Below are 50,672 nucleotides of genomic sequence, written 5' to 3' on the forward strand. Positions count from 1 at the left end.
AGGGTCATTTCGTCGAAGATCGGTGCAGTGCCTGCCATTGCCGGCCAAGGTCCCCTCTGGAAGACGAAGCGCGGCCCCTCTCTTGCCGGAGCGATCCTGTGCTTCGCAGACAAGCTAGCGGCAAATCGCGCCGCTAGGGAAGGGGCCTTTCGCAGGTGCGGGATGGTGATTGATCGGCATCAGGCGAAATGCCGGCCCATCCGCGGTTCGCGGCCGCCGGAAGGTACTGCTGGCGTGGCGTCTCCCCACGCCGCCTTTTTCGTTGCCGACACGACCGAAGGCCGGTAATCCGGCGCGTCGCCCCGGGACCCTTCATGCCGATCAAGGTCGCCGCCCTTTACCGTTTCGTGCCGTTGCCGGACCATGCCGCGCTGCGGCCGCAATTGTTCGCGCTTTGCGAGAGCCTCGGGATCAAGGGCACGCTGCTGCTCGCGCCGGAAGGCATCAACGGAACCGTCGCCGGCGAGGCCGAAGCGGTCGGCCGATTGATAACTGCGCTGCGTGAAGGGCCGCTGTTCAGCGGGCGGCTGGCCGATCTCGACGTGAAGCTATCGGCCGCCTCGGCCATGCCGTTCAAGCGGCTCAAGGTGAAGGCGAAGCGCGAGATCGTAGCCTTCGACGGCGGCAAGACCGATCCGGCGCGCCGCGTCGGCACCTATGTCGCGCCCGGTGACTGGAACGCGCTGATCGACGATCCCGACGTGCTGGTCATCGACACACGCAACGCCTTCGAGGTGGCCATCGGCACGTTCGAGGGCGCGGCCGATCCCGCCACCACCACATTCGGCGAGTTCCGCGACTACGTCGCAGGGAACCTCGATCCCGCCCGGCACCGACGGATCGCCATGTTCTGCACCGGCGGCATCCGTTGCGAAAAGGCGAGCGCCTATCTGCTCGACAAGGGCTTTCCCGAGGTGTTCCACCTGAAGGGTGGCATCCTCAACTATCTTGAGCGGGTGCCGGCGGCGGAGAGCCGCTGGCGCGGCGGCTGCTTCGTCTTCGATGAGCGCGTGGCGCTCGGCCACGGACTTGTCGAAGTGGCCGAAACCGCGAAGGGGATCAGGCTGCCATGACCGGAATCGCCGACCTCCTGTCCCGTCTGGAGGCGCTGGAAGTGCGCGCCGCCTATCAGGACCAGACCGTCGAAGAGCTGAACGAGACGATCACCGCCCAGTGGCGCGAGATCGACCGCCTGAAGCGCCTGATCGAGCGGCTCGAGGATCAGGTTCGCGAGGCCGAGGCGCGCTCCAGCGGGCCGCAGGCGCCAGAACCGCCGCCGCCGCATTATTGAGGACGTCACCCGTTGCGCCTGTGGATGAACGGTCGTGCAACGGTCGCCGCGTTGCCCCTGCCGGTGCCGGCCGTTACACCCGTCCGGTCCCTGGAGAATCGTTGATGACCTATTGCTGCGGCATTCTGGTGCGCGACGGGCTGGTGATGATCGCCGACACCCGCACCAATGCCGGCCTCGACAACATCTCGACCTTCCGCAAGCTGCATGTGTTCCAGAAGCCCGGCGAGCGCGTCATGGTGCTCGCCTCGGCCGGCAATCTCTCCATCACCCAGTCGGTGATCGGCTTCCTGCACGAGGGCCTGCCGAACCCGGATACCGGCGAGATCGAGACGATTATGAACGCGCCGACCATGTTCCAGGCGGCGCAGCGCGTCGGGCGGGCGATCCGTGAGGTCAGGCGGATCGACGGGCCGGGGCTCGACGAGGACGGCATCAAGTTCGAGGCATCTTTCCTGTTCGGCGGCCAGATCTCCGGCCGGGCGCTGCGGCTGTTCATGGTCTATGCGGCCGGCAATTACATCGAGTGCACGGTCGACACGCCCTATCTCCAGATCGGCGAGCACAAATACGGCAAGCCGATCCTCGACCGCGCGATCAAGTTCGATACCAACCTGAACGATGCGCTGAAGATCGGCCTCGTTTCGATGGATTCGACCATGCGGTCCAATCTCGGCGTCGGCATGCCGATCGACCTCGCGGTGATCCCGCGCGGCGACGCGATCCTGCAGACGCACTACCGGATCGAGCCGGGCGAGCCCTATTTCCACGACCTGCGCGAGCGCTGGTCGGCGGCGCTCCGGCGCGCCCACATGGATATTCCGCCGCCGCCCTATGCGGGCTCCAACGTCGTGAAATAGGGCTGCCAAACCCCAGCCTGCCCCTCTGAATGGGGATATCCGCCTTCATCCCGGCGACATCCTGGTCCAGTCTTTGCGGTCGCGGATCAACGTCCGGCCATGTCCGCGCAATGCCAGCCCAAGCGCCTGCAATGCGCCGCAATGCCCGAGACCGGCCGCCGCCGCTACTCATATCCCCAACGGCGCACGACGCAGCCGGTTGAACGAGGAGATATGACATGGCCTTCAATCGCATCCGCACCATGCTCGCCGGCCTCGCGATCGCTGCTGCCGCCTTCCAGGCCGCGCCCGCCGCCGCGCAGAACCTCAATGCGATGAACGACGCGTTCAATGCCCGGATGAACGGGGCCATGCAGTCCCAGTACCAGAACCAGTATGCCCAGCTGATGCAGAATCCGCGCTTCCAGCAGATGTACCACCAGCATCGGGCGCAGGGCGGACAGATGTCGGTGCAGCAGTTCGCCTACAACTACATGGCAACCGGCGGCTTCACCGAGCAGGGCATGCGCAACTATCAGAACTCGCGCAACCAGATCGAGGATCAGCAGCGTCGCGGCATGCAGGACATGCGCGCCGCCGAGGAAGCCCGCGCCCGCGCACAGATGGACTATGCCAACGGCTACCACCGCAACAATGGCGAGTTCGGCCGCACGCTGCAGGGCAACTCGACCTATACCGGCCAGTACGGGCAGAACCACGTTCTGCCGCACACCCAGCCGGGCGTCGTCCAGCGCGACGCTCAGGGACGGGCCTTCGTGATGGACAATAGCGGCCAGTACTACCAGTACACGCCCTACGGCTGGCAGCCGATGCGCTCCGGCTACTGAGATCGCGACAGTCGGGAGGCAGGGCGGGCGCTCAGGGCGTCCGCCCTTCCTGCGTCCGGTAAAGGGCGAACCAGTGCAATGGCAGGATGCCGCGGCATGCCGGCATCAGCGTCAGCCGGGTCGGCTGGAAGGCCCGCCCGTCCCAGACCCAGCTGCCCAGTTCGCCGCAATCGCCGATGCCGCGACCCTTGGAATAATGGTCGATGCCGCCAGTCTCGGCGACATAATCGGCATTGACCAGCACGTTGTCGGCCTCCGCTGCGTCCCGTTCCTGGCTCGGCGCCGGGACCGCCGGGCGCGGGAAGGAAGCAGGCCTGACATTCGGCTGCGGGCCCTCGTCCACGAGATAGTAGGCGCGGCTGAAATTGTAGGCGCCGCGCCAGCAGCGCACGCCGACCAGCAACTGGCCGGGACCCAGCCGGTCGATGCTTGGCGCGTCGCGCTCCTCGTCCTCCTGATTGCAGGCGTCGCCGGGCAGGCCGCGGAAGGCCGCCATCACCGCATTCATCGCGGTGGGCGTCAGTTCCGACGGCGCCGGGCCGCCCGTCGATGGCCGTCCCTGGGGCTCGGCGGGGACGACCGGCACGGGCACGGCGGCAGCCGGGGCGTTGCCCCGGCGGGCGAGGGCGGTGACCGTGCCGATGCGCATCTGACGATCGTCGATCCACAGGAGCGCTGCCGAGGCGCCGTCGAGCGAGATGCGAAGCGCATCGCGCTGGACATTCGGCAGGGGCGGCTCGAAGACAAGGCGCAACTCCCTGGACCGGCGCGCCTCCGCGAGGATGGCGGCGGCCGCGCGGGAATCGGTGATCCGGAAGATGTTCTCGTCGGCCGTCAGCCCGCCGCCGGGGGACAAGGTGGCAATGGCGCCAGCCTCGGAGCGGATGGTGACGCGGCGAACGCGTTCGATCAGATTCTCGTCGGTGAAATGAAGGTAGAGCTGGGGTGCCGCGTCGGGGGCTCCGGTGCGGAGCAGGCCGAGCGTGATGCGCGGTACGTCCGGATCGGCGGGCAGCGCGTAGGCCCGGCAGGTGCGGGTATTGTCGCAGGCGGCCATCCAGTCGCGGAACTCCCGGTAGGTGCCCAGTTCCTGCGCGCCGGCAGGGGCCGCCGCAAACAGAAGGGCGGCGAGCGGGGTAAGTCGTCTGGCGAGCGGCATGGCGATGCTCCGGCGAGCCGCGGGTGCGGCACGGGGCGCGAGACTTACCGCGATGCGCGTTTCCCGCGCGTGACGCCGGCCCGCGCGCCGGATTGCGCGGGCGCGACGGGTCAGGGCGTCGTCACGATGGCCTCGCCGGTGACGGTCACGGTTGCGGCAAGCGTCGCGTTCGAGTCCGTGCCGGCATAGACCTCGTATTCGCCGGGCTCGACATGGTAGCGGCCCTGGTCGTCGTGGAAGCCCAGCGAGCGGACTGGTAGCGCGAAGCGCACCGAGCGCGCGGCGCCCGGCTCCAGCGCGACCTTCTCGAAATGGCGGAGCTGGCGCAGCGGCCGGGACCGCGAGGCGACCTTCTGGCGGACGTAGAACTGCACGACCTCCTGCCCGGCGGGGCCGCCGGCGTGGGCGAGGCGCACCTCGCCGGCAATGGTGCCGCTGATCGGCACGGAGGGCGCATCGAGCCGGAGATTGTCCAGCGTGAACCGGGAGTAGGACAGGCCGAAGCCGAAGGGGAACAGCGGCTCCATGCTCTCGTCGAGATAGCCGGTTTCGTAGCGGAAGTGCTTCACGCGCGGGCGGCCGGTCGGCAGGCGGTCGTAGTAGATCGGCACCTGTCCGGTGGCGCGCGGGAAGGTCATCGGCAGCTTGCCGCTCGGATTGACCCGGCCGGCGATCACCTCGGCGATGGCGGTGCGGCCCTCGGTGCCGAGGTGGAATGCCTGGAGGATGGCCGCCACGCGGCCGACGAAACGGGTCAGCACGAAGGGACGCGAGGTGTGCATGACGACCACGACAGGCTTGCCGGTGGCGATCAGCGCGTCGAGCAGGGCCTGTTGCGGCTGCGGCAGGTCGAGATGGGCGCGGGAGGTGCCTTCGCCGATCTGCTCGCAATCCTCGCCGAGCATGACCACGACGAGGTCGGCGGCGCGCGCGGTCGCAACGGCGCCGGCCGTATTGCCTGCGGCGAGATTGCAATGGGTCGCCAGACCGCGCGAGGAGGCGATGCGCACTCGGCCGGCGAAGAGGCGCGCGAGTTCGTCGGTCAGGCGATCGGGCCGGACACGCGGCAGGCCTGCCTTGTCGGAATATTGCCAGTCCTCCTGATGGGTGGCGAGCCCGCCGATCACAGCGATGGACCGCACCGAAGGCTTCACGGGCAGGACATTGCCCTCGTTCCGGAGCAAAACGATGGATTCGCGGGCGACGGCCAGCGAGTCCGCCCGGGACTGCGGCGTGGCGAGGTCGCGCCTTGCGAGCGCGGGATCGTAGGGCGCCTCATCGAACAGACCCATATGCATCTTGACCCGCAGCACGCGTCGGACGGCGTCGTCGAGCCGCGCGGCCGGCACCGTGCCGGCGCGCACGAGATCGGCGAGATGGGCGTCGAAGAGGCCGGACATCATGTCCATGTCGACGCCGGCCATGAAGGCCCGGCGTACCGCATCGGGGCCATCGGCCGCCGTGCCGTGGTTCATGAGTTCGCGCACGGATTCGAAGTCCGAAACCACGAAGCCGCGAAACCCGAACCTGCCCTTCAGGATCTCGGTGACGAGGCCGCGATCCGCCGTGGATGCCACGCCGTTCATGGCGCTGAGCGAGGTCATGACCGTGAAGGTGCCGGCGGCGAGCGCCGCCTGGAACGGCGGCATGTGGTAGTCCCAGAGTTTGGAGACGGGAATCCAGACACTGTTGTAGTCGCGCCCGCCCTCGGCCTCGCCATAGCCGATGAAATGCTTGGCGGAGGTGGCAAGGCCGCCCCTGTGGTAGCCCGCAACGCGCGCTGCCGCGACCAGCGTCGCCAGATGCACGTCCTCGCCGGCGCCTTCCATGACGCGGCCCCAACGGGCGTCGCGCGTCATGTCGATCATCGGCGCGAAGGTCCAGTTGATGCCGGCGGCGCGCGCCTCGCGGGCGGACCAGTAGGAGGCGAGCTCGACAAGGCGCAGGTTGAAGGTGGCCGCCTGGCCGATGGGCTGGGGGAAATAGGTCGCGAAGCCGTTGATGGCGTCGAGCGCGATGATCGGCGGAATGCCAAGCCGCGAGCGGGCGGCATGTTGCTGAACCTCACGGATATGCGCGGGCTCGGTGAAGTTCATCACCGCGCCGGTGCGGCCCTCGCGAAGCCATTCCATGCGGAACTCGTCGCCGCGGCCCCAGAGGTTGAGCTGGCCAACCTTCTCGGCAAGCGTCATGCGGGCGAGAAGCTCCTCGACCCGTTGCTCGATTAGCTGCGCTTCCTCGCCGGTCTTCCAGGCGAGATGCGGCGGCTGCGCAGGCTGCGCCGCCGCCGGTGTCGCTGAAAGAAGCACTGCCAATGCGAGGGGCGCGAGGGCGAACGTCGCCGGAACGCGGCGCAGAAATGAATTCATCGGACCGGCAAGGCTCCCCCAAGAGGCTCCATCTTCCTAGCCGCGACGCCCAAGGCTTCGCAATGCGGCATTGCGCAGCCCGCCTTTCGTTGGCGGAATGCCGGCGCTAAGGAAACCAGATGCCAGCTTTGCCCTTCCCACTGCCGATGCAGACCTTCTCATCCTCCGGTGTCGAGATCGCCTATTTCGATACGGGCGAGGGGGATCCCGTTCTCTGCATCCACGGTTTCGCCTCGACCGCCCATATCAACTGGACCTATCCGGGCTGGGTCGAGACCCTGACCAAGGCCGGCCGCCGGGTCATCGCGCTCGACAATCGCGGCCATGGCGGCTCGGCGAAGCTCTACGATCCCGCCCAGTATCACACCACGCTGATGGCGGAGGATGCCCGCGCGCTGCTGGACCATCTCGGCATCGATCGAACGGTGGTGCTCGGCTATTCGATGGGTTCGCGCATCACCGCCTTCCTCGCCCAGCGTCATCCGGACCGGGTGAGCGCGGCGATCATGGGCGGGCTCGGCATCAAGCTGGTCGACGGCGTCGGCCTGCCCGAGAGCATCGCCGAGGCACTGGAGGCAGAGACGCTGGAGGAGGTGACCGACCCGCAGGGCCGGATGTTCCGGGCCTTCGCCATGCAGACCAGGTCGGACCGGCGGGCGCTCGCGGCCTGTATCCGCGGCTCGCGCAACCTGATGAGCCGCGAGGACGCGGCCACGATCCGCTGCCCCGTGCTGATCGCCGTCGGCACAAGGGACGCCATTGCCGGCGGGCCGGAGCCGCTCGCCGCGATCATCCCAAAGGGGGAGGCGCTTTCCATCCCGGACCGGGATCATATGCCGGCGGTTGGCGACAAGGTGTTCAAGGCGGGCGCTCTCGATTTTCTCGCGCGCACGAAAGCCTGATCGCGAGCCCTGACAAGGACCCCGACGCATATGTCCATCCATCCCCGTCATGCGACCTTCACGGGCGTCGCCGGCAACCGGCTCGAGGCCGACATCTACGGCCACGGCGAGCGGACCGCGCTGCTGCTGCACGGCGGCGGCCAGACGCGCCATGCCTGGCGCGGCGCGGCCCGCAAGCTCGCCGAGCGCGGCTTCACGGCGATTCCGGTCGACCAGCGCGGGCACGGCGACAGCGAGTGGGTGAAGGGCGGCCATTACGGCTTTCTCGACTATGCGGACGACGCCGCCCTGCTCGGCAGGCAGATCGAGGAACGCTTCGGCACCAAGCCGGTCGCCATCGGCGCATCGCTGGGCGGCATGGCCTCGCTGACCGCCATCGGGCGGGAGCCCTGCTTTTCGGCGCTGATTCTCGTCGACATCGTGCCGCGTGTAGAGGAGGAGGGCGTCCGGCATGTCCACGCCTTCATGCAGGCGCGGGTGGAGGACGGATTCGCGACCATCGAAGAGGCGGCCGAACAGGTCGCCGCCTATCTGCCGAACCGGACGCGGCCCCCTTCCGTCGACGGCCTGCGCAAGAACCTAAGGCAGAAGCCGAACGGACGCTGGTACTGGCACTGGGATCCGGCCTTCATGACCGGCCTGCGTACTCCCGCCATGGACCGCCAGCAGGCCGTGGAGACGATGGAAGCTGCTGCGAAGAGCCTGACTGTTCCGACGCTGCTGGTGCGCGGCGGGGCATCCGACATCGTCACGCCGGCGGCGGCAAAGGCCTTCCTCGACGTCGTTCCGCATGCGCGGCTCGTCGATGTCGGCGGCGCAGGTCACATGGTCGCCGGCGACAAGAACGATGTCTTCGCGGCGGCGATCATCGATTTCCTCGGCTGATTCCGGAAATCGCTGCAAGTCTTTGGCGTTGTGCGGGAATCCCTGCGCGTGCTGACAATCCGATTCCGTTCCGCCGCGATCTTCTTCATGTTTTGATTCCGATTCAGCCGGCGCGGCGATTCGCCTGTCGCGCGGAAATATTCGCGGGCCGTGTCACATTCGCCCATGCCGGTCTCGTCCTGACGTCGAACAGTCGGCGGGAGGCCGGCGATCCGATGGAGAAGACCAAATGAAAGCGCGCCTGAACACGTTCACCGCTTCGCCTGCCGCGATGAAGGTGATGATGGATTTCTCGGCGGCCGTGACCGCGCTCGACATCGAGCACAGCCTGCAGGAATTGGTGAAAATCCGCGCCTCGCAGATCAACGGCTGCGGCTTCTGCCTGCACATGCACACGCGCGACGCGCTGAAGCAGGGCGAGAGCGCCGAGCGCATCTTCCTGCTCGACGGCTGGCGCGAGTCGCCGCTCTACACCGATCGCGAGCGTGCCGCGCTGGCCTGGACCGAGGCGCTGACCAGGTTGCCGGGAACGGTGGTTCCCGACGATGTCTACGAGCAGGTGAAGGCGCATTTCACGGCGGACGAACAGGTGAAGCTGACCGTGATCATCGGCGCGATCAACACCTGGAACCGGATCAATGTCGGCTTCCAGGTGCCCCATCCCGTGAGCAGGACGGCTGCCTGACATGGCGAGCGGCGGCGACGCAGCGGCGGTCTTCGACGCGCAGCGGCCACGGCTGGTGCGCATCGCCTACCGGATGCTCGGTTCGGTCGCCGAGGCGGAGGACGTGGTTCAGGATGCCTGGCTGCGCTGGCATCAGGCGGACCGCGCAAACGTGCGCGACCCCGCCGCCTTCCTCGCCCGCACGGTGTCGCGGCTGTCGCTCGACGTGCTCAAGTCGGCGCGGGTGAGGCGGGAGGCCTATGTCGGCCCGTGGCTGCCCGAACCGATCCTCGTCACGGAGGAGGAGCCCGAGGACGATGTGACCCTCACCCTGATGATGGCGCTGGAGCGGCTGTCGCCGCTGGAGCGCGCCGCCTTCCTGCTCCACGACGTGTTCGGCATGCCGTTCGAGGAGATCGCGGTCGCCGTCGACCGCGACCCGGCGGCGTGCCGGCAGCTTGCGGCCAGGGCACGGACCCATGTGCGGGGGGAGCGCCCCCGCTATCGCGTCGAGAAGGAGCGGGGGCTTGCGATCGCCAGCGCCTTTCTCGATGCCTCGCGCTCCGGCGATGTCGGCGCGCTGAAGGGCCTGCTGGCGGCGGACGTCGTGCTGCACTCGGACGGCGGCGGCAAGCGCGTCGCGGCCCAGAAGCCGGTGGTCGGCGAAGCGGTCGTGACGCGCTTCTACCGGCATTGGGCCGAGAAGGGCGGTTATCGTCGCCCGGCCGTCCTTCACGTCGGACTGATCGACGGGTTGCCGGGATATGTGACCGAGGAGGCCGACGGCATTCAAGTCACGGTTCTCGGCATCGAGGACGGGCGCATCGCGGCGATCTATGTCGTGCGCAATCCCGACAAGCTGGCGCGGCTGGCGGCGCAGTTCGCCCGCGTCTGAAACATGGCGCGAAGCAGTGGAAACACGGCAGCGGCGGCACGGCATGGCGGGGTAATCCTCCGCCGGTAGAGGCATGGCGACCCACAGGGAGACCGTCATGACCGCCGCCCGTTTCGCTCTCGTCCCCGTCTTCGCGCTTGTCGCGTTCGCGCCGGCCTCCGCCCAGCAGCCCGGCCTGTCGCCCGGCATCCCGCCATCCGTCGGGCAGGAGATCGACCGGGCGCTGTCGCAGGTGCCGGGCAGTGCGCGCGGCGGGGCCGGCGCGCCCACGGTCGGCGCCGAGGTCGACGCGATGATCAACGGCGCGCGCGCCGGCCGCCCGGCGGCTCCCCGGCAGGTGGCGGTGGCCTTCGCGAACCGCACGCCCCACAAGGCGTTGGTCGTCCAGTTCACGCAGGTCGGCCGTCCGGACTGGGGCGCCAACCGCCTCGTCCGCGAGCGCTTCAACGCCGGCGCGACCATGCGCTGGCGCGTCGATGGCCCGGAATGCCGTTACGACGTGCGGATCACTTTCGAGGAAGGCAATGAGTTCGTCCGCCTCGACCATGATTTCTGCGCGCAGGAGAAGATCGAGATCACCGCCATCGATGCGCCTGTGGCCGCCATGCCCGCGCGCGATGCCGTTGCCCTCTACCGGGTGGTCAACCCGACCGACCGCGTCGTCTCGGTGCTGCGCGTGACGCCCTCGGGTGCCGGCCGGCCTGGTCCCGACCTGCTCGGCGAATGGGTGATGATGAAGGGCGATCACTATACCGGCCGCGTCGCCCGCGGCGGCCAGTGCCTCTACGACATCCGCATCGGCTTCAATCCCGAGGAGACCCAGACCGCCACCATCGCGCGACAGAACCTGTGCGAGACCTCGGAGATCATCGTTCCGGCCCGCGCAACGACGGGCGGCTGAATCAGGCAGCCTTGACACGGGCGCGATGCCCGACGGGCTGGCGGGACCTCGCGCCCGCCGCCCGGACCGCCTTCAGGCGGTGGCCGATGGCGACGATTGCCTCGATGGCGGGGACAAGTTCGCGTCCCAATGGCGTCAGCGCATATTCGGCCGAGGGCGGCGAGGTCGGCACCAGCTTTCGCTGCACCACGCCGCTCGCCATCATTTCCTTGAGCCGCGTCGACAGCATCTTCGGCGAGATGTCGGGGATATCGGCGCGCAGTTCGCCGAAACGGCGCGGTCCCGCCATCAGATACCAGACGATGTTGGGCGTCCAGGCGCCGCCGAGAATGGCCATGCATTCGCCGAGCGGGCAGGTCGGCGGCATCGGCTCCGCCTTGTTCTTCCGCATTTTCAAGGCCATGGCGTCATTCCCAGTTACCGGGCGGATACTGGAATGTGAAGTAGCATAAAGATATTCCCTATACAAAGGTGACTTCTGCTGACTACCTCACGCCCATTGCAGGCAGATGTCGCGATGCGGCGCGAGGAGCATGACGATGGCGAAGGTTGCGGTGGTCTATCATTCCGGTTACGGGCACACGAAGGTGCAGGCCGAGGCGGTGCAGCGCGGGGCGGCGTCGGTCGCCGGCACCGAGGCGAGCCTGGTCGCCGTCGAGGAGGTCGAGAGCCATTGGCCGCTGCTCGACGCGGCCGACGCCCTCATCTTCGGCGCGCCGACCTACATGGCAGGCGCATCGGCGCCGTTCAAGGTGTTCCTGGACGAGACCTCCGGGCGCTGGGCCGGGCAGCAGTGGAAGGACAAGCTGGCGGCTGGCTTCACCAATTCGGCTGGCTATAACGGCGACAAGCTGGCGACGCTGCAGCAGTTCGCGCTGTTCGCCATGCAGCATGGCATGATCTGGGTCGGGCTTGGCCTGCTGCCCGGCAACCACACCAGCGCGGGTTCGCCGGAGGATTTGAACCGTCTTGCCGGTTTCCTCGGCGCCATGGCCCAGTCGAACGCCGATCAGGGGGCCGACCTCGTGCCGCCTGCGGCCGACCGCCTGACCGCCGAGCATCTCGGACGCCGCGTCGCAGAGGCCGCGCAGCGGTGGCGGCAGGCGTGAGGCAGGCCATGGCCGACGATTTCACCGCGCTGATGGCCGTCACGGCGCTCTACTTCGACGGACTTCACCACAGCGACACGCAGAGGCTGCGGCGAGTCTTCCATCCCCAGGCGATCTACGCCACGGCCACCGAGGGCAAGCTGACTCATCTCGGCATGGATGCCTATTTCGCCGTGGTCGATGCCCGCCAGTCGCCGGCGAGCCGCGGGGAAGTCAGGACCGACCAGATCATCTCGATCGAGTTCGCCGGACCGGTCACCGCGCTGGTGCGGGCCGAATGCGCGATCGGGCCGAGGGCCTTTCAGGACCTGTTGACCTTCGTGAAGCTCGACGGAGAGTGGCGCATCATCGCCAAGGTCTTTCACTTCGATCTGAGGGAGCAGGCCACGGCCTGACCGGAATCCATGCCCTATGTGAACATCAAGATCACCCGCGAGGGGGCGACGGCCGATCAAAAGGCGCGTCTCATCAAGGGTGTCACCGACCTGCTGGTGGAGGTGTTGGCCAAGGAGCCGGCAACCACCTTCGTGGTAATCGACGAGGTGGCGCTGGAGGACTGGGGCGTCGGCGGCCTGCCGGTGGACGAGTTCCGCCGCCGCGTGGCAACGGACTGAGGGATCGGGCGAATGGCAATCAGGACCGTGCTTACCGAGCGCTTCGGGTTGACCTGGCCCATCGTGCTGGCGCCCATGGCCTTCGTCAGCGGCGGCGCGCTGGCGCGGGCGGTGACGGCGGCAGGTGGGCTCGGCTTCGTCGGCGGCGGCTATGGCGACAGGGATTGGCTCGCCCGCGAACTCGCGGCCGCCGGCAACGGCCCGGTCGGGGTTGGCTTCATCACCTGGTCGCTCGCCCGAAATCCCGATCTCCTGGCGCTCGCGCTTGATCATGCGCCGCGCGCAGTCTTTCTCTCATTCGGCGACGTCAGGCCCTTCGCCGCCCGCGTGAAGCGACAGGGCGTGCCGCTGATCGCGCAGGTGCAATCGGTGGAGATGGCGAAGGCGGCGGCCGGCGAGGGCGCCGACTTCATCGTGGCACAGGGCACGGAGGCCGGCGGCCATGGTGCCGCGCGGGCGACCTTGCCGCTCGTCCCGGCGGTCGTCGACGCTGTCGGCCGGGTTCCGGTTCTGGCCGCTGGCGGCATCGCTGATGGCCGGGGCCTTGCCGCCGCGCTGATGCTGGGCGCTGTCGGCGTCGTCTGCGGGACCGCCTTCTACGTGGCCGAGGAATCGCTGGCGGCTCCCGCGGCCAAGGCGGCGGCGGTGGAGGCCGGCGGCGGCGAAACCGGGCGCAGCTCCGTCTACGATACCGTCCGCGGGTTCGACTGGCCGGCCCCCTTCGATATCCGGCTGGTCGAGAACCCCTTCATCAGCCGCTGGAAGCGGGACGGCGAGGGGCTCGGGCGCAACCTCCTGACAGAGCGGGCGCGCTACGACCGGGCCCTCGTGGAAAGCGACCTCAGCGTCGCGGCTGTCATAGTCGGCGAGGCCGTCGATTTGGTTCGGGCCGTCGAGCCGGCGGCCGACATCCTCGCGCGCATGGGGCAGGGAGCGGAGGTCTTGCTTTCCGGCGCCGGGGCGTTGGTCGGGCAAGCCCCTGGTCGCGCCACCTGACGTGCTCGGCCTTTGACTTGTAGCCCCCGGCCGTGGCACACGGCCCGCTCACCGACAGGATTTGGAGACGGGCCGTGGACAGGACCGAGATCACGAAGCTGCAGGACTATCTGCGCCGCAAGTTCGGCAACGACACCATCAAGCTGCAGCCCAACATGCGGCGCAAGGAAATGGTCGAGGTGATGATCGGCGACGAGCAGATCGGCACGCTCTACAAGGACGTGGACGAGGGCGAGACCTCCTACACGGTGACCATTTCGATCCTCGACATCGACCTCGACGAGGCCTGAGGCGAGCGGCCGGGCGTTAACCGCTTCTTAAGGAAATCCGCCCGGGCCCTTAACAGAACCTTACCGACGCGCTACCGATTGGGACGTCGCCCTGTGGCTTACGTTCCGTCAGTCGAGTACCGCGTCATGTCCGCGCAAAGCCTGCAGCTCTTCCATTCGCTCGCCCTCGGTTTCGCCGTTTCCGGACTGCTCGTGGCGCTCTACCGGACGCTCGCCGACAAGCCCGCGAGTTTCCGTCTGCTGCAGGCCGGCGGCTTCGGCGCGGTGCTGGCCGTGCCGTTCCTCGCCTTCGCGGCCCCCGCGATCATCGTGCGCAACACGATCCGCGGTCGCCGCATCGAGAACCGGCGGTTCGAATTCGTCTTCCTCGCCACCACGCTGGCGCTGTTCTGGAGCCTGATGTCCGGCCGTGTCGTGACGATGGTTGCCCGCTCGTTCGGGCTTTAGGCCGCTCTCGCTCTTTCTTCACGCGAACCGGTACCCACTTCGCTTGAAAGCGCTTTGGCAGCCAGCGAAACGCCCCTGACATCCCCTGTCAGCGGAGCGGGCGCAGACTGACCCCGTCACTCACGGGGAAGCTCCCATGCCGATCAGCGCCGCCCATCTCGACGCCCGCACCGCGACCCGCGACGGCCGGCACGATTTTGATTTCCTGCTGGGCGCCTGGACGGTGCGGCATCGCCGCCTCAGGACACGGCTCGCCGGTGACACGATCTGGGACGATTTCGACGGCACCTGCGCCGCGTTGCCGGTTCTGGGGGGCTTGGGCAATCTCGACGACAACCTCCTGAATCTGCCGGACGGCGCCTATCGCGCGGTGACGCTGCGCGCCTACCATGTCGAGGAGCGCTGCTGGTCGATCTGGTGGCTGGACGCGCGCCGCACGGCGATCGACCCGCCGGTGCGCGGCGCGTTCGAGGACGGTGTCGGCGTGTTCCATGGCGATGACGAACTGGGCGGGCGGCCGGTGAGGGTGCGTTTCGTCTGGACGGACATCACCCCGCATTCGGCGCGGTGGGAGCAGGCCTTCTCGGGCGACGGTGGCGCGACCTGGGAGGTCAACTGGATCATGGATTTCCGGCGCGCGGCCTGACGGCAGGCCCGGCGTTCCGCCGGCTTCTCACGGGATAGCCGGCGTGGCATAGCTCGCGGGCGAGCGGAGGAAACCCATGCCCATCTATGCGATCGACGGCATCAAGCCGGTCCTGCCTGCCGAAGACCGTTACTTCGTCGCGCCCGACGCCCATGTGATCGGCAACGTTCGCCTCGGCGCGGATGTCGGCATCTGGTTCGGCGCGGTGATCCGCGGCGACAACGAACCGATCGAGATCGGCGAGCGCACCAACATTCAGGAAATGTGCATGCTGCACACCGATCCCGGCGCGCCGATGACCATCGGCGCGGATTGCACGATCGGCCACAAGGTGATCCTGCACGGCTGCGTCATCGGGTCATCGACGCTGATCGGCATGGGCTCGACCATCCTCAACCGCGCGCGGATTGGCAATAACTGCCTCGTCGGCGCCAATTCGCTGGTCACCGAAGGCAAGGAGTTTCCGGACAATTCGCTGATCGTCGGCGCACCCGCCCGTGCGGTGCGGACGCTGGACGAGGCGGCCATCGCGCGCCTGAAGGTCTCGGCGGCGCACTACGTGCAGAACGCCTACCGGTTCAAGAAGGGCCTGACCCAGGTCGGGTGACGCCATGGCGATGCCGGTTGTCGACTTTCTCTACGAATTCGCCTCGACCTATTCCTATCCGGCGGCCATGCGGATCGAGGCGGTGGCGGAGGCGGCCGGTGTGGCGGTCCGCTGGCGGCCGTTCCTGCTCGGGCCGATCTTCGCGGAAGCGGGCTGGACGACCTCGCCGTTCAACCTCATTCCCGCCAAGGGGCGGAACATGTGGCGCGACCTCGAGCGGACCACGGCGGCCATGGGCCTGCCGTTCCGCCGGCCCGATCCGTTTCCGCAGAACAGCCTGCTGGCCGCCCGCATCGCGACGGCGCTTCCGGACGACGGCAGGCGCGCGGCCTTCTCGAAGGAGGTCTATCGCGCCGAGTTCGGCGAGGGTCTCGCGATTTCCGATCCCGAAGTGCTCGGCGCGATCCTCAAACGGTTGGGTATCGAGCCGGCTCCGCTCATCGTCGCGGCGGGTTCGGATCAGGTGAAGCAGGTGCTGCGCGCGACGACGGACGACGCCAAGGCGAAGGGCCTGTTCGGTGCGCCGAGCATCGTGACCGCCGATGGCGAACTGTTCTGGGGCAATGACCGCGTCGAGCAGGCGGTGGCGTGGGCGACAAAGCCTACTTGAGGCCTCCTGGTTTCAGGTGAGGATGCATCCTGCAAATCGGATTGATCATCTCGTCCAATATTTCCCCCATCACCCTGCCGATGGCTCGCTTTAGGGCCTTCTTTTCGTCATCGGTCTCGCAGATGCGCAGTCCCGCCGCGACCGCTTGGTCCATCTCAGCGCCCCACACCAGTGCCCGATCCATGAGAAATCGGGCGACATCCTCCGAGAACACCGGTGTCATCGGTCTGGCTCCTGCGTCGTCCTGAGCGGATCTATCCTCGCATCAAAAGGTGACGGCCGGCCCTCTTTCTGAGGTACCGGCCGTCTATCGCGAACCCGGTCTGGGGACGGGGAGGGGTGGGACGTGACCGAGGACGCGAATTCCTGAAATGCGTTATTGCGAGGCGACCGCGGCGGGAGCCGAGGCCGGGCCGATGGTGACCCAGCGGTCGGGGTCGGTCTCGGACTGGCGCTTCACGAAGCGGTAGCCGGTCTGGCTCCAGAGGCGAATCTCGTCCGTCTCGTTGTCCAGGACGTAGTCGCCACGGTCCGTGCGAACCGTGAGGATGGCGTGGCCGTCGCCCTTGCGGTCACGGACCACCGTGATGAGCAGGGCGCTGGCCGGAAAGCCGGCGCGGATCAGCATCTGCTTCTTCAGCAGCACGTAGTCCTCGCAGTCGCCGCGACCCGAAATGGGATAGGTCCAGTGCTCCTCGACGCCGTACTGGTCCATGTCGGTCACCGGCTCGATGGCGGTGTTCACATGGGCGTTGATGCGGGTGAGCGCGGCCCAGTTGGCGCGGTCCGAGCGGACGAGTTCGATCTGTGCCGGGCGTGCCTGGCAGTCGGCCGGAAAGTCCCGGCAGAACTGCCGCCAGCCGATCGGCGCCGATGTCGCGCCCATTTCCCCGAGAAAAGCTGCCTGGCGCTGCTGCGCCGAGGCCTCCGAAATCGGCAGCGAAACAAGGAGGCCGGCGACCAGCGCGCCTGCCACACCCCAGTTCGACCAGCCGGTCGCCCCACCCTGCATTGACGTGTCCCTCCGTCGATGGCTGGACACTGGCAGGCGGCTTTTGCGGCGCGCTGAAACCGATTGGTGAAAGGCGATGGATTTGGGTCAGGGTTCGTTCAGGTTGACGGCGCGTGGATTCACCACGGTGGATCGCGATCTGATTCAGCGAAATTGCGTAAGATGCTGAAATGGCGAGGCAATATTCCGTGTTGCGCCCGCGGCTGGTTGGCGCGGCGTTACCATCGGCGCGGCGGCGGCCGGCGATCCGTTAATGGCGGAACGGGGATTGTCGGGGGTGGTTTACCCGCGCTTCAGCACGTCGCGAGCCCGCAGCGGCCAAGGCTTTGGAGGATGGGTCGGAACTGGCCGCCGGGGGCTGGTCAGTTCGGGAACAGGACCGGCTCGGGATCGGCCTTCAGATCCGCGCCGAGCTCCTGGCCGAGCGCGATGATCGTCTCGATCGGCTGCTGGCGGGAGAATTCCACCGCCACGCCCTTGTCGAGAATGCGCACGACGCGCGCCATGGTCCGTGAGATCTGCACGATATCGCCGGGCTTGAGATCCTCGGCGCCGCCGATGGCCGCGCCCGACAGCGAGATGTCGAGGACACGCACCGGCACCTTCTCGCCGACCGGCGTGGTGATGGTGGTGAAGGGATTGCGCGGAATGACGCGCTCGTGCCGCCGGTCCTCCGGCAGGCCGAGGATCTGGCGGTTGGCGAGCCAGGTGAGCTGGTCCGCCAGTTTGTCGCGCTTCCTGAGCGAGGCCTCGATGGTCATCGAGAAGCCGGTATCGTTGACGCGGACGATCATGCCCTCGATACGGCCGATATGGTCGAGATAGGCGATGACGCGCTCGCCGAGCTTGCCGACGACGGGCGCGACGATGGCCGCGCCGCCGGGAGACATGTCCACGACCTGACAGGGAAACTCGCGCCGGTCGGAGAGCATGAAGCGGCCAAGCACGTCCACCCGCACGCGCTGAAAGCGGCGATTTTCTTCCGACGAGGGCGCGGACAGGATTTTCGCTAGCGCTGACATGTTCGGCAAAATTCGAGCATCGACCTGCCGAAGATTAAGGAAGGGGCGTTAACGTGTCGTTGCCATTACCGGAATCTATCGCACGATCAAGCGGCATTCCCGCCCTGGATCAGCCGCAGGGCCGGACGGCTATCGAGAACGACGGTCGCTGGAGCGATGGCGGGGACGATTGCGGGCGCCGGCTGCCAGCTTGGCCAGAGGAGGCGGGCGCTGCCGAGCGACAGGGCGACGATCTGGTCGCGGCCCATCCAGTAGGGCTGCTCGGCGGCGGACAGGCAACCGATCATGCGCGCGCCCAGGCGCGCGCGGTGGACCAGCGGCAGCACCACGGCCTCGAGAGCGACGGTGCGCCCCTCGGCGGTCGCCCCGAACAGGGACATGATGAGGCCGGCCTGCGCGGCATGGGCGTCGGACAGCGTGCGCGCGACCTGGCGGCGATCGTCGGCCCCGAGGCCGGCGAGGAAATCCGCACCCTTCATGTCGCGAGCGAAGGTCTGACAGATGCGCGAGCCGGCGAGGCGATAGAAGATCTGGCCCGTGGCGTCGCGCTCCAGAATGAAGGTGTCGGCGAGCACGGGCGCGATCTCGCGCGGCTCGATCTCCGCGCGATCCGGGGCCGGGCGGCCGGCGCGCAGGCTGTTCCAGTAGGCGAAGAGCGTGCGGCTTTCGGTGTGATGCATGGCGACCCTCGTCTGTGCCGGTTCGGGACAGGGATGGGCTGTCCGGGCGACCTGGGGAGAGGCTCAGCACCGGGCGTGCCATGACGGCCGGCGCGGGGCAGGGTTAACGACCGGTGACCGGGGTAAGGTTAAGAGAGGGTTTCGATTGCGGCGCCGCGGCCGGCGTGGTTCTTCGGGGGCGTTCCACGAATTCGGACCGGCGGTGTCGACTCCGCCTCCGGGCCGCTCAACTTCAAGGGCTACTTTCTCCGGGGACAGGAGGAGAGGGAGACGTGACAAACAGGACCGGTTCGCCGGTTCTGACGCTCCAGCCGGGGAGGGATCGCAAGATCTCTCCCCTTTTTTTGTCCGCGCGCCTGTTCGGGCCCCGTTTTCCCGTGCATTCGGTCCTGCAGGGCAGCGCAGCGCTGCCGCCGACCTCGACTCCGCGCCATGGCTCGGCCTAGACAGGGCCTCCCGCCGGAGAAAGCGCATCCACACCGTGTCCGACCGCGAACCGATCCTCAACATTCCCGGCGTGGTCTCGGCGCTGACGGGCGCGATGATCCTGATCCACGCGGCACGCGACTGGCTGATCGGCGAGGATGCCGACCGGCAGGTGCTGTTGACCTTCGCCTTCATCCCCGCGCGGTTCGAGCGGTCGCTGGCGGCGTCATGGGGGTTTCCGGGCGGCGTCGGCGGCGATGTCTGGACCTTCGTGACCTATGCCTTCCTCCACGCGGACTGGACGCATCTCGGCGTCAACGTGCTGTGGTTCCTCGTCTTCGGCTCGGCGGTGGCGCGCCGTTTCGGCACGCTGCGCAGCCTGCTGTTCTTTGCCGCGACTTCGGCCGCGGGGGCTCTTGCTCATCTCGCCGCCGTCGGCACCGCCTTCGTGCCGGTGATCGGCGCGTCCGCCGCCGTCTCGGGGTTCACGGCTGCGGCGCTGCGCTTCGTATTCCAGATGGGCGGGCCGCTCGGCGCCATGCGCGCCAGCACGGAGGATGCCTATCGCCAGCCGGCGCTCAGCCTTGCCGAGATGGTCCGCAACGGGCCGATCATGGGCATGACGGCGGTGTGGATCGCGCTCAACGTGGCTTTCGGTGCCATCAACCTGCCAATGCCGGGTTTCGAGGGACAGATCGCCTGGCAGGCCCATCTCGGCGGTTTTGCCGCAGGGCTCCTGCTGTTCCGCCTGTTCGATCCCGTGCCCGCCGGCTCCATCACCGCGCGATAGGACAAGTCCTGCTGCATTTGCCGGTCGGGGGGTCTTGTCAGCGAAGCCAAACGTTGGAAATACTTGCCTTCCGGGAGACCGGGCAGGCTTGACGTGGGCGTGTCGGCTCGGAGCGCGTCCACCATGCAACCGGAGGCGCGCGCGATGAACGTGAAGAGCATTCTGGACATCAAGGGCAGGGCGGTCGACACGATCGCCGCCGACGCGTCGCTTGCCGATGCGGCGCACATGCTCGCGGACAAGAGGATCGGTGCCGTCGTGGTGACGGGAACAGGCTACGGCGTCGCCGGCATCCTGTCCGAGCGCGACATCGTCCGTCAGGTGTCGGAGCGCGGCGCGGCGGCGCTCGACCGGACGGTCGGCGAAACCATGACGACGAAGGTGGTGACCTGCACGGAAGCCGATTCCATCGGCCAACTGATGGAGCGCATGACGTCGGGCAAGTTTCGCCACCTGCCGGTGGTCGAGGGCGGCCGACTGGTCGGCATCGTCTCGATCGGCGACGTGGTGAAGTGGCGGCTCGCGGAAATCGAGAACGAGCACGAGGCGCTCAAGGGCTACATCATGAACTCCTGACGCCGGAAGCGTCGGGAGGGGGCGTCAGGCGACGGCCTTCATCGCCTCGGCGATGTCCGGTAGCAGGCGCTCGGTCGCTTCCTCGCCGAGGGCGATGGCGTCGGCCGCGCGGTGGAACTCGAACAGGCCGAGGCGCGACAGGCGCGGGCCGATCAGCACATTCGGCGGGTCGCCGGCAAGGCGCGTGCGCGCGATCCGCTCCTGGCTGGCGTTGAAGGCCTTGGCCATGACCGTCGGGATGCCCGGTGAGCGGGCGATGGCGATGCGCGGATCGATGGCGCCGATCTGAGGCAGGTCGTCCAGCGTTGGCCGCCGCAGCGCGCGGCCCAGCCCCCGGCCGAGGCCCCTGCCGATGCCCCGCCCGATACCCTTGCCGAGATTGACCACGGCCCTGACGCGCGGCCGGCGCTCGACCAGCGGCATTTCCTCGTCTTCCGGGCTGGTGCCATGGTCCTGGATGACCGTGGCGCGGCCGAGCGCGTCGGCGTTGAGGCTGACCGCGATCACCATGCGCGCGCCGAGGGCGCGGGTGACGGAGACGGGCACGGGGTTGGACAGGGCGCCGTCCATCAGCCAGCGGCCACCAATGCGCACGGGCGGCAGGATGCCGGGGAGGGCATAGGAGGCGCGCAGCGCGGTCATCAGCCGGCCGCGCGTGAGCCAGATCTCATGGCCGGTGCCGATCTCTGTCGCGATCGCCGCAAAGGCGATGGGGAGATCCTCGATACGGGTCTCGCCGACCTCGCGCTCAAGAAGCTGCGCGACCCGCGAGCCGCCCATCAGTCCGCCGCCGGAGATGGCGATATCGACCAGCGAGATGACGTCGCGGCGCTTCAGGGACAGGGCCCAGTCTGCCAGCGTGTCGAAGCGGCCGGCGGCATAGAGGCCGCCGACCAGCGCTCCGATCGAGGTGCCGGCGATGATGTCGGGCTCGTAGCCGGCACGGACCAGCGCCCGGAGCACGCCGATATGGGCAAGGCCACGCGCGGCGCCGCCGCCCAGCGCGAGACCGATCGTCGGGCGTGGCGGCGGGGCCGGTTCCGGCTTCTCGCCTTCAGCAATGTCCGGTTCCGCGGCGCGCCGGCGCTTCAGCCTCAGCATGGGGCTAGCCGAAAGCCGGACGCAGCCGCTCGGCGTCGCGCGGCTCCAGCCTGACGTTGCCCGGCGCGCTGCCGGTGGGGATCGCGCGGTAGAAACAGGTCTTCCGGCCGGTATGGCAGGAGCCGCCATCGCCGCCGACCTTCACCTTCAGCCAGACGGCGTCCTGGTCGCAATCGATGCGCATCTCCACCACGGTCTGGATCTGACCGGATGTGTCGCCCTTGTGCCAGAGCGCCTTGCGGGAGCGCGACCAGTAGTGCGCCTCGCCGGTCTCGACGGTTTTCCACAGGGCCTCGGAATTCATGTGGGCAACCATCAGAAGGTCCCCCGTCTCCGCATCGCTGGTGACCGCCGTGATCAGGCCATCGGCGCCGAAGCGCGGCGACAGGATGTCGCCTTCCTCAAGGTCCGCCTTGGTTCCGGGAGAAGGGAAGCTCGGGGGGCATTCGGCGCACATGGCGGCTTTCCTGACATCGGCGTGTCAAGCCTTCTACAGCGCGCCGCTGGCGAAGCCAAAGGGCGGAAGTGCCCCGCCACCTCCGCGTCAAGGTTAACGAAACCTTCCGCTCGTCCGGCCCCTGGCCGGCGCGGTAGTCATGCTTCTCCACCTGTCCGGAGGCCCCATGAGCGACGCGACCGACAGCCGCCAGCGCGACTTCTTCGCAGCCTCGGCCGTGGCCGACCAGACCGAGCTCAAGGCCCATGCGGCGCTCTATGCCGCGCGGGAGGCCGCGTCCTCGCCCGCCGCCCCGGAGCCGGAGGTCGTGACGGCTCGTCCCCGTGTCATCCGGCAGGGCGGCGCGGCGGCGGTGAGAACCGTCCGCGAGCGGCTGGTGGCCGAGCACCGGGCCGTGGTGGTGGAGGCCGGCCCGCGCTTCGGCGGGGGCATTCCGAAATCGTCGATCCTGAAGATCAGGCTCTCGGACCTGCCGAAACTGCTCCAGCCCGGCCGCGACACCGACCGGCTCACCTGATCCGGTTGCGGCGCAAAAGCGGCGGATGCTATGAGGCCCGGTCCAGTTTTCTTGTCCGGGTGATTTCCGCATGTCCGTCGATCAGGCGACCGTCCGGCGCATCGCGCATCTCGCGCGCATCGCCGTGACCGAGGAGGAGGTGCCCCACCTCCAGGGCGAGCTCAACGCGATCCTTGCCTTCGTCGAGCAGCTCAACGAGGTCGACGTGTCAGGCGTCGAGCCGATGACCTCGGTCACGCCAATGGCGATGAAGAAGCGCCAGGACGTGGTGAGCGATGGCGGCATTGCCGACGACGTCGTCGCCAATGCGCCCCAGCACGAGGGCCATTTCTTCGCCGTTCCCAAGGTCGTGGAGTGACCGCCATGACCAAGTCCGCATCCGACCTGACGACCCTGACCATCGCCGAGGCCCACGAGGGCCTGACGAAGAAGTCTTTCTCGGCCACCGATCTCGCCAAATCCTATCTCGCGGCCATGGAGAAGGGTCGCAAGCTCAACGCCTATGTACTGGAGACGCCGGAGAAGGCGCTGGCCATGGCCGCGGCGTCCGATGCGCGCATTGCGAAGGGCGAGATCGGCCCGCTGGAGGGCATTCCGATCGGGGTCAAGGACCTGTTCTGCACCAAGGGCACGCGGACCACGGCCTGCTCGAACATTCTCGGCAATTTCGTGCCGCCCTACGAGTCGACGGTGACGTCGAACCTCTGGCGCGACGGCGCGGTGATGCTCGGCAAGCTCAACAACGACGAGTTCGCCATGGGCTCGTCCAACGAGACCAGCTGCTTCCCCGGCCCGATCAACCCGTGGCGGCGCGACGGCGACAACAAGGCGCTGGTGCCCGGCGGTTCGTCCGGCGGCTCGTCCGCGGCGGTCGCGGCGATGCTCTGCGCCGGCGCGACGGCAACGGATACCGGCGGCTCGATCCGCCAGCCGGCGGCGCTCACCGGCACGGTCGGCATCAAGCCGACCTATGGCCGTGTTTCCCGCTGGGGCATCGTCGCCTTCGCCTCGTCGTTGGATCAGGCCGGCCCGATCGCGCGCGACGTGAAGGATGCGGCCATGCTGCTGCGCTCTTTCGCCGGCCCGGATGCCAAGGACACGACCTGCGTCGACCGGCCGGTACCGGATTATGTCGCGGCGGTCGGCAAGTCGGTGCGCGACATGACCATCGGCATCCCGAAGGAATACCGGATCGAGGGCATGCCGCCCGAGATCCAGAAGCTCTGGGACGACGGCGCGCGGATCCTGAAGGAGGCCGGCGCCAATATCGTCGAGATCTCGCTGCCGCATACGAAATATGCCCTGCCGGCCTATTACATCGTCGCGCCGGCCGAGGCCTCCTCCAACCTCGCTCGCTATGACGGCGTGCGCTACGGCCTGCGCGAACCCGGCAAGGACATCGTCGACCTCTACGAGAAGACCCGCGCCAAGGGCTTCGGCAAGGAGGTCAAGCGGCGCATCATGATCGGCACCTATGTGCTCTCCGCCGGCTATTACGACGCCTATTACGTGCGGGCGCAGAAGCTGCGGACGCTGATCAAGCAGGATTTCGAGCAGGCCTATGCCTCGGGCGTCGATGCGATCCTGACGCCCTCGACGCCGTCGGCCGCCTTCGGCATCGGCGAGAAGGGCTCGGCCGACCCGGTCGAGATGTACCTGCAGGACGTATTCACGGTGACCGTGAACATGGCGGGCCTGCCGGGCATCGCCGTGCCTGCCGGGCTCGACCCGCAGGGCCTGCCGCTCGGGCTCCAGCTCATCGGCCGCGCCTTCGACGAGGAGACGCTGTTCTCGCTGGCCAGCGTCATCGAGACGGAGAAGGGCCGCTTCCCCGTCACCGAGCGCTGGTGGGGGTAAGAAGCGCCATGCTGGTCTCCCGCGCCGTCGCCATTGCGTGCCTGACGGTGTTCGGGTGGCTGCTCTGGGCGCTGACCATGCTGCTGGTCGTCTACATCGCCATGGGCTGGCGGTCGGGCGATCCGAATTTCAAGCTCACCTATCTCGCCGTGATGGCCGCCGGCGCTTTCGCCGGCGGGTTCCTCTGCCGCCACCTCGCGCGGCGGATCGAGGGCCTCTGAGCCAGAAGCGACCCTCGCATTCGCGCGAGGGCCGTCCCCGGAGCCGGTACGCGACGGGAGGCGCAGTCCTCCGGCCCCTGGGCGGAGGAGGCGTCCGCCCATGACCGATACCCGGGGGTGCGACCATTCGGACGCAGCAACGTCGTGCATCTGTCGTATCGTCAGGCTTCGGCGCGTTCCGGCCTGCATCCAAACTCGCAACGGCCGGTGTAGTCGCGAAAGACAGCATGGTCTCGGGAGGCTCCATGGCAACTGTCGCCACCGATCTGAAGGACGCGCTGGCACGCTGCGGCCGGGGCGAGAAGGCGGCCCTGCGGGTGATCTACGAGTCCGAATGCCCGGCAATGATCGGAGTTGCGCTGCGCATCGTGAAGCGCCGCGAACTCGCCGAGGAGGTCGTGCAGGAGGCCTATGTGAAGATCTGGCGGAACGCCCACCGCTACGATCCCGAACTCGGGCCCCCGAAGGCGTGGCTCTATGCCATCGTCCGCAATCAGGCGCTTAACGTGCTGCGCGACGGCCGCCGCGAGGATCTCGTCGACGAGGTGCCCGAGGATCTGGGCTCGGCGGTCGAAGCCTATCAGGCGATCGAGCGCCTGCCGGATGCCAGCGCCCTCAGGCGCTGTCTCGACGGGCTGGAGCCGCGCCGGCGCGCCAGCCTGGTCATGGCCTATGTCGACGGCTTCTCCCACGGCGAGATCGCCGGCCGGCTGGCCGTGCCGCTCGGTACCGTGAAGGCGTGGATCAGACGGTCGCTCGTGGCGCTGAAGGAGTGCATGGGATGACGCACGACCTGATCGCGACGGCCGGGGAATATGTCGCCGGCCTGATGACACCGGAGGAGCTGGAAGCCTTCGAACGGCGGATCGCGACCGATGCCGAGGCGCGCCGGGCCGTTGCCGACTGGCGGGAGAAGCTGGTGGCGCTCGACGAGACGGCGACGCCGGCCGCACCGTCCGAGAGCCTCTGGCCGCGCATCGAGGCGGCGATCGGGAAGGTTCTGCCTGCCGCCGCCGATCGACAGAGCTGGCTGGGCAGGGTCTGGGCGGATGTGTCGGCGCTGCGCTTCGCGGCGCTGGCGGGCGCCGCGGCGGCGCTGCTGCTCGCTGTGGTGATAGTGACGCGGCCTTTCAGCACGGCGCCGCAGCCGGTGGTCGTCGCCGTGCTCAATGCCCCCAACACCAGCGACGCCGGCGCCATCGTCGAGGCCTATGCGGACGGGCGCATCCGCGTCGTGCCGTTGCGTGCCATTCCGGTGCCGGAAGGCCGCGTGCTGCAGGTCTGGACCCTGTGGGACCGGCAGGTCGGCCCGCGCTCGGTCGGCCTGATGCCGGTCGTGCGGCAGAGCGACTACCGCACGAGCGGCATGCCGCGCCCCGTCGACAGCCAGCTCTACGAGATCACGCTGGAGCCGACCGGCGGCTCGCCGACGGGGCGGCCGACCGGGCCGATCCTCTATGTCGGCCGGGGTTCGGCACCGCTGTGATGCAGGGGCAGGGCAGCCGTCGCCGGCGACCCGCCCTTGCCGTAGCGCCGCTCATTGGCTACCCAAGCCGATCCCATTCACGTCCGGGCCCGCCCATGACCGCTCATGCCAATCCGAAAAACCTCATCCCCGGCGCCACCGGCGACTGGGAGGTGGTGATCGGCCTCGAAATCCATGCGCAGGTGGCGTCCAACGCCAAGCTGTTCTCGGGGGCTGCGGTCGGCTTCGGCGCGCCGGAGAACAGCCAGGTCAGCCTCGTCGACGCGGCCATGCCCGGCATGCTGCCCGTCATCAATGAGGAATGCGTGCGGCAGGCGATCCGCACCGGCCTCGGTCTGAAGGCGAAGATCAACTATCGCTCGGTCTTCGACCGGAAGAACTATTTCTATCCGGACCTGCCGCAGGGCTACCAGATCAGCCAGTACAAGAGCCCGATCGTCGGCGAGGGCGAGGTGACGGTGGACCTGTCGCCGACCGAGAGCTTCACGGTCGGCATCGAGCGCCTGCACCTTGAACAGGATGCCGGCAAGTCGATCCACGATCAGAGCCCGACGCTGTCCTATATCGACCTGAATCGTTCGGGCACCGCGCTGATGGAGATCGTCTCCAAGCCGGACATGCGCTCGGCCGACGAGGCCAAGGCCTATGTCACCAAGCTGCGCACGATCCTGCGCTATCTCGGCACCTGCGACGGCGACATGGAGAAGGGCAACCTGCGCGCCGACGTCAACGTCTCCGTGCGCAAGCCGGGCGATGCCTTCGGGACGCGCTGCGAGATCAAGAACGTCAACTCGATCCGCTTCATCGGGCAGGCCATCGACTACGAGGCGCGCCGCCAGATCGGCATCATCGAGGACGGCGGCAAGATCAATCAGGAAACCCGCCTGTTCGACGCCGGCAAGGGCGAGACGCGCTCGATGCGCTCGAAGGAAGAAGCGCACGACTACCGCTATTTCCCCGACCCCGACCTCCTGCCGCTCGAATTCGACCAGGCCTATGTCGATGATCTCGCCGGGCATCTCTCCGAATTGCCGGACGCCAAGAAGGCAAGGCTGATCGCGCAGTACGGCCTCACCCCTTATGACGCCTCCATCCTCGTGCTGGAAAAGGAGAGCGCCGACTATTTCGAGGCCGTGGCAAGTCCTGCTGGAAAACCTGGCCGCGACGGCAAGCAGGCGGCGAACTGGGTTATCAACGAGCTGTTCGGCCGCCTGAACAAGGAAGGCCGCGACGTGACGGCCTCGCCGGTCGCGCCGGCGCAGATCGGCGGCATCATCGATCTGATCCAGGCCGGCACCATCTCCGGCAAGCTCGCCAAGGACCTGTTCGAGATCGTCTTCACCGAGGGCGGCGACCCCGCCGAGATCGTCGAAGCTCGTGGCATGAAGCAGGTCACCGACACCGGCGCCATCGAGAAGGTGATCGACGAGGTGATCGCGGCCAATCCCGACAAGGTCGAGCAGGCCAAGGCGAAGCCCACCATGCTCGGCTGGTTCGTTGGTCAGGTGATGAAGGCGTCCGGCGGCAAGGCCAATCCGGGCGCGGTCAACGAGATCCTCAAAGCCAAGCTCGGCATCGAATAGCCGCCACGCGACGGCCGGACCCGTCTCCCTGTCCGCGGAATGGCAGCAACGGCGTTTTCTCCCGTTGCGGCCATGGGGAACAATCGTCTTCCATGCGCCTCCGATATGAACGGACCATCCAGAGCGATGGCCCATGGGAGGACGACGATGGCGAAGCGTTTCACGCTCAATGGTTCCTGGGTCTCGGGGCCGACCTACAAGGTCGGCCTCATGCTGAGCCTCTGCGGCGAGGATTTCGCCTACAATTCCATCAATCTGCGCGCGATGGAGCACAAGTCGGACGCCTATCTGGCCAAAAACCGCTTCGGACAGGTGCCGGCGCTGGAAGACGGCAAGGCCGGCTTCTCGCTCTGCCAGTCGGCCTCGATCCTCGAATATCTCGCTGTCGAACTCGGCAAGTTCCAGGGCGACGGCAAGCTCGACCTGATCCGCGCCCGTGAATGGATGTTCTGGGACTTCGACCGCCTTGCGCCGCCGATCTACCGTTCGCGCGCCCAGCGCTTCGGCATCCGCAACTACAATCAGTCGACCATGGAGATGTATTTCGCCGACGGCACCGCCGGGCTCAAGGCCGTCGAGGGCGCGCTGGTCAATGCCGACTGGCTGGTCGGCCAGACCCCGACCATCGCCGATATCGATGTCTATGGCGTCGTCGCCTATGCGCCGCAGGCGGGCTTCGGGCTGGACGGCTATCCCGCCATTGCCGCGTGGATGAAGCGCATCGAGGCGCTGCCGGGCTTCGGACCTGTGACCAGCCTCCTGCCGCAGGCGAGCCGGCCGTGATGCGGACGGCCGTCGTTCGCCCCGCGACGGCGGCCGACGCGCCGCGCATCGCGGCGCTGATCGCCATGGGCCATGCCTCCGCGCCCATGGATGCGGAAGCGGCCGAGGCCGAGGGGCGTCATCCCGCCTATGCGGCCGCCTTCGCCCGCGTGGCAGCCTCCGGGGCGAACCACCTGTTTGTTGCCGAGCAGGCGGGCAGGGTCGTTGGCACCTATCAGCTCACCGCGCTGCCGGGGATCGCCGAGCGCGGTCGCACGCGCGGCAAGATCGAGAGCGTCCATGTCGATCCGGGGCTACGCGGCTCCGGCGTCGGCGCGGCGATGATGCGCCATGCCGTCGCCGAGGCGCGCGCTCTCGGCATCGGTCTCCTGGAACTGTCATCCAGCAAGAGCCGAAAGGACGCGCATCGTTTCTACGAGCGGCTTGGCTTCGCCCGAAGCCACGAAGGCTTCAAGATGGCGCTGGACTGACGGGTTTCAGCCGCGCGAGCGGCGGGCCCGGCATTCCGGCAGGAAGCTGCGCCAGGTCTTGCCCTGCGCCTGCAGGGCCGCCCTGTTGCCGCGCCATTCCGCGCCGCAGTCGCGCATCAGCTGGTCGTTGCGGAGCTGCGCCGCCGAGCGCGGCCGGCGCGTCGTGGTCGTGCCGGCGGCCGGCGTCGTCTGCGACGCGGATGCCGCCGAGCCGCTGCGTGCGCGCGTTTGCGTGGTCGACTGTGCCGCGGCAACGTCGATGGTGAGAACAAGTGCGGCGGCGGCCGCGAGCCAGTGCAGTTTCATGAGACGATCCTCCCTCGATCCGCGCGAATATCGCGCCCGGTTGCCGAACGGGCGATGAACGCCGGTGGGTTGCAGTCTGTCCCGTCCCCGCGCGCCTGCAAATGAGGCATTGCACGGATGGAAGGGCGGAGGGCTTGGCCACGCCGCCCGGCGTGCTAGCCTCCGGCTCCGCGACCCGCCGGCATCGAGGCTGTTCCGTCGCGGAAGGAACGTCCGGAGATCCTACATGTCGCAGCGCCCGATCGATCTGCACTACTGGCCGACGCCGAATGGCTGGAAGATCACGATCATGCTGGAGGAGTGCGGGCTGCCCTACAATGTGATCACCGTGAATATCGGCAAGGGCGACCAGTTCAAGCCGGACTTCCTGAAGATCGCGCCGAACAACCGCATGCCGGCCATCGTCGATCCCGACGGGCCGGGCGGCGAGCCGATCTCGGTCTTCGAGTCCGGCGCCATCCTCATGTATCTCGGCCGCAAGACCGGCCAGTTCTACCCGCAGGACGAGCGCAAGCGCGTCGCGGTCGAGGAATGGCTGATGTGGCAGATGGCCGGGTTCGGGCCCATGCTCGGCCAGACCCACCATTTCCGCATCTACGCGCCGGAAAAGCTCGACTATGCGATCAACCGCTACACCAACGAGGCGAACCGCCTCTACGGCGTGCTCAACCGCCGCCTCGAGGGGCGCGACTACATCTGCGACGACTACACGATCGCCGATATTGCCTGCATCGGCTGGGCCAAGGCCTGGGAGCGGCAGGGGCAGGACATCAACGATTTCCCGAATGTGAAAGCGTGGCTCGAGCGTATGCTCGCCCGTCCGGCCGTTCAGCGCGGTCTCGCGGTCAACAAGGCGGATCGCAATCCGAACCAGCTGCGCGACGATCCGGCCGCGCAGGCGGTATTGTTCGGGCAGAAGGCGCGCTGATCCGGCTGCCGGGCTTTGAGAAGGGCGGCCGCGAGCCGCCCTTGTCGTTTCAGGCCTCAGTTCACCCGCGTCCAGGTCTGCGAGCGGCAGATCATGCCACCGAGGACGCAGCCCGAGAGCGACATGGAATTGGCCGACGGCATCGTCATCCGGCCATTGTAGGTCTTGCCGTCCTGGAAGTTGTAGAGCGTGCCCTGCCAGGCGTTCGGGCCATTGGGGCGCATGGTGATCATGCGCACGCCCGCAAGCGCGCGCGTGCGCAGCGAGGCGTTCTCGTTCTTTTCGTCGGTCGTCTGGCCGCGCACCGAGACGATGGTGCCGCAGATCTGGCCGCCGCAATCGGCGAAGCGCACGCGGGTATCGCCGGACTGGCTGACGAAGGTGCCGGTCGGGCTCTGGGCCAGAACCGGGCCGGCGGCCAGGACGAGAGCGAGCGCCGCGCCGGCAAGGGCGATGGTCTTCATGGGATTTCCTCCACGGCGCGTCGGTGGCAAGCGCGCCTTGCCAGCAATGTCGCGCGGCCCGCGCCGGCCGTCCAGTGCCGGTGGGGCACGCATGCTTAAGGCTGACGTAGCGTTAATCGATCGTTGACCCTTGGGAAGCACACTGCCGCGAAAGAGGTAGCCGGCGGACGCCCTGTCTTTTTCTACCGTGCTGCTGCGTGATCGGAGGTCGCCCATGGTGATGGTCCTCGCCGAGGCTGATGCCCCGTCCATCGTGCCGATGGAGCTGGAGAACTATGCGCCGCGCGAACTCGGCACGCTCTATGCGGCCGGCCGCGTGGTTCCGCGCGACCTGGTCGCCGCCCATATGTGGTTCAACATCGCGGCGCTGCGCGGCGACCGCGAGGCCGCCGCGCAGCGCCAGGAAGTCGCCGCGGAGATGAGCAAGGACGAGATCGCGCAGGCGCTCGGCTGGGCCCGGGCCTGGCTCGAATCGCAGGCGCCCGTGCGGGCCTGACCTCAGCGCTTGCCGCGCACGGTCGCCAGCGCGGCCCACAGGTTCTCGGCGCTGAAGGGGCGAAAGCGGAAGACGATCTCATGCCGGCCGGGCGTCAGCTCGACGCCGCGAAACAGCACGTTGGCGCGCAGCAACGGCCGGCGCTGGCCGTTCACGGTGACCTCCCAGCCGGGATAGTCGAGATCGTGCAGGACGAGGATGCTGGCGACCTCGGTCTCGGCCACCAGCCGCACGGAGTTCAGCCGGTAGTCGGCAATGGCGACGCGCCCGGGCGTCGGGCGACCGGGATCGTCGGTCGCGGGAGGCACGGCCTCGACCGGATCGCTGCGCGAGATCAGCACCTCGGATTCGATGTCGAAGGCGGGAATCTCGCCCGCCGATAGTATCGCCTCGACGTCGATGGCGCGATAGCGCGCCGCCAGCAGGGCGCGCGGCGCCGCCCGGGGCAGGCGATAGATCCAGTAGGGAGGGCCCTGCATCAGGGTTTCGAGCCGGGGACGTGGCAGGCTCGCGGGCATCTCGCCGAGCGGCTTGTCGAACATGACGAGTTCGATGCCGAGAAGGCGGGCGAGCAGCGAGCGATAGCCGCGGAAGGTCTGCGGGAAGGGCCGCAGGCGCGGCTCGTGGGCGGTTTCCGCGGCGCCCGTCGCGCGTTCGTAAAGCGCGAAGCGCAGCGGATTATAGCCGAGCGTCGCCTCGATCCCGTAGGTCATCCCGGCATTCTGCCAGCCGTTTTCCGGCCCGAGGATTTCGACGCGCGGCCGGCGGCCGGCGGCATGATCGCCGTTCGAGGCGGCGAGCAGGATCGAGAGCGCCGCGCGATCGGGCGAAGGCTCGTCGCGGAACACGGCATAGACGGCCTTGGCCTCGGCATTGATCGGCGTCGTGACGTTGTGGAAGCCGAGTTCGGCGATCGCGAGGGCCGCGAGGGCCGTGGCGGCGAGCGCAACCCTTTCGGGCGCGCGCAACTGGCGCAGCAGCCAGAGCGCGAGGATGCAGACGGCCGCCCCGCTGCCGAGCGCCGCCAGCGCGACGGCGAGGTGGGCCGGGGATGGCGCGCGGGCAAGGGCGAAGCCGGTGCCGACAGCGGCCAGCGCCGCGAAGGTGGCGAGCGCGATCCGGTTCACGCGCACCCGTTCGCGCATCGCCGCGTCAAGGCTGCCGCCGGCGATCATCGCGATGGCGAGGATGAGGATGAAAGTGGCATCGGCCGGCCGGCGATAGAGGGATACGCCCGGAATGAGCTCAAAGGCGAAGCGGAACAGCGGCGTGTGCGCGCCGAGCGCGTAGACGAGGCTCGCCGCGCCGAGGCCCGCGAAGAAGCGCAGCCCCGGACGGAACGCCGCGCCGCCCGCAAGGCCGATGCCGGCCGTGAGCAGCGTTGCGACCATGCCGACATGCAGAAAGTTCACCGAGCGGTCGGTCCAGTCGAAATTCGGCCAATGCGGCGTGCCGGGGCCGAAATAGAGGTCGGTGCGCTGCAGTCCGCCGAAGATGTCGGCCGCGAACAGGCCAATCAGGTTGAACGGATCGAGCGAGCCGTAGGCCGCGGTCTGGAAGGCCACCACCGGCCGGTTGGAAAAGGCCGCGAACTGGAGCGTCAGCAGGAGCGGCACGGCGAGAATCGCAGCGCCAACTATGCCCATCAGCAGAATGTACGGCCCCCGCATGCGCAGCCAACCGGCAAGCGGACGATGCGTGGCCGCATGGGTCAGCGCGAAGGCGACCAGCACGAGGCAGTTGAGGAAGGCGATCTGGTCACGCCCGAGCGCCATCACTGCGGCGGCGCATCCGAAGGCGAGGGACCAGCGCCAGGAGCGGCGGTCGAGGGCGAGTTCGAGGAACAGGAGGCAGACCGGCAGCCAGGCATAGGAGACGACGAGACCGATATGCTGGAGCCGGCCCATGGCCGGCCCGCCGAAAAAGACGATGGCGGCGGCAAGCACGGCCGCCTGCGGCGCGAAGCCCCGGCGCGCGCAGAGCGCGGCGGTTGCGACACCAGCGCCGGCGAGGTGGGCGAGCGCGATCGCGTCGAAAGAGCCCATCGAGGCCTTGGGCGCGAGCCATGCCGCGATCAGGAAGGTCGGCGAGAACAGCAGCGATTGCGGGTCGGCGACCGAGGGAAAGCCGGAGAAATGGTAAGGGTTCCAGAGCGGCGGCTCGCCCTGCGCGAGGGCCCGGCCGACGAAGCGGAAGAAATTGTAGAACTGCGACTTGGCATCCCACGGAATGGTGACGGCTTCGAGCGAATAGGCCGCGACAGTGACGCCCCAGAAGGCGAGGATAACGGCGGCGACGGCCAGGGTCTCGCGCCGCGTCCATGGGCGCGGATTCCCGGGCAGGCGGTCGGTTTTCGTGTCGCTCACGCGCCGCTTGTAGCCGAGCCGCCCGGGCACGGATATGGCGGCATCACGCGGCGGCCTTGCGACGCTCGGTTTCGATGTCGGGGAGGAAGATGGTCAGGAGCCCGATCAACGGCAGAAACGAGCAGATGGTGAAGACGAAGCCGATGCCGCGCACATCGGCGATCTGGCCGAGCACCGCCGCGCCGATGCCGCCCATGCCGAAGGCGAAGCCGAAGAACAGGCCGGAGATCATGCCGACCTTCCCGGGCACCAGTTCCTGCGCGTAGACGAGGATGGCGGAAAAGGCCGAGGCCATGATCAGACCGATGACGACGGTGAGGACGGCCGTGCCGACCAGGCCCGCATAGGGCAGGACGAGCGTGAAGGGCAGGGCACCGAGGATCGAGCCCCAGATAACCAGCTTGCGGCCGAACCGGTCGCCGATGGGACCGCCCAGCAGCGTGCCGGCGGCGAGCCCGCCGAGGAACAGGAACAACAGGAGCTGCGCGGTGGAGACCGACACGCCGAAGCGCTCGATGGCGTAGAAGGTGTAATAGCTGCCGAGGCTGGCGATGTAGATGTATTTCGAGAAGATCAGCAGCGCGAGCACGGTGAGTGTCCGCAGCACAAGCCCGCGCGGCAGGGCGGGCGGCAGCGCCACGGGCGCGGAGGATTTGGCCGCCGCGGCGCGCTTCCCGGCATACCAGGCGCCGACACGGGCGAGCACGACCATGCCGGTCAGCGCGAGGGCGGCGAACCAGGCAAGGCTTTCCTGGCCGCGGGGCAGGATGATGAAGGCGGCGAAGAGCGGTCCCGCCGCCGTTCCGACATTGCCGCCGACCTGGAAGAGCGACTGCGCGAGGCCGTGCCGGCCGCCTGACGCAAGGCGCGCCATGCGCGAGGATTCGGGGTGGAAGATCGCCGAGCCGAGCCCGACCAGCGCCGCGCCGACCAGCAGCAGTCCGTAGCTGGTCGCATAGGCGAGCACGAACAGGCCGGCGAGCGATGACCCCATGCCGACAACCAGCGAATAGGGCTGGGGTCGCCTGTCGGTATAGAAGCCGATCAGCGGCTGGAGCAGCGAGGCCGTGCCGTTGAAGACGAGGGTCAGAAGCCCGATCTGGCCGAAATCGAGGCCGTAATTGTCCTTCAGCAGCGGATAGATCGCGGTGATCAGCGACTGCATCACGTCATTGAAGAAATGGCAGAGGCTGAGGGCTGCGAGGATGCCGAAAGTGGTCGTTTCGGCGGCGGGCCGCCGGTCGCCGGCAGTGGCGGTGGTCACGGCATCATCCTCCCGCGGGGATGAATGCCCGCAGCGTCGCCGCCTCGGGAATGGCGGTCCACGGGATACAGGCTGACGAGACGCCATGGGTCAACGCGCGCGACGCAGGGCGGCCCGGCGCGCAGGGCGGGGCTTGCTGCCAGTCTCTACTCGGCCTCGGGTGCGCCCGGCAGTTCGAGCTCGGCCGCGACCGATTTCATGATCTCGATCTGGCGGTCGAGCGCGTTGGATTCTAGCGGGCCCTCGAAGACGATGTCGACGGTGAAGGCGCCGAGATTGCGCGCCACCAGCGACAGCACGCGGTTGGAGGCCTCCTGCCGCTGCCCGGCGTCGAGCTGCTGGGCCGGCGAGGCGCCGACAAGGCAGCCGCGCTTCCCGGCGGCGGCCGCCGGGCTGGCCGCGAATGCGCCGAGCGCGACGATGCAGCCGGCGATGAAGGTCGTTCTGAAGACGTCGCGCGCCGTGATGGCTTGTCGAGCAGGCATTTGTCCGGCTCCTGACGATAATCGTGACGACAACCCGCCGCAGTCGGGAAGGTTCCGCGAGGGTCACGTCGACCGAAGCGGGGGCTGATCACTTGTCAGGAGCGGATGAGGCAGTCTTCGACCTGGCTTGCCGCAATGCCGAGGCGCGTCAGAACACGGTGTAACCGCCGTCGATGACCAGCGTCTGCGCCGTGTGATAGCTCGACGCGCCGCTCATCAGATAGACCGCGATGCCGCCGAAATCGGACGGCTGGCCGAACCGCCGCACCGGAATGCGCGGCGTCACGGCGCCCGCGAATTTCGGATTGGCGAAGGTCGCCTCGGTCATGTCGGTGGCGATCCAGCCGGGCAGGATCGTGTTGGCGGTGACGCCGTAGCGGGCAAGTTCCACGGCAAGCGCCCGCACCATGGCGTTCACCGCGCCCTTGGACGCGCCGTAATGCTCGTTGAAGGCCGCGCCGTCGATGGAGGCGACCGAGGATGTCGCGATCAGCCGGCCACAGGCGTCGCCCGCCTTGGCGCGCTCGATCATGTGTTTCGCCGCCACCTGGAAGCAATGCATGACGCCCTCGACATTGGCGGCCATGACGCGGCGGAAGTCCTCGACGGGACGGTCGACGAACGGCCCCTTGCTCGCACCGGTCACGCCGGCATTGGCGATCATGCCGTCGACGCGGCCGAAGGCCTTGAGCGTGGCCGCGAAGGCGGCTTCGACCGAGGCGCGATCCGTGACGTCGACGCCCTGCGCCTCCGCCCGCGCGCCGAGCGCCGAGAGCCTGGCCACCGCTTCGGCGTTCTTCGCCTCGTTGCGGCCCCAGACGGAGATGGCGCAGCCGGCATTGGCGAGCGCCTCCGCCATGCCGAGCCCGATGCCGCCATTGCCGCCGGTGACGACCGCCACGCGGCCGGTGAGATCGAAGGGATTGGCCATGACCTGCTCGCTCGCTGCTGTTTCGCTGTCGGGCGTCAGGGGAGCGTGCGCGGGCGGGCGGCGTCAACGCCGCCGTGCGGGGGAGGGATGGCCGGCCGACGGTGTCAGGAAGCGGCCGGCCGGTCGAGATGGCCGAGGTCGCGGCCGGGATCGAGCCGGTCGCGCACGCGCTGCTTCAGCGCCCTGGAATCCGGGAAGCCGCCGTCGCGCTTTCGTTCCCAGATGAGGTCGCCGTCATAGGTGATCTCGAAGACGCCGCCGGTGCCGGGCCTGAGCGAGACCTCGCCGAGCTCGGTGCCGAAGGTCGAGAGCAGTTCCTGCGCCATCCAGGCCGAACGCAGCAGCCACTGGCACTGGGTGCAGTAGGTGATGGCGATGCGCGGTCTGGCCGCATTCGGGGCATCGGACATGACGGCCTCAATGGTGCGCGTGATCGCAGAGGTCGTGGTCGGCGAGCACTTCGATGACCCGGCACTGGCCGATCGAGCCGTGGCCACCGCAATCGACCATGCGGGCGATCTCGCCGCGCAGCGCGGTCAGGCGGGCGATGCGACCGTCGATATCGCCGAGGTGCCGGCGCGCGATGGCGTCGGCATCGGCACAGGGCCGCTCCGGCTCGCCGGCCAGCGCCAGAAGCTGGCGGATTTCCTCGATCTCGAAGCCGAGGTCGCGGGCATGGCGGATGAATTTCAGCCGCCGCACGTCGTTCGCGCCATAGGTGCGACGGTTGGATTCGGTGCGCGGCGCGGCGTTCATCAGGCCGATCTGCTCGTAGTAGCGGATGGTCGGCACCTTGACCCCGGCAGTCCGTGCCAGCGTGCCGATGGGAAGGGGTTTGGTCGATGAAAGACCCTTCATGGTGGCGCTCCCGATGCTCCAGTCACTGGAGGATTTAGGCACTGGGCGATCCGAATGGAAGACGGTTCGGCTTCGCCCCGCTCTCCGCGCCATGCAGCCGTCATTCATCTGCCGGCCATTCTCGCGACATGAAGAGCGCTATGATCCGCGAGCCTCACCGGAGGCTGCCATGGCCCGCTTGCTGACCCGCCCGCTCGTCCTTGCCGTTCCCGCCCTTGGCCTCGTTCTGGCGGTTGGCATCGCGTCCGCTCAGACGACCCCGCCCATCGTGCCCGTCAATCCGTCCGCCGTGCGCGACAGCGAGGGCGGCCGCTTCGTGCTGCGCGACATTTCCGGCGGGTTCCTGCGGATGGACAGCCGCACCGGCCAGATTTCGACCTGCACGCAGGCATCCGGCGCCTTCACCTGCCGGATGGCGGCCGACGACCGCACCGCTCTCGATCAGGAGATCGAGCGGTTGCGCGCGGAGAACGAGGCGTTGAGGCGGAGCGGGGCGACGGCCCTGGCTCGCCCCGGCCAGTCCGGCGACCAGGGCCTCAACCTGCCGAGCGACGCCGAGGTCGATCGCGCCCTGTCGCTCGCCGAGCGCATCTGGCGGCGCCTGCGCGGCATGATCCGCGAGGCCGAGCAGGACATGCCGGCCGATCGCCGGCTTTAGAGAAGGCTTTGCCGTCTCTGTCCCATTGCTCCACCGCATTTTCCTGACGCGAACCGGTCCCCACTTCGCTTGAAAATGCGGTTGTCAGGCCGCGCGGCGATAGGGCGGCTTGTCGAGGCCTTTCGGCGAGAGGGTGAAGACCTCGACGCCGGTGTCGGTCACCGCCACCGTGTGCTCGAACTGCGCCGACAGCGAACGGTCGCGCGTCACAGCGGTCCAGCCGTCCGACAGCACTTTCACATGCGGGCGGCCGAGATTGATCATCGGCTCGATGGTGAAGAACATGCCGGGCTTCAGCAGGCTGCCTTCGCCGGGGCGGCCGAGATGGACGATGTTCGGCTCGTCGTGGAACATGCGGCCGAGGCCGTGGCCGCAGAAGTCGCGCACCACGCTCATGTGCTGCGGCTCGACGAAGCTCTGGATCGCGTGGCCGATATCGCCGACGGTGTTGCCGGGCTTCACGGCCGCGACGCCCAACATGAGCGACTCGTAGGTCACGTCGATCAGGCGCTCGGCGCGGCGCGGCACGTTGCCGATGGCATACATGCGCGAGGAATCGCCGTGCCAGCCATCGAGGATGAAGGTCACGTCGACATTGACGATGTCGCCGTCGCGGAACGGCTTCTCGTTCGGCATACCGTGGCAGACGACGTGGTTGATCGAGGTGCAGCAGGAGAATTCGTAGCCGCGATAGCCGAGCGTCGCGGGCAGCGCGCCGTGATCGAGCGCGAACTCGAAGACGAGGCGGTCGATGCGGTCGGTGGGGACGCCTTCCTTGACCTCGTCGACCAGCATGTCGAGGCATTCGGCCACGAGCCGGCCGGCCTTGCGCATTCCGGCGAAGGCCTCCGGCCCGTAGAGCTTGATCTGGCCGTTCTTGCGCAGCGGCGCGGTGCCGGCATCGACATAGGAAACCAAGGGCAATGTCCTCGAAATACGGCGTGGGCGGAGAGGCCACCCCTGTCAAAAATCTGCGGGAAAAATAAGCAAATTGCCTGCCCGCGCAAGGTTTGCGCGGGCAGGGCAGCGAGGCGGGGCCCCGATGGAGGATCAGTCCACGAGGTTGACGCCGTTCCAGCGCGCGACTTCGTCGGAGAGCATGGGCACGTATTTGCCGCCATTGCCCTGAGCCTCGGCCATGGCGAAGTAGTTCTTCACGGCATTGCCGAGCGGATTGGCGATGCCGGAGGCCTGCGCCATGTTCGCGCAATAGCGCATGTCCTTGTGGGCGTTCGACAGCGTGAAGCGGTGGGCGTTCTCGTCGCGCTCGACCACATATTTGAAGAAGGTCTGGAAGAAGCCGCAGTCCATGCGCCCGCCGCCCATCACCGCGTTCACCGCCTTGGGCGTGACCCCATTGGCCTTCGCGACGGCGAGCGCCTCGGCATAGAGCGCCGCATAGCCCATCGAGACGAAATTGTTGACGATCTTCATGGTGTGGCCGGCGCCGGTCGGCCCGACATGGATGACGCGTCCGGCGAAGCAGTCGATCACCGGGCGCACGCGGGCCAAATCCGCGTCCGCGCCACCGGCCATGACGTCGAGCTTGCCTTCCCAGGCCTCCTTCGGCGTGCGCGACAGCGGCGCGTCGAGGAAGATGATGCCAAGGGGCGCCAGTTCCTCGGCGAGGCGGCGGGTCAGGGTCGGCTCGGAGGTGGAGGTATCGACGATCACCATGCCCTTGCGTGCGCCGGCCTTCAGGCCCTCCGGCCCGTTGACGATGGCCTCGACCTGCGGCGCGCCGGTGACGCAGAGAAACACGATGTCGGAGGCCTCCGCGACGGCTTTCGGGCTCTTCGCCTCGTTCGCGCCGCGCTTGATGAGATCCTCGACCGGCTCGCGGTTGCGGTTGGCCATGACGGTCAGGGGGTAGCCCTTGCCGACGATATTGGCGGCCATGCCGTGGCCCATCAGCCCGACGCCGATGAAGCCGATCCGTTCCTTGCTCATGCTCATGTCCTCCCGGAGCGTTGTTTTGCCGAAGTCTAGACGGCAACCGCCACAGTGGACGAGGGGTAAAACGATTGAATTTGTCTTTCAAAATTTGAAATCGGGTTTTAAGCTCCGCTCGAAATTCAGGAGGGCGCGATGAACGACGCCATCAATGAACAGGTCCGGCCGGGGCGCGTGACGCTGCAGCAGATCGCCGGAGAGCTCGGGGTTTCCACAGCCACCGTCTCGCTGGCGCTGCGTTCCAGCCCGCTGGTGGCGGAGGCGACGCGCGACAAGGTGCAGGCGCTCGCCCGCAAGCTCGGCTATGTCTACAACCGCTCGGCGGCGAGCCTGCGCACGGCGCGTACCCATATGGTGGCGGTCGGCGTCAACGACGTGGTGAACCCCTATTTCGGCGAGATTCTCGCGGCGATCGAGGAGACGCTGGCGGGTTCCGGCCACACCGTCCTGCTGGGCACCTATTCCGACGATCCCGTGAAGCAGGACCGGGTTCTGGCGACGCTGAAGGAATATCGCCCCGACGGCATGATCCTGTGCCCGGCCAACGGCTCGACAGGGGAGGCGTTGTCCTCGATCGCGGCGGCGGGCATCCCGATCGTCCAGATCACCCGCGAGATCGAGGGTGTCGGGCTCGACGTGGTGGCCTCGGACGACGTGGCGGCGACGCGCATCGCGCTCGACCATCTCTACGATCTCGGCCACCGGCGCATCGCCATCGTCGGTGGCACCGACGAGATGTCGACCGGCCGGAACCGGCGTCTCGCCTATCGAGCCTGGATGAGTGCCAAGGGGCTGCCGATCGATCCGGCCGCCATGGTGGTCGGACTCGGCACGCGCGACACCGGATTCAGAGCGATCCAGCAGTTGCTCGACCTGAACGAAGCGCCGACCGCCTGCATCTGCATGAACGACCTGATCGCCTTCGGCGTCATGATGGGTCTCAGGCAGCGCGGCCGAGAGGCTGGCCGCGACTTCTCGGTGGTCGGGGCGGACGACGTCAGCGAGGCGGCGCTCTGGGCGCCGGGACTGACGACCGTCAGCAATCATCAGACGGAAATGGGGCGGCGGGCCTGCGAGCGGGTGCTGGTGCGCACCGTCAATCCCGCCTTGCCCGCCACCCGCATCATCATTCCGCCGACACTGGTCGTGCGGGGGAGCACGACCAGCGCTGCGTAGGCTGGCGATCAGGCCGCGCGCAGGCCAGCGGGCGCCTCGGACTGCCAGAACAGCAGCGGCCGCGAGCGCAGCGCGAAGGCGCCATCGCCAGCCAGCGCGTGGGCAATCGACGCGGCGATCAGGAAGGCGGGATATTCCCAGCCGCCATTCGTCGCCGAGAACAGCCAGCCGTTCGGAACGTGGACCATCATGGCGGCGGCCATGACCGGGATGAGCAGGACCGAGACCTGGCGGCCGTAGATGCCGGCGAGGATGAGGATGCCGCCGATCAGTTCGGCCGCGATGACCGGGCCGGCGAGGAAGGTCGGATGGCCGAGCTGGCCGAGGAAACCGGCAAAGCCGGCGACGCCGAAGACGAAGACCTTCAGGAGCGCGTGAGCGATCCACATGATGCCGAGCGAGGCGCGCAGCACGAAGAGACCGTAGGGGGCGGTGCGGGTATCGAGCGAGGAGGACATGGGCGTGGTCCGTCGGTTCAAGGTCGAGGAGGGAAGGCGCGGCGGGATGCCGTCGTCGCGCAAGGTGGGCAGTCCACGCGCGCAAGTAAATTGACTTGTCTGCAAGCATTTGATTGCATGATTGCAATTTGACCGAGGCGGATCGATCGCCAATGCCAATGGACCTCGCATGACGCCGCTCGTTTCATGGGACGACTACCGGACGGTGCTGGCGGTTTCGGTCGCTCGCTCGCTGGCGGGAGCCGCCGATCAACTGGGCGTCAACCAGTCGACCGTCTTCCGCAGGCTCGGCGCCATGGAGGAGCGGCTGGGGGCGCGGCTGTTCGAGCGCAGCCGCACCGGCTATTCGCTCACCGCGGCGGGCGAGGGCATGGTCAGGCTCGCCGAGAAGATGGCCGAGGAGATCACCGATTTCGAGCGGCAGCTGACCGGTCAGGATCTGAGGCCGCAGGGGGATCTGAGGGTCACCACCAACGATACGCTGGTCGTGCACCTGTTGACGCCGATCTTCGCTTCGTTCCGCAGGAAGTTTCCCGAGATCACCCTCGACGTGGTGATTGGCAACCAGTCGCTGAACCTGTCGAAGCGCGATGCCGACGTGGCGATCCGCGCCACCAACGATCCGCCGGAAACGCTGGTCGGGCGGCGGCTGGCGGCGGTTCCGTGGGCAATCTATGGCGCCGAAAGCCTCGGCATCACCAGTCTCGACCCGGTCGACTACCGGTCGCATTCCTGGATCGGGCTCGGCGACAATCTGTCCGGCCTGAAGCCCGCCCGCTGGCTGGTGCAGAATGTCGGCGAGGACAGGATCGGCTGGAAGATCAACACCGTGCTGGGGCTGGCCGAGGCGGTGGCGGAAGGGGCAGGTCTCGGACTCCTGCCGTGTTTTATCGCCCAGACCTTCCCCAATCTCGTGCCTCTGTCCGAACCGAAGCAGGAATTCTTCGGCGCGCTGTGGCTGCTGACCCATCCCGACCTGCGCGCGACCGCGCGCGTGAGGGTGTTCATGGATCACGTGGCCGCCGAGATCACCAAGCGGCGCGGCGAGATCGAAGGCGAGCACCTGTCGACGGCCAAGGCGGGCTGAACCGCCACGCGCGGGCCGCCGGCCTTAACCCTTGCAGCAGATGGCGGAGTGGGGACCGCCGGTTTCGCGCCGGCGGCGGCGCTGCCGGCCTTGCCTGTCGCCGCCGCCCAAGCCAAGATGAACGCTGATCTTTTTGCCTTCGCGTAGGAGCGTTCCATGAAGGCCATCATCGTCGGCGGAGGCGTCGGGGGACTGACCACCGCCCTCATGCTTCAGGCGCGCGGCATCGACTGCGAAGTCTACGAGCAGGCCCCGGAAATCCGCGAACTCGGCGTCGGCATCAACACGCTGCCGCATGCGATCAAGGAACTCGACCTGCTCGGTCTCCTGCCGCGCCTCGACGACGTGGCGCTCCGCACCCACGAACTGATCTATACGAACCGTTTCGGGCAGGAGATCTGGCGCGAGCCGCGCGGCCTCGAGGCGGGCTTCGACGTGCCGCAGTTCTCCATTCATCGCGGCCGCCTGCAATCGGTCATCTATCAGGCTGTCCGCGCCCGTCTGGGCGAGAGCCGCATCTTCACCGGGCACCGGCTGGGATCGTGGCGCGAGGACGAGGGCGGCGTCACCGCCTGGTTCTTCGATCGCGAGGGCCGGCATGTGCGGACCGCCAGCGGCGACGTGCTGATCGGCGCGGACGGGATCCATTCGACGGTGCGCCGCAAGCTGTTCCCGAACGAGGGGCCGCCGGCCTGGAACGGCGCCATGCTCTGGCGCGGTGCCGTCGACTGGCCGGAATTCCTCACCGGACGCTCGATGGTGATCGCCGGCGGCATGAACGCCAAGCTCGTGGTCTATCCGATCGCCGAGGGGCTCGCCCCCGGCCGGAAGCTGACCAACTGGGCGATTCTCGCGAAGGTTGGCGCGGGCGGCGCGCCCCCGAAGCGCGAGGACTGGTCGCGACCTGGCCGGTTCGAGGACATCATGCCCTATCTGAAGCGCTTCAGCGTGCCCTATCTCGACGCACAACGGATGATCGAGGCGACGCCGGAGTTCTGGGAATATCCGATGTGCGACCGCGATGCGCTGCCGCGCTGGAGCCATGGCCGCGTGACGCTGCTGGGGGATGCCGCCCATCCCATGTATCCGGTCGGCTCGAACGGTGCTTCGCAGGCGATCCTCGATGCCCGCTGCCTCGCGGACCTGCTGAAGAATGCCGATCATCCGGTGCAGGCGCTCTGGGCCTACGAGCAGGAGCGCCTGCCGATGACCGCTGAGATCGTGCGCATGAACCGCAAGGGCGGGCCGGAAGGCGTCATCGACGCGGTGGAGGAGCGCGCCCCGGACGGCTTCACCGACATCGACAAGGTGCTGACCTTCGAGGAGCGCAAGGCGATCGTCAGGGGCTATGCCTCGACGGCGGGATTCTCGCAGGACAAGGTCAACAGGCGGGCGGCATAGGCGGACGGGTCGCGGGGCGAGAGCGATGGGCGAGGGCGGTGAACGGCTGCGAGGCTTCAGCGCCGTTTTCACGGTGCGCGATGTCGGCGCGAGTCTCGCCTTCTACCGGGAGCGCCTCGGCTTTGCCGTCCAGTTCCAGATGGGTGAGCCGCCGAGCTACGCGATCATCGAGAGCGGCCCGGTTTCGCTGCACCTCATGCCGGCCGCGCAGGCTGCTGCCGCGCTCGGGCTGTCGAGCATCTATGTCTATGTGCGGCATGTCGATGGGCTGCATCGCGACTACGTTGCGCGCGGATGCGCCATCGAGGTGCCGCCGGAGGACTTTTTCTATGGCATGCGCGAGATGTCGCTGCGCGACCCGGACGGCAACAGGATCACCTTCGGCGAGGAATCCGTACCCTTCACCGCGCCGGACGCCTGACGCGTCGCCCGCGCAGGCGCTCTGATCGGCTGCTTTTCGCCATGACCAGTTCCACGATGCGCCAGGCCGCGCTGCTGCTCCTCGGCTGCGGATTCTGTCTCGGCGCGACATTTCCCTTGCAGAAACTGGCGGCGCAGGCCGGCGTGCCGCCGGCGTCCTGGGTTTTCGCCATGACTTTCGGCGCGAGCCTGTTCCTGCTCGTGCGCGCCTATCTCGCCGGCAGGAAACCGGGGAGATCGCGCGCCGATCTGACCTACTACGTGGTCGCCGCGCTGATCTCCTTCGTCATTCCCAATCTCATCGTCTTCATTTCGATCCCGAAGATCGGCGCCGGCCTGACGGCCGTCATGTTCGCGCTGTCGCCGATTATCACGCTGCTGATCTCGTCGGTGGTCTATCGCCGCCGGCCCGACGCGATCGGCGCGCTGGGCCTCGCGCTCGGGCTGGCCGGCGCGCTGATCATCATCGGGTTCAGGGGGGCGGGTGCCCCGGGCCAGTCGACGGCCTTCGGCTGGGTCGCGCTCGCCATGCTGATCCCGGTCTTCCTGGCGAGCGGCAACGTCTACCGTTCCGTCGCCTGGCCGCCTGGTGCCGATCCGCTGGCCCTCGCGGCGGCGACCAATCTGGCGGCCGCCGGCATGTTGTTCGCGGCGGTGTTCGCCAACGGGGAGGGGGGGGCCGGCCTCGCCCTGATCGGCACGGTGCCGCTGCTCATGGCCGCCCAGATCGTCGCGACCGCCCTCATGCTCGCCATGCATTTCCGCCTGCAGCAGGTCGGCGGTCCGGTCTATCTCAGCCAGATCGGCTATGTGGCGGCGGCGGTCGGGCTGGTCGCGGGGACGATCGTGCTCGGCGAGCGCTATCCGCCGGCCACATGGGCCGGCGCGCTGATCGTGGTGGCCGGCGTCGCGCTGGTGACCTGGTCGCAGGCCCGTCCGGCCCGCTGATGCCTCACGCGCCGGGAGGCGGCGGCAGGAACACGACCTCGTGCTTGGCGGAGAGGGCGACGACGGCGTCCGGCGTCTGCTCGGCCATGGAGTGGATGCCCCAGAACAGATCGTAGAGCCGACGGGTCGGCGAGACCCAGAAGAAGCATTTCACCGTCTGGTCCGACTTGTTGAAGATGCCGTGGGCGAGGCCCATGGGCAGGCGGATCACGTCGCCCGCGGTCGCGACGAATTCGCGGCCTTCGAGGACGAGGTCGAGCCGCCCCTCCAGCATGTAGATGAACTCGTCCTGCGTCGGGTGGATGTGCGGCGGAACGAAGGTGCCGGGCGGGAAGGTCGCATGCCACGACATCGAGTTCTCGCTGACCTGCTTCGGCACATAGGTCTGGCCCAGAATATTCCAGACGATCCCGTCCATGCCGGTTCCGGCCTTGGTCACGCCCGCGGTCATCGGCTGCATGATAGTTCCCCTCATTGTCGGTCGGCGGGATCAAAGCCGAACGCTGGCAGCTCCGCAACTTGCGTCGGCGGTTAAGCTTAGCGCCGGGCCCGGCCGCGTCATGGGCGGCCGGCATTTGCGAGGATGGCGCGGCGGCGGCCGGCGGGCTATGGCTCGGGTCCGTTCGACAGGGGCCACTTCCATGCTGACCTTCACCCGCCATGCCGGCGACCGCACCGATCGCATCTCCCTCGACCTGGAGACGCTCGTCATCGCCGGCTGGGCCGGCCGCGATGCGGCGGCGATCGAGCATCACATCCATGAACTCGCGGCCATCGGCGTGCCGCCGCCCTCGTCCGTGCCGGTCTTCTACCGGGGCGGGGCGGCGCTGGTGACGCAGTCGAGCCGTGTCGAGGTGTTGGGGCCGGATTCGTCCGGCGAGATCGAGCCGGTCATCGTGTCGCTGGCCGACGGCCTCTGGGTGACGGTCGGCTCCGACCACACCGACCGCAAGGCCGAGACCTACGGCATTGCGCTGTCCAAGCAGATGTGCGCCAAGCCGGTCGGCACCGTGCTGTGGAAATACGAGGAGGTCGCGCCGCACTGGGACGAGCTGCAATTGCGCGCCCATGCCGTCATCGGCGGCGAGCGGGTGCTCTATCAGGAGGGCAAGCTCTCGGCGCTGCGCCAGCCGCTCGATCTCATCGGCAAGTGGACCGGCAGGGACACGCTGCCGCCGGCGACGCTGATGTTTGGCGGCACACTCGGCGCCATCGGCGGAATCCGTCCCGCCGCCCGTTTCGAGATGGAGCTGATCGACCCGGTCAGGAAGCGGACGATCGCGCACGCCTACGACATCATCGACCTGCCCGTCGTCAGCTGAGGCCGGGGCGCAGTTCGTTCCAATCCGTCATGCCCGGGCTCGTCCCGGGCCTCCACGAGTTCCCTTTGGCGGGTCGTGTTCAAGTCGTGGATGGCCGGGACGAGCCCGGCCATGACGCAGTAGCCCATGGCCGACCGGCAGCCTCAGCCCCGCTTCGGTTCCTTGCGCGTGGGGTCGAAGTGCTTCTTCAGATCCGTCCAGCAATCCGTGTAGTTCGGCTGGAGCGTTCCAAGCTCGCTGGCATATTTGGTCACGCGCTGGGGGAAGCGCGTCTCGAACATGAAGGCCATGGTGCCGGTCAGCTTGGACGGCTTCAGCTCCATGTTGCTGGCATGTTCGAAGGCCGTGGTGTCCGGCCCGTGCGGCAGCATGCAGTTGTGCAGGCTCATGCCGCCGGGGACGAAGCCCTCGGGCTTGGCGTCGTAAACGCCGTAGATCAGCCCCATGAACTCGCTCATCAGGTTGCGATGGTACCAGGGCGGGCGGAACGTGTTCTCGCCGACCATCCAACGCTCCGGGAAGATGACGAAATCGACATTGGCGGTGCCGGGCGTTTCGGAGGGCGCGGTCATCACCGTGAAGATCGACGGGTCCGCATGGTCGAAGAGGATCGGCCCAACCGGCGAGAAGTGCCTCAGATCGTACTTGTAGGGGTAGTAATTGCCATGCCACGCCGCGACGTCGAGCGGCGACTGGTCGATAGGCGCGGCGTAGAGTTCGCCGCCCCACTTGACGAACATGGTGGAGGGCTCCTCGCGGTCCTCGTAAGCGGCAACGGGGGTCAGGAAATCGCGGGAATTGGCGAGACAATTGGCGCCGATCGGCCCCCGGTCGGGCACCGTGAAGGCGCCGCCGTAGTTCTCGCAGACATAGGCGCGCGCCGGACCATCGACCAGTTCGACCTTGAAGACCACGCCGCGCGGGATGATGCAGATCTCGCCCGGTTCGATCTCGATGATGCCGAACTCGGTGCAGAAGCGCAGCCTGTTCTCCTGCGCGACGATCAGGAACTCGCCGTCGGCGTTGAAGAAATATTCCGACGTCATCGACCGGGTGACGAGCAGCACATGGGCGGCCATGCCGACCTGGGTGTCCGAATCGCCCGCCGTGGTGATGGTGTGGAGGCCGTTGACGAAGGTGACCGGTTCGGCGGGGAGCGGCGTCGGGTCCCAGCGGAGCTGGTCGATCGGCAGGTGGCTCTCGTTGCGGGCGTCCGGCGCGGTGCGCAGGAAGCCCTTGTCGACCTTCCGGTAGCGGCCGGAATGCTTCACCGAGGGGCGGATGCGGTAGAGCCAGGAGCGCTGGTTGGTCGCCTGCGGCGCGGTGAACGGCGAGCCCGACAGCTGCTCGGCATAGAGCCCGTAATTGACCTTCTGCGGCGAGTTGCGGCCGATCGGCAGGGCGCCGGGCAGCGCCTCGGTCTCGAACGAATTGCCGAAGCCGGACATGTATTTGAGCGTGCCGCCGCCACGGTCGTCGGTGGGCACGAAACCGGTGACATATTGCAGGGTCATGGCGCTTCCTCCGGGCTGCCGCGGCGCCGATATAGTTTCATCTGTAACTATCGTCAACGGTGCTCGGGCCGTGGCAGACCCGCAAGCCTAGCATGGATCGGCGCTCAGGCCGCCGCCCGGTCGCGGAAGCGGCGATCGAGGATCATCATGACGGCGAGGGCGGCCAGTGCCGCGCCAAAGGCGAGGATCAGCGTCGCGGTCGGGCCGGAATGGCGCATTGTCGCCGCGAAGATCATCGGCGACAGCGCGAAAACGATATTCTGCGGCAGGCTCAGCCAGCCGGTCATGGTCGCGTAGGTCTCCTTGCCGAACAGGGCGAGCGGCGCGACGTTGCGGACGATGGTGATGGCCCCGGCAGACATGCCGTAGCCGATGGCGAAGCCGATCGCGATGGCGGGTGAGGGCGGGCCGAGGATCGGCAGCAACACGGCCAGCGGCATGAGCGCGGCGGAGATGACGCCGACGGTGAGGATGCCGACCCTGCCGCCGAAGGTCATCTCGGCAAAGCGGGCGGCGACCTGGGCCGGCCCCATCAGCGTGCCGACGAAGACGGCGAAGGCGACGGGGTGGCCATAGGCCTTCAGGATTTCGACCAGCTGAAGGGGCAGGCCCCACGAGATGAAGCCAGTCAGCGAGAAGGCGGTGGCCATCAGGATGAAGGCCGCGCGGCGCTCCTCGGGCGACAGCCGTGGCGGCGCGGGCGTTCTCGCGCCAGGCCCGGCGTCGCGAGGCCGCTGTGCCTGCATCCGGCCGAGCGCCAGCAGATGAATGGGCGCGCAGATGACGACGTGCGCGAGCGCGAAGAGCATGCACATCTGCCGCCAGCCGACATTCGCCTCGAGGAAGGCGGAAAGCGGCCAGAACACGGACGAGGACAGGCCGCCGATCATCATCAGCAGGCCGATCGCCTGCCGCGCCTTCGGACCGGCGATCTGCGCCATGGCGGCGGCCGCGGCCTGCGTCAGGGCGAGCGGCATGCCGATGCCGATCAGCACCCAGCCGGCGAGGTAGCTGACAGTGCCGGTCGCCTGCGAGATGACGAGGAGGGCCAGCGCCAGGACCAGCGAGCCGGCGACCATCGGCCAGCGCGAACCATGCGCGTCGATCAGGCGGCCGAAACGCGGGGCGACGACTGCGGAGACCAGCAGCATGACGGTGACGCCGCCAAAGACGGCCTCGGCGGTCAGGCCGATATCGCGCTCGAGCGGGCCCGCGAGCATGGCGGGAATCCAATATGTAGTGCCCCAGCCGGTGATTTGCGTCACCGCCAGCGGAGCGGCGAGGGGCGCGAGGCGGATGCTGTCCGGCTTGAGAAGCGAAGGGTCGGGCATAGTCACGGGCGGAATCGGTGCGCCGATCCGTCGCTGGAGGGGGCGGACATCAAAGCGGACCGCCCGCCGCGCGCAATGCACCCGGCCGCAGGGCTGGCCAGCGTCACACGTCAAGACACGGCCGGTGGGCCCGCGCGATCAAGCACCTCCGGTGCGCCGCAGGGCTTGATCGCGCGGGCCAAATGTGGTCACTCGCCGACCGGCGCGGGTATAGCTCAATGGTAGAGCAGCAGCCTTCCAAGCTGAATACGCGGGTTCGATTCCCGCTACCCGCTCCAGTCCCCCCGCGACGGCCGGCGATTTCCCCACACGTTTTGCGCGGGCTGGCTTTCTTCCGCAACCGTGCTCTGCTATTGGCGTTTGCGGATCGGGGGTAATCGTATGATATCGCGTCGTTTTGTTCTCGTGTGCGCGGCCCTGTCGCTGGCGGCCTGCAATGCACCGTCACGCTCCATGTCGGTGGCGGAACTCAACACTTACCGCATCGCCGATATCGGTGTGACGCTCGCGCCGGGCGTATCAGGCCGCAACACGGCCTTCGAGACGGCCTTTGCCGCGTCGCGCGGCGCTGTCGTGCCGGTTCGTGACGGGACGCCGGAATCCACCGCGGTCGCGCCGCGGACCGCCAGCACGGACTATTTCGCGATCATCAGCTCGCCGGAGGCCGAGGTCTTCTACCGGCAGCGCACGATCGAGATCCTGCGCGGCGAAATGGACAAGCAGGTGGGTCGGGCGCTGCTCGGCCAGCGGCCGGCGCGCCTCGATGTGGTCATCACATCCCTGACGCTGCCGAACGAGGCGATGCGCATCCTCGTCTCCCAGCATCATGTGATGAAGGCGACGATCACCATGCGCGATGCAACAAGCGGTCAGGCGTTGATGGTCTATCCAGACATGACCATGCTGATCGACGGCGGCGGTGGACTTGTCGGCACGTTCCTCGTGCCGGCGCTGGCGGGCGGTCCGGTCGAGCGTCTCGGTGCGCAAATGGCCGGGAACTATCGCAACTGGCTCTTGCAGAATTGATCGAAAACCCGTAACCGACCGCCCACTGCGGGATCGCCCGCCATTTGGCAGCCGAAGGACCACGACCGATGGCCAAGGAAAAGTTCGAACGCAACAAGCCGCATTGCAACATCGGGACGATCGGCCACGTTGACCATGGCAAGACGTCTCTGACGGCTGCGATCACGAAGGTTCTGGCTGAGTCTGGCGGCGCGACGTTCACGGCGTATGACCAGATCGACAAGGCG

The 50,672-nt window shown here is 67.9% G+C and carries 64 protein-coding genes and 1 tRNA gene (1 of these 65 running past the window's edge); 41 read left to right on the forward strand and 24 right to left on the reverse strand.

What is annotated here, in order from left to right; genetic code table 11:
* Positions 1-38 carry the 5' portion of a circularly permuted type 2 ATP-grasp protein gene (locus tag JNK84_RS00315; protein ID WP_293419013.1) on the reverse strand. It extends 1,390 nt beyond the left edge of the window, so 38 of the gene's 1,428 nt are visible here — the first part of the coding sequence; it begins with the start codon at positions 36-38; its stop codon lies off the left edge, out of view.
* A 276-nt stretch (positions 39-314) separates the two neighbouring features.
* Between JNK84_RS00315 and trhO the strand changes: the two genes are divergently transcribed.
* From trhO to JNK84_RS00335, 4 genes are all read left to right on the forward strand, one after another.
* Entirely contained in the window at positions 315-1,073 is a 759-nt protein-coding gene (gene trhO / locus JNK84_RS00320; protein ID WP_293419016.1) for an oxygen-dependent tRNA uridine(34) hydroxylase TrhO, read from the forward strand.
* Positions 1,070-1,291 (forward strand): SlyX family protein, encoded by a 222-nt coding sequence (locus JNK84_RS00325; RefSeq protein WP_293419019.1) that lies wholly within the window; start codon positions 1,070-1,072, stop codon positions 1,289-1,291. Before trhO ends, JNK84_RS00325 begins: the two co-directional genes overlap by 4 nt.
* A gap of 104 nt (positions 1,292-1,395) precedes the next feature.
* On the forward strand, positions 1,396-2,151 hold the full coding sequence (locus JNK84_RS00330; protein ID WP_293419022.1) for a proteasome-type protease: 756 nt from the start codon (positions 1,396-1,398) through the stop codon (positions 2,149-2,151).
* Positions 2,152-2,369: 218 nt separating this feature from the next.
* A complete protein-coding gene (locus tag JNK84_RS00335; protein ID WP_293419025.1) occupies positions 2,370-2,978 on the forward strand; it encodes a hypothetical protein in 609 nt (202 codons plus the stop codon).
* 31 nt (positions 2,979-3,009) lie between these two features.
* Here the strand turns inward: JNK84_RS00335 and JNK84_RS00340 are convergent, their stop codons facing one another.
* Both JNK84_RS00340 and JNK84_RS00345 read right to left on the reverse strand, forming a co-directional pair.
* Positions 3,010-4,137, reverse strand: a complete 1,128-nt coding sequence (locus JNK84_RS00340) for a DUF1176 domain-containing protein (protein WP_293419028.1) — start codon at positions 4,135-4,137, stop codon at positions 3,010-3,012.
* A 110-nt stretch (positions 4,138-4,247) separates the two neighbouring features.
* The gene (locus JNK84_RS00345) at positions 4,248-6,506 is read right to left on the reverse strand and encodes a glycoside hydrolase family 3 N-terminal domain-containing protein (RefSeq protein ID WP_293419031.1); all 2,259 of its coding nucleotides are present in this window, start codon (positions 6,504-6,506) and stop codon (positions 4,248-4,250) included.
* 146 nt (positions 6,507-6,652) lie between these two features.
* On the opposite strand from JNK84_RS00345, the gene JNK84_RS00350 reads away from it, so the two are divergent.
* The 5 genes from JNK84_RS00350 (at position 6,653) to JNK84_RS00370 (ending at position 10,753) form a co-directional block, all read left to right on the forward strand.
* Positions 6,653-7,408 carry an alpha/beta fold hydrolase gene (locus JNK84_RS00350; RefSeq protein ID WP_293419197.1) on the forward strand — a complete coding sequence of 252 codons (756 nt, stop codon included), beginning with the start codon at positions 6,653-6,655 and terminating at the stop codon, positions 7,406-7,408.
* A gap of 30 nt (positions 7,409-7,438) precedes the next feature.
* Positions 7,439-8,293: an alpha/beta fold hydrolase gene (locus JNK84_RS00355; RefSeq protein WP_293419034.1), complete on the forward strand. Its 855-nt coding sequence runs from the start codon at positions 7,439-7,441 to the stop codon at positions 8,291-8,293.
* Between the two features lie 229 nt (positions 8,294-8,522).
* Positions 8,523-8,978: a carboxymuconolactone decarboxylase family protein gene (locus JNK84_RS00360; protein ID WP_293419037.1), complete on the forward strand. Its 456-nt coding sequence runs from the start codon at positions 8,523-8,525 to the stop codon at positions 8,976-8,978.
* 1 nt (position 8,979) lies between these two features.
* Complete coding sequence (locus tag JNK84_RS00365) at positions 8,980-9,852, forward strand: sigma-70 family RNA polymerase sigma factor (RefSeq protein WP_293419040.1); 873 nt, start codon at positions 8,980-8,982, stop codon at positions 9,850-9,852.
* A 97-nt stretch (positions 9,853-9,949) separates the two neighbouring features.
* A complete protein-coding gene (locus JNK84_RS00370) occupies positions 9,950-10,753 on the forward strand; it encodes a hypothetical protein (protein WP_293419043.1) in 804 nt (267 codons plus the stop codon).
* A gap of 1 nt (position 10,754) precedes the next feature.
* Here JNK84_RS00370 and JNK84_RS00375 read toward each other — a convergent pair whose 3' ends face one another.
* Positions 10,755-11,156 carry a winged helix-turn-helix transcriptional regulator gene (locus JNK84_RS00375; protein ID WP_293419046.1) on the reverse strand — a complete coding sequence of 134 codons (402 nt, stop codon included), beginning with the start codon at positions 11,154-11,156 and terminating at the stop codon, positions 10,755-10,757.
* 136 nt (positions 11,157-11,292) lie between these two features.
* Between JNK84_RS00375 and JNK84_RS00380 the strand changes: the two genes are divergently transcribed.
* From JNK84_RS00380 to JNK84_RS00420, 9 genes are all read left to right on the forward strand, one after another.
* Positions 11,293-11,862, forward strand: a complete 570-nt coding sequence (locus JNK84_RS00380; RefSeq protein ID WP_293419049.1) for a flavodoxin family protein — start codon at positions 11,293-11,295, stop codon at positions 11,860-11,862.
* A gap of 8 nt (positions 11,863-11,870) precedes the next feature.
* Positions 11,871-12,257: a nuclear transport factor 2 family protein gene (locus JNK84_RS00385; protein ID WP_293419052.1), complete on the forward strand. Its 387-nt coding sequence runs from the start codon at positions 11,871-11,873 to the stop codon at positions 12,255-12,257.
* Between the two features lie 9 nt (positions 12,258-12,266).
* A complete protein-coding gene (locus tag JNK84_RS00390) occupies positions 12,267-12,476 on the forward strand; it encodes a tautomerase family protein (RefSeq protein WP_293419055.1) in 210 nt (69 codons plus the stop codon).
* Positions 12,477-12,488: 12 nt separating this feature from the next.
* On the forward strand, positions 12,489-13,472 hold the full coding sequence (locus tag JNK84_RS00395) for an NAD(P)H-dependent flavin oxidoreductase (RefSeq protein ID WP_293419058.1): 984 nt from the start codon (positions 12,489-12,491) through the stop codon (positions 13,470-13,472).
* A gap of 74 nt (positions 13,473-13,546) precedes the next feature.
* Entirely contained in the window at positions 13,547-13,762 is a 216-nt protein-coding gene (locus JNK84_RS00400; RefSeq protein WP_293419062.1) for a DUF3126 family protein, read from the forward strand.
* Positions 13,763-13,888: 126 nt separating this feature from the next.
* A complete protein-coding gene (locus JNK84_RS00405) occupies positions 13,889-14,209 on the forward strand; it encodes a DUF6949 family protein (RefSeq protein WP_293419065.1) in 321 nt (106 codons plus the stop codon).
* Positions 14,210-14,345: 136 nt separating this feature from the next.
* Complete coding sequence (locus JNK84_RS00410) at positions 14,346-14,855, forward strand: DUF1579 domain-containing protein (RefSeq protein WP_293419068.1); 510 nt, start codon at positions 14,346-14,348, stop codon at positions 14,853-14,855.
* A 76-nt stretch (positions 14,856-14,931) separates the two neighbouring features.
* A complete protein-coding gene (locus JNK84_RS00415) occupies positions 14,932-15,462 on the forward strand; it encodes a gamma carbonic anhydrase family protein (RefSeq protein WP_293419071.1) in 531 nt (176 codons plus the stop codon).
* A 4-nt stretch (positions 15,463-15,466) separates the two neighbouring features.
* A complete protein-coding gene (locus tag JNK84_RS00420) occupies positions 15,467-16,072 on the forward strand; it encodes a 2-hydroxychromene-2-carboxylate isomerase (RefSeq protein WP_293419074.1) in 606 nt (201 codons plus the stop codon).
* Here JNK84_RS00420 and JNK84_RS00425 read toward each other — a convergent pair.
* The 4 genes from JNK84_RS00425 to JNK84_RS00440 form a co-directional block, all read right to left on the reverse strand.
* Positions 16,065-16,295 carry a hypothetical protein gene (locus JNK84_RS00425; protein WP_293419077.1) on the reverse strand — a complete coding sequence of 77 codons (231 nt, stop codon included), beginning with the start codon at positions 16,293-16,295 and terminating at the stop codon, positions 16,065-16,067. The two genes, JNK84_RS00420 and JNK84_RS00425, sit on opposite strands and share 8 nt — an antisense overlap.
* 153 nt (positions 16,296-16,448) lie before the next feature.
* On the reverse strand, positions 16,449-17,084 hold the full coding sequence (locus tag JNK84_RS00430) for a transglutaminase-like cysteine peptidase (RefSeq protein WP_293419080.1): 636 nt from the start codon (positions 17,082-17,084) through the stop codon (positions 16,449-16,451).
* Positions 17,085-17,446: 362 nt separating this feature from the next.
* A complete protein-coding gene (locus JNK84_RS00435) occupies positions 17,447-18,106 on the reverse strand; it encodes a PilZ domain-containing protein (RefSeq protein WP_293419083.1) in 660 nt (219 codons plus the stop codon).
* 86 nt (positions 18,107-18,192) lie between these two features.
* Positions 18,193-18,786: a PAS domain-containing protein gene (locus JNK84_RS00440; protein ID WP_293419086.1), complete on the reverse strand. Its 594-nt coding sequence runs from the start codon at positions 18,784-18,786 to the stop codon at positions 18,193-18,195.
* Between the two features lie 481 nt (positions 18,787-19,267).
* On the opposite strand from JNK84_RS00440, the gene JNK84_RS00445 reads away from it, so the two are divergent.
* Entirely contained in the window at positions 19,268-20,002 is a 735-nt protein-coding gene (locus JNK84_RS00445) for a rhomboid family intramembrane serine protease (RefSeq protein WP_293419089.1), read from the forward strand.
* Between the two features lie 144 nt (positions 20,003-20,146).
* A complete protein-coding gene (locus tag JNK84_RS00450) occupies positions 20,147-20,578 on the forward strand; it encodes a CBS domain-containing protein (protein ID WP_293419092.1) in 432 nt (143 codons plus the stop codon).
* A gap of 24 nt (positions 20,579-20,602) precedes the next feature.
* Here JNK84_RS00450 and JNK84_RS00455 read toward each other — a convergent pair whose 3' ends face one another.
* Positions 20,603-21,679 carry a patatin-like phospholipase family protein gene (locus JNK84_RS00455; RefSeq protein ID WP_293419095.1) on the reverse strand — a complete coding sequence of 359 codons (1,077 nt, stop codon included), beginning with the start codon at positions 21,677-21,679 and terminating at the stop codon, positions 20,603-20,605.
* A gap of 4 nt (positions 21,680-21,683) precedes the next feature.
* Entirely contained in the window at positions 21,684-22,136 is a 453-nt protein-coding gene (gene hisI / locus JNK84_RS00460; RefSeq protein ID WP_293419098.1) for a phosphoribosyl-AMP cyclohydrolase, read from the reverse strand.
* A gap of 166 nt (positions 22,137-22,302) precedes the next feature.
* Between hisI and JNK84_RS00465 the strand changes: the two genes are divergently transcribed.
* The 9 genes from JNK84_RS00465 to JNK84_RS00505 all read left to right on the forward strand — a co-directional run bounded on the left by JNK84_RS00465 (position 22,303) and on the right by JNK84_RS00505 (position 29,053).
* Positions 22,303-22,653, forward strand: coding sequence for a hypothetical protein (locus JNK84_RS00465; protein ID WP_293419101.1), 351 nt, complete (start codon positions 22,303-22,305; stop codon positions 22,651-22,653).
* A 70-nt stretch (positions 22,654-22,723) separates the two neighbouring features.
* The gene (gene gatC, locus JNK84_RS00470) at positions 22,724-23,011 is read left to right on the forward strand and encodes an Asp-tRNA(Asn)/Glu-tRNA(Gln) amidotransferase subunit GatC (RefSeq protein ID WP_293419104.1); all 288 of its coding nucleotides are present in this window, start codon (positions 22,724-22,726) and stop codon (positions 23,009-23,011) included.
* Between the two features lie 5 nt (positions 23,012-23,016).
* The gene (gatA, locus tag JNK84_RS00475; protein WP_293419108.1) at positions 23,017-24,510 is read left to right on the forward strand and encodes an Asp-tRNA(Asn)/Glu-tRNA(Gln) amidotransferase subunit GatA; all 1,494 of its coding nucleotides are present in this window, start codon (positions 23,017-23,019) and stop codon (positions 24,508-24,510) included.
* Positions 24,511-24,518: 8 nt separating this feature from the next.
* Positions 24,519-24,731, forward strand: a complete 213-nt coding sequence (locus JNK84_RS00480; RefSeq protein ID WP_293419111.1) for a hypothetical protein — start codon at positions 24,519-24,521, stop codon at positions 24,729-24,731.
* Between the two features lie 245 nt (positions 24,732-24,976).
* Positions 24,977-25,516, forward strand: coding sequence for a sigma-70 family RNA polymerase sigma factor (locus tag JNK84_RS00485; RefSeq protein ID WP_293419114.1), 540 nt, complete (start codon positions 24,977-24,979; stop codon positions 25,514-25,516).
* A complete protein-coding gene (locus tag JNK84_RS00490) occupies positions 25,513-26,217 on the forward strand; it encodes an anti-sigma factor (RefSeq protein WP_293419117.1) in 705 nt (234 codons plus the stop codon). Before JNK84_RS00485 ends, JNK84_RS00490 begins: the two co-directional genes overlap by 4 nt.
* 95 nt (positions 26,218-26,312) lie before the next feature.
* Positions 26,313-27,800, forward strand: coding sequence for an Asp-tRNA(Asn)/Glu-tRNA(Gln) amidotransferase subunit GatB (gatB, locus tag JNK84_RS00495; RefSeq protein ID WP_293419120.1), 1,488 nt, complete (start codon positions 26,313-26,315; stop codon positions 27,798-27,800).
* Positions 27,801-27,947: 147 nt separating this feature from the next.
* Positions 27,948-28,583, forward strand: a complete 636-nt coding sequence (locus JNK84_RS00500) for a glutathione S-transferase family protein (RefSeq protein ID WP_293419123.1) — start codon at positions 27,948-27,950, stop codon at positions 28,581-28,583.
* The gene (locus JNK84_RS00505) at positions 28,583-29,053 is read left to right on the forward strand and encodes a GNAT family N-acetyltransferase (RefSeq protein WP_293419200.1); all 471 of its coding nucleotides are present in this window, start codon (positions 28,583-28,585) and stop codon (positions 29,051-29,053) included. Before JNK84_RS00500 ends, JNK84_RS00505 begins: the two co-directional genes overlap by 1 nt.
* A 6-nt stretch (positions 29,054-29,059) precedes the next feature.
* On the opposite strand, the gene JNK84_RS00510 is transcribed toward JNK84_RS00505, so the two are convergent.
* Entirely contained in the window at positions 29,060-29,359 is a 300-nt protein-coding gene (locus JNK84_RS00510; protein ID WP_293419125.1) for a hypothetical protein, read from the reverse strand.
* Positions 29,360-29,585: 226 nt separating this feature from the next.
* Between JNK84_RS00510 and JNK84_RS00515 the strand changes: the two genes are divergently transcribed.
* Positions 29,586-30,287 carry a glutathione binding-like protein gene (locus JNK84_RS00515; RefSeq protein WP_293419128.1) on the forward strand — a complete coding sequence of 234 codons (702 nt, stop codon included), beginning with the start codon at positions 29,586-29,588 and terminating at the stop codon, positions 30,285-30,287.
* A 56-nt stretch (positions 30,288-30,343) separates the two neighbouring features.
* Here the strand turns inward: JNK84_RS00515 and JNK84_RS00520 are convergent, their stop codons facing one another.
* A complete protein-coding gene (locus JNK84_RS00520; protein ID WP_293419131.1) occupies positions 30,344-30,751 on the reverse strand; it encodes a DUF2147 domain-containing protein in 408 nt (135 codons plus the stop codon).
* A gap of 214 nt (positions 30,752-30,965) precedes the next feature.
* Here JNK84_RS00520 and JNK84_RS00525 point away from each other — a divergent pair, with 214 nt between their 5' ends.
* On the forward strand, positions 30,966-31,247 hold the full coding sequence (locus tag JNK84_RS00525) for a hypothetical protein (RefSeq protein ID WP_293419134.1): 282 nt from the start codon (positions 30,966-30,968) through the stop codon (positions 31,245-31,247).
* A 2-nt stretch (positions 31,248-31,249) separates the two neighbouring features.
* Here JNK84_RS00525 and JNK84_RS00530 read toward each other — a convergent pair whose 3' ends face one another.
* The 6 genes from JNK84_RS00530 to JNK84_RS00555 all read right to left on the reverse strand — a co-directional run bounded on the left by JNK84_RS00530 (position 31,250) and on the right by JNK84_RS00555 (position 37,151).
* Positions 31,250-33,613 carry a hypothetical protein gene (locus tag JNK84_RS00530; RefSeq protein ID WP_293419137.1) on the reverse strand — a complete coding sequence of 788 codons (2,364 nt, stop codon included), beginning with the start codon at positions 33,611-33,613 and terminating at the stop codon, positions 31,250-31,252.
* A 43-nt stretch (positions 33,614-33,656) separates the two neighbouring features.
* Entirely contained in the window at positions 33,657-34,877 is a 1,221-nt protein-coding gene (locus tag JNK84_RS00535; protein WP_293419140.1) for an MFS transporter, read from the reverse strand.
* A 146-nt stretch (positions 34,878-35,023) separates the two neighbouring features.
* Positions 35,024-35,362 (reverse strand): hypothetical protein, encoded by a 339-nt coding sequence (locus JNK84_RS00540; protein ID WP_293419143.1) that lies wholly within the window; start codon positions 35,360-35,362, stop codon positions 35,024-35,026.
* Positions 35,363-35,510: 148 nt separating this feature from the next.
* Positions 35,511-36,293: an SDR family NAD(P)-dependent oxidoreductase gene (locus JNK84_RS00545; RefSeq protein WP_293419146.1), complete on the reverse strand. Its 783-nt coding sequence runs from the start codon at positions 36,291-36,293 to the stop codon at positions 35,511-35,513.
* A gap of 104 nt (positions 36,294-36,397) precedes the next feature.
* Complete coding sequence (locus tag JNK84_RS00550) at positions 36,398-36,703, reverse strand: SelT/SelW/SelH family protein (RefSeq protein ID WP_293419149.1); 306 nt, start codon at positions 36,701-36,703, stop codon at positions 36,398-36,400.
* A 7-nt stretch (positions 36,704-36,710) separates the two neighbouring features.
* A complete protein-coding gene (locus JNK84_RS00555; protein WP_293419152.1) occupies positions 36,711-37,151 on the reverse strand; it encodes a MerR family transcriptional regulator in 441 nt (146 codons plus the stop codon).
* A 169-nt stretch (positions 37,152-37,320) separates the two neighbouring features.
* Between JNK84_RS00555 and JNK84_RS00560 the strand changes: the two genes are divergently transcribed.
* Positions 37,321-37,809, forward strand: coding sequence for a hypothetical protein (locus JNK84_RS00560; RefSeq protein ID WP_293419155.1), 489 nt, complete (start codon positions 37,321-37,323; stop codon positions 37,807-37,809).
* A gap of 84 nt (positions 37,810-37,893) precedes the next feature.
* Here JNK84_RS00560 and map read toward each other — a convergent pair whose 3' ends face one another.
* Both map and JNK84_RS00570 read right to left on the reverse strand, forming a co-directional pair.
* Positions 37,894-38,727, reverse strand: a complete 834-nt coding sequence (gene map, locus JNK84_RS00565) for a type I methionyl aminopeptidase (RefSeq protein WP_293419158.1) — start codon at positions 38,725-38,727, stop codon at positions 37,894-37,896.
* Between the two features lie 132 nt (positions 38,728-38,859).
* Entirely contained in the window at positions 38,860-39,759 is a 900-nt protein-coding gene (locus tag JNK84_RS00570; protein WP_293419161.1) for an NAD(P)-dependent oxidoreductase, read from the reverse strand.
* Between the two features lie 138 nt (positions 39,760-39,897).
* Here JNK84_RS00570 and JNK84_RS00575 point away from each other — a divergent pair, with 138 nt between their 5' ends.
* Positions 39,898-40,938 carry a LacI family DNA-binding transcriptional regulator gene (locus JNK84_RS00575; RefSeq protein WP_293419164.1) on the forward strand — a complete coding sequence of 347 codons (1,041 nt, stop codon included), beginning with the start codon at positions 39,898-39,900 and terminating at the stop codon, positions 40,936-40,938.
* Positions 40,939-40,946: 8 nt separating this feature from the next.
* Here the strand turns inward: JNK84_RS00575 and JNK84_RS00580 are convergent, their stop codons facing one another.
* Positions 40,947-41,396, reverse strand: coding sequence for a DoxX family protein (locus JNK84_RS00580; protein WP_293419167.1), 450 nt, complete (start codon positions 41,394-41,396; stop codon positions 40,947-40,949).
* 169 nt (positions 41,397-41,565) lie between these two features.
* Here JNK84_RS00580 and JNK84_RS00585 point away from each other — a divergent pair, with 169 nt between their 5' ends.
* From JNK84_RS00585 to JNK84_RS00600, 4 genes are all read left to right on the forward strand, one after another.
* A complete protein-coding gene (locus JNK84_RS00585; protein WP_293419170.1) occupies positions 41,566-42,483 on the forward strand; it encodes a LysR family transcriptional regulator in 918 nt (305 codons plus the stop codon).
* A gap of 156 nt (positions 42,484-42,639) precedes the next feature.
* On the forward strand, positions 42,640-43,884 hold the full coding sequence (locus JNK84_RS00590; RefSeq protein ID WP_293419173.1) for a flavin-dependent oxidoreductase: 1,245 nt from the start codon (positions 42,640-42,642) through the stop codon (positions 43,882-43,884).
* A 25-nt stretch (positions 43,885-43,909) separates the two neighbouring features.
* Positions 43,910-44,305, forward strand: a complete 396-nt coding sequence (locus JNK84_RS00595; RefSeq protein WP_293419176.1) for a bleomycin resistance protein — start codon at positions 43,910-43,912, stop codon at positions 44,303-44,305.
* Between the two features lie 41 nt (positions 44,306-44,346).
* Entirely contained in the window at positions 44,347-45,252 is a 906-nt protein-coding gene (locus JNK84_RS00600) for a DMT family transporter (RefSeq protein WP_293419179.1), read from the forward strand.
* 4 nt (positions 45,253-45,256) lie between these two features.
* Here the strand turns inward: JNK84_RS00600 and JNK84_RS00605 are convergent, their stop codons facing one another.
* Positions 45,257-45,712: a cupin domain-containing protein gene (locus tag JNK84_RS00605; protein ID WP_293419182.1), complete on the reverse strand. Its 456-nt coding sequence runs from the start codon at positions 45,710-45,712 to the stop codon at positions 45,257-45,259.
* A 181-nt stretch (positions 45,713-45,893) separates the two neighbouring features.
* On the opposite strand from JNK84_RS00605, the gene JNK84_RS00610 reads away from it, so the two are divergent.
* Complete coding sequence (locus JNK84_RS00610; RefSeq protein ID WP_293419185.1) at positions 45,894-46,574, forward strand: DUF2848 domain-containing protein; 681 nt, start codon at positions 45,894-45,896, stop codon at positions 46,572-46,574.
* 143 nt (positions 46,575-46,717) lie between these two features.
* Here the strand turns inward: JNK84_RS00610 and hmgA are convergent, their stop codons facing one another.
* Together hmgA and JNK84_RS00620 are read right to left on the reverse strand one after the other, a co-directional pair.
* The gene (gene hmgA, locus JNK84_RS00615) at positions 46,718-48,088 is read right to left on the reverse strand and encodes a homogentisate 1,2-dioxygenase (protein ID WP_293419188.1); all 1,371 of its coding nucleotides are present in this window, start codon (positions 48,086-48,088) and stop codon (positions 46,718-46,720) included.
* A gap of 104 nt (positions 48,089-48,192) precedes the next feature.
* Positions 48,193-49,419 carry an MFS transporter gene (locus JNK84_RS00620; RefSeq protein WP_293419203.1) on the reverse strand — a complete coding sequence of 409 codons (1,227 nt, stop codon included), beginning with the start codon at positions 49,417-49,419 and terminating at the stop codon, positions 48,193-48,195.
* A 204-nt stretch (positions 49,420-49,623) separates the two neighbouring features.
* Here JNK84_RS00620 and JNK84_RS00625 point away from each other — a divergent pair.
* The 3 genes from JNK84_RS00625 to JNK84_RS00635 form a co-directional block, all read left to right on the forward strand.
* A tRNA-Gly gene (locus JNK84_RS00625) sits at positions 49,624-49,697 on the forward strand.
* Between the two features lie 103 nt (positions 49,698-49,800).
* Positions 49,801-50,445: a hypothetical protein gene (locus JNK84_RS00630; RefSeq protein ID WP_293419191.1), complete on the forward strand. Its 645-nt coding sequence runs from the start codon at positions 49,801-49,803 to the stop codon at positions 50,443-50,445.
* A 68-nt stretch (positions 50,446-50,513) separates the two neighbouring features.
* On the forward strand, positions 50,514-50,672 hold a 159-nt coding region (locus tag JNK84_RS00635), incomplete at its 3' end, for a GTP-binding protein (protein WP_293419206.1).

Source organism: Phreatobacter sp. (genome assembly GCF_016793595.1).
Lineage (GTDB): Bacteria > Pseudomonadota > Alphaproteobacteria > Rhizobiales > Phreatobacteraceae > Phreatobacter.

Bases quoted from the DNA above. Each gene is read 5' to 3' on its own strand.
- hmgA (WP_293419188.1), bottom strand. From the start codon at position 48,088: ATGACCCTGCAATATGTCACCGGTTTCGTGCCCACCGACGACCGTGGC.
- JNK84_RS00515 (WP_293419128.1), top strand. From the start codon at position 29,586: ATGTCGCAGCGCCCGATCGATCTGCACTACTGGCCGACGCCGAATGGC.
- JNK84_RS00345 (WP_293419031.1), bottom strand. From the start codon at position 6,506: ATGAATTCATTTCTGCGCCGCGTTCCGGCGACGTTCGCCCTCGCGCCC.
- JNK84_RS00575 (WP_293419164.1), top strand. From the start codon at position 39,898: ATGAACGACGCCATCAATGAACAGGTCCGGCCGGGGCGCGTGACGCTG.
- JNK84_RS00390 (WP_293419055.1), top strand. From the start codon at position 12,267: ATGCCCTATGTGAACATCAAGATCACCCGCGAGGGGGCGACGGCCGAT.
- JNK84_RS00325 (WP_293419019.1), top strand. From the start codon at position 1,070: ATGACCGGAATCGCCGACCTCCTGTCCCGTCTGGAGGCGCTGGAAGTG.
- JNK84_RS00500 (WP_293419123.1), top strand. From the start codon at position 27,948: ATGGCGAAGCGTTTCACGCTCAATGGTTCCTGGGTCTCGGGGCCGACC.
- gatC (WP_293419104.1), top strand. From the start codon at position 22,724: ATGTCCGTCGATCAGGCGACCGTCCGGCGCATCGCGCATCTCGCGCGC.
- JNK84_RS00510 (WP_293419125.1), bottom strand. From the start codon at position 29,359: ATGAAACTGCACTGGCTCGCGGCCGCCGCCGCACTTGTTCTCACCATC.
- JNK84_RS00525 (WP_293419134.1), top strand. From the start codon at position 30,966: ATGGTGATGGTCCTCGCCGAGGCTGATGCCCCGTCCATCGTGCCGATG.
- JNK84_RS00610 (WP_293419185.1), top strand. From the start codon at position 45,894: ATGCTGACCTTCACCCGCCATGCCGGCGACCGCACCGATCGCATCTCC.
- gatA (WP_293419108.1), top strand. From the start codon at position 23,017: ATGACCAAGTCCGCATCCGACCTGACGACCCTGACCATCGCCGAGGCC.
- JNK84_RS00595 (WP_293419176.1), top strand. From the start codon at position 43,910: ATGGGCGAGGGCGGTGAACGGCTGCGAGGCTTCAGCGCCGTTTTCACG.
- JNK84_RS00440 (WP_293419086.1), bottom strand. From the start codon at position 18,786: ATGCATCACACCGAAAGCCGCACGCTCTTCGCCTACTGGAACAGCCTG.
- JNK84_RS00430 (WP_293419080.1), bottom strand. From the start codon at position 17,084: ATGCAGGGTGGGGCGACCGGCTGGTCGAACTGGGGTGTGGCAGGCGCG.
- JNK84_RS00570 (WP_293419161.1), bottom strand. From the start codon at position 39,759: ATGAGCAAGGAACGGATCGGCTTCATCGGCGTCGGGCTGATGGGCCAC.
- JNK84_RS00630 (WP_293419191.1), top strand. From the start codon at position 49,801: ATGATATCGCGTCGTTTTGTTCTCGTGTGCGCGGCCCTGTCGCTGGCG.
- JNK84_RS00600 (WP_293419179.1), top strand. From the start codon at position 44,347: ATGACCAGTTCCACGATGCGCCAGGCCGCGCTGCTGCTCCTCGGCTGC.
- JNK84_RS00555 (WP_293419152.1), bottom strand. From the start codon at position 37,151: ATGAAGGGTCTTTCATCGACCAAACCCCTTCCCATCGGCACGCTGGCA.
- JNK84_RS00375 (WP_293419046.1), bottom strand. From the start codon at position 11,156: ATGGCCTTGAAAATGCGGAAGAACAAGGCGGAGCCGATGCCGCCGACC.
- JNK84_RS00385 (WP_293419052.1), top strand. From the start codon at position 11,871: ATGGCCGACGATTTCACCGCGCTGATGGCCGTCACGGCGCTCTACTTC.
- JNK84_RS00520 (WP_293419131.1), bottom strand. From the start codon at position 30,751: ATGAAGACCATCGCCCTTGCCGGCGCGGCGCTCGCTCTCGTCCTGGCC.
- JNK84_RS00335 (WP_293419025.1), top strand. From the start codon at position 2,370: ATGGCCTTCAATCGCATCCGCACCATGCTCGCCGGCCTCGCGATCGCT.
- JNK84_RS00380 (WP_293419049.1), top strand. From the start codon at position 11,293: ATGGCGAAGGTTGCGGTGGTCTATCATTCCGGTTACGGGCACACGAAG.
- JNK84_RS00585 (WP_293419170.1), top strand. From the start codon at position 41,566: ATGACGCCGCTCGTTTCATGGGACGACTACCGGACGGTGCTGGCGGTT.
- JNK84_RS00455 (WP_293419095.1), bottom strand. From the start codon at position 21,679: ATGCTGAGGCTGAAGCGCCGGCGCGCCGCGGAACCGGACATTGCTGAA.
- JNK84_RS00365 (WP_293419040.1), top strand. From the start codon at position 8,980: ATGGCGAGCGGCGGCGACGCAGCGGCGGTCTTCGACGCGCAGCGGCCA.
- JNK84_RS00425 (WP_293419077.1), bottom strand. From the start codon at position 16,295: ATGACACCGGTGTTCTCGGAGGATGTCGCCCGATTTCTCATGGATCGG.
- JNK84_RS00420 (WP_293419074.1), top strand. From the start codon at position 15,467: ATGGCGATGCCGGTTGTCGACTTTCTCTACGAATTCGCCTCGACCTAT.
- JNK84_RS00360 (WP_293419037.1), top strand. From the start codon at position 8,523: ATGAAAGCGCGCCTGAACACGTTCACCGCTTCGCCTGCCGCGATGAAG.
- JNK84_RS00415 (WP_293419071.1), top strand. From the start codon at position 14,932: ATGCCCATCTATGCGATCGACGGCATCAAGCCGGTCCTGCCTGCCGAA.
- JNK84_RS00560 (WP_293419155.1), top strand. From the start codon at position 37,321: ATGGCCCGCTTGCTGACCCGCCCGCTCGTCCTTGCCGTTCCCGCCCTT.
- JNK84_RS00450 (WP_293419092.1), top strand. From the start codon at position 20,147: ATGAACGTGAAGAGCATTCTGGACATCAAGGGCAGGGCGGTCGACACG.
- JNK84_RS00410 (WP_293419068.1), top strand. From the start codon at position 14,346: ATGCCGATCAGCGCCGCCCATCTCGACGCCCGCACCGCGACCCGCGAC.
- JNK84_RS00370 (WP_293419043.1), top strand. From the start codon at position 9,950: ATGACCGCCGCCCGTTTCGCTCTCGTCCCCGTCTTCGCGCTTGTCGCG.
- JNK84_RS00580 (WP_293419167.1), bottom strand. From the start codon at position 41,396: ATGTCCTCCTCGCTCGATACCCGCACCGCCCCCTACGGTCTCTTCGTG.
- JNK84_RS00395 (WP_293419058.1), top strand. From the start codon at position 12,489: ATGGCAATCAGGACCGTGCTTACCGAGCGCTTCGGGTTGACCTGGCCC.
- JNK84_RS00465 (WP_293419101.1), top strand. From the start codon at position 22,303: ATGAGCGACGCGACCGACAGCCGCCAGCGCGACTTCTTCGCAGCCTCG.
- gatB (WP_293419120.1), top strand. From the start codon at position 26,313: ATGACCGCTCATGCCAATCCGAAAAACCTCATCCCCGGCGCCACCGGC.
- JNK84_RS00590 (WP_293419173.1), top strand. From the start codon at position 42,640: ATGAAGGCCATCATCGTCGGCGGAGGCGTCGGGGGACTGACCACCGCC.
- JNK84_RS00620 (WP_293419203.1), bottom strand. From the start codon at position 49,419: ATGCCCGACCCTTCGCTTCTCAAGCCGGACAGCATCCGCCTCGCGCCC.
- hisI (WP_293419098.1), bottom strand. From the start codon at position 22,136: ATGTGCGCCGAATGCCCCCCGAGCTTCCCTTCTCCCGGAACCAAGGCG.
- JNK84_RS00405 (WP_293419065.1), top strand. From the start codon at position 13,889: ATGTCCGCGCAAAGCCTGCAGCTCTTCCATTCGCTCGCCCTCGGTTTC.
- JNK84_RS00540 (WP_293419143.1), bottom strand. From the start codon at position 35,362: ATGCCTGCTCGACAAGCCATCACGGCGCGCGACGTCTTCAGAACGACC.
- JNK84_RS00490 (WP_293419117.1), top strand. From the start codon at position 25,513: ATGACGCACGACCTGATCGCGACGGCCGGGGAATATGTCGCCGGCCTG.
- JNK84_RS00480 (WP_293419111.1), top strand. From the start codon at position 24,519: ATGCTGGTCTCCCGCGCCGTCGCCATTGCGTGCCTGACGGTGTTCGGG.
- JNK84_RS00550 (WP_293419149.1), bottom strand. From the start codon at position 36,703: ATGTCCGATGCCCCGAATGCGGCCAGACCGCGCATCGCCATCACCTAC.
- JNK84_RS00355 (WP_293419034.1), top strand. From the start codon at position 7,439: ATGTCCATCCATCCCCGTCATGCGACCTTCACGGGCGTCGCCGGCAAC.
- JNK84_RS00505 (WP_293419200.1), top strand. From the start codon at position 28,583: ATGCGGACGGCCGTCGTTCGCCCCGCGACGGCGGCCGACGCGCCGCGC.
- JNK84_RS00340 (WP_293419028.1), bottom strand. From the start codon at position 4,137: ATGCCGCTCGCCAGACGACTTACCCCGCTCGCCGCCCTTCTGTTTGCG.
- JNK84_RS00545 (WP_293419146.1), bottom strand. From the start codon at position 36,293: ATGGCCAATCCCTTCGATCTCACCGGCCGCGTGGCGGTCGTCACCGGC.
- JNK84_RS00605 (WP_293419182.1), bottom strand. From the start codon at position 45,712: ATGCAGCCGATGACCGCGGGCGTGACCAAGGCCGGAACCGGCATGGAC.
- JNK84_RS00435 (WP_293419083.1), bottom strand. From the start codon at position 18,106: ATGTCAGCGCTAGCGAAAATCCTGTCCGCGCCCTCGTCGGAAGAAAAT.
- JNK84_RS00330 (WP_293419022.1), top strand. From the start codon at position 1,396: ATGACCTATTGCTGCGGCATTCTGGTGCGCGACGGGCTGGTGATGATC.
- JNK84_RS00350 (WP_293419197.1), top strand. From the start codon at position 6,653: ATGCAGACCTTCTCATCCTCCGGTGTCGAGATCGCCTATTTCGATACG.
- JNK84_RS00485 (WP_293419114.1), top strand. From the start codon at position 24,977: ATGGCAACTGTCGCCACCGATCTGAAGGACGCGCTGGCACGCTGCGGC.
- trhO (WP_293419016.1), top strand. From the start codon at position 315: ATGCCGATCAAGGTCGCCGCCCTTTACCGTTTCGTGCCGTTGCCGGAC.